Origin of the sequence: Flavobacterium subsaxonicum WB 4.1-42 = DSM 21790 (assembly GCF_000422725.1) — a bacterium.
Taxonomy (GTDB): Bacteria; Bacteroidota; Bacteroidia; order Flavobacteriales; family Flavobacteriaceae; genus Flavobacterium; species Flavobacterium subsaxonicum.
In genome coordinates this window covers 395,915-453,585 of record NZ_KE383909.1, presented here as the reverse complement: position 1 = coordinate 453,585, position 57,671 = coordinate 395,915, and the positions used below count along the sequence as shown (strand labels likewise).

General features: G+C 40.8%; 49 protein-coding genes (2 of these 49 running past the window's edge). 24 read left to right on the top strand and 25 right to left on the bottom strand.

The window, feature by feature from the left end; all coding sequences use genetic code 11:
- The 10 genes from G509_RS0112435 to G509_RS0112390 form a co-directional block, all read left to right on the top strand.
- Positions 1–831, top strand: the 3' portion of a protein-coding gene (locus G509_RS0112435; RefSeq protein WP_026991828.1) for a YncE family protein. 192 nt of this gene lie to the left of the window's left edge; 831 of the gene's 1,023 nt are visible here — the last part of the coding sequence; its start codon lies beyond the left edge, outside the window; its stop codon occupies positions 829–831.
- Between the two features lie 101 nt (positions 832–932).
- Positions 933–2,030, top strand: a complete 1,098-nt coding sequence (locus G509_RS0112430; RefSeq protein WP_026991827.1) for an alkene reductase — start codon at positions 933–935, stop codon at positions 2,028–2,030.
- Positions 2,031–2,034: 4 nt separating this feature from the next.
- Positions 2,035–2,796: a type 1 glutamine amidotransferase domain-containing protein gene (locus tag G509_RS0112425; protein ID WP_081663300.1), complete on the top strand. Its 762-nt coding sequence runs from the start codon at positions 2,035–2,037 to the stop codon at positions 2,794–2,796.
- Positions 2,797–2,820: 24 nt separating this feature from the next.
- On the top strand, positions 2,821–3,339 hold the full coding sequence (locus G509_RS0112420) for an SRPBCC family protein (protein ID WP_026991825.1): 519 nt from the start codon (positions 2,821–2,823) through the stop codon (positions 3,337–3,339).
- A gap of 15 nt (positions 3,340–3,354) precedes the next feature.
- On the top strand, positions 3,355–4,458 hold the full coding sequence (locus G509_RS0112415; protein ID WP_051200197.1) for an SMP-30/gluconolactonase/LRE family protein: 1,104 nt from the start codon (positions 3,355–3,357) through the stop codon (positions 4,456–4,458).
- A gap of 16 nt (positions 4,459–4,474) precedes the next feature.
- Positions 4,475–4,987, top strand: a complete 513-nt coding sequence (locus G509_RS0112410) for a lactoylglutathione lyase family protein (protein WP_026991823.1) — start codon at positions 4,475–4,477, stop codon at positions 4,985–4,987.
- A 75-nt stretch (positions 4,988–5,062) separates the two neighbouring features.
- Complete coding sequence (locus tag G509_RS22050) at positions 5,063–6,079, top strand: ankyrin repeat domain-containing protein (RefSeq protein WP_051200195.1); 1,017 nt, start codon at positions 5,063–5,065, stop codon at positions 6,077–6,079.
- Between the two features lie 57 nt (positions 6,080–6,136).
- Entirely contained in the window at positions 6,137–6,709 is a 573-nt protein-coding gene (locus G509_RS0112400) for a Crp/Fnr family transcriptional regulator (RefSeq protein WP_026991822.1), read from the top strand.
- Between the two features lie 330 nt (positions 6,710–7,039).
- Complete coding sequence (gene panB / locus G509_RS0112395; RefSeq protein ID WP_026991821.1) at positions 7,040–7,858, top strand: 3-methyl-2-oxobutanoate hydroxymethyltransferase; 819 nt, start codon at positions 7,040–7,042, stop codon at positions 7,856–7,858.
- A gap of 20 nt (positions 7,859–7,878) precedes the next feature.
- On the top strand, positions 7,879–8,835 hold the full coding sequence (locus G509_RS0112390) for a bifunctional helix-turn-helix transcriptional regulator/GNAT family N-acetyltransferase (RefSeq protein WP_026991820.1): 957 nt from the start codon (positions 7,879–7,881) through the stop codon (positions 8,833–8,835).
- Positions 8,836–9,250: 415 nt separating this feature from the next.
- On the opposite strand, the gene G509_RS0112380 is transcribed toward G509_RS0112390, so the two are convergent.
- The gene (locus tag G509_RS0112380) at positions 9,251–11,857 is read right to left on the bottom strand and encodes a glycoside hydrolase family 31 protein (protein ID WP_026991819.1); all 2,607 of its coding nucleotides are present in this window, start codon (positions 11,855–11,857) and stop codon (positions 9,251–9,253) included.
- A gap of 277 nt (positions 11,858–12,134) precedes the next feature.
- On the opposite strand from G509_RS0112380, the gene G509_RS0112375 reads away from it, so the two are divergent.
- From G509_RS0112375 to G509_RS0112345, 7 genes are all read left to right on the top strand, one after another.
- Entirely contained in the window at positions 12,135–12,872 is a 738-nt protein-coding gene (locus G509_RS0112375) for a (Fe-S)-binding protein (RefSeq protein WP_026991818.1), read from the top strand.
- The gene (locus tag G509_RS0112370; RefSeq protein ID WP_026991817.1) at positions 12,872–14,251 is read left to right on the top strand and encodes a lactate utilization protein B; all 1,380 of its coding nucleotides are present in this window, start codon (positions 12,872–12,874) and stop codon (positions 14,249–14,251) included. The genes G509_RS0112375 and G509_RS0112370 overlap by 1 nt, the downstream gene beginning before the upstream one ends.
- Positions 14,244–14,852, top strand: coding sequence for a LutC/YkgG family protein (locus G509_RS0112365; RefSeq protein ID WP_026991816.1), 609 nt, complete (start codon positions 14,244–14,246; stop codon positions 14,850–14,852). Before G509_RS0112370 ends, G509_RS0112365 begins: the two co-directional genes overlap by 8 nt.
- A 26-nt stretch (positions 14,853–14,878) precedes the next feature.
- Positions 14,879–16,189: an L-fucose:H+ symporter permease gene (gene fucP, locus G509_RS0112360; protein ID WP_026991815.1), complete on the top strand. Its 1,311-nt coding sequence runs from the start codon at positions 14,879–14,881 to the stop codon at positions 16,187–16,189.
- Between the two features lie 2 nt (positions 16,190–16,191).
- A complete protein-coding gene (locus G509_RS0112355) occupies positions 16,192–17,832 on the top strand; it encodes a UxaA family hydrolase (RefSeq protein ID WP_026991814.1) in 1,641 nt (546 codons plus the stop codon).
- 90 nt (positions 17,833–17,922) lie between these two features.
- Positions 17,923–18,687: an SDR family NAD(P)-dependent oxidoreductase gene (locus tag G509_RS0112350; protein ID WP_026991813.1), complete on the top strand. Its 765-nt coding sequence runs from the start codon at positions 17,923–17,925 to the stop codon at positions 18,685–18,687.
- A 14-nt stretch (positions 18,688–18,701) separates the two neighbouring features.
- Entirely contained in the window at positions 18,702–19,556 is an 855-nt protein-coding gene (locus tag G509_RS0112345; protein WP_026991812.1) for a fumarylacetoacetate hydrolase family protein, read from the top strand.
- 40 nt (positions 19,557–19,596) lie between these two features.
- On the opposite strand, the gene G509_RS0112340 is transcribed toward G509_RS0112345, so the two are convergent.
- The 7 genes from G509_RS0112340 to G509_RS0112310 all read right to left on the bottom strand — a co-directional run bounded on the left by G509_RS0112340 (position 19,597) and on the right by G509_RS0112310 (position 31,048).
- Complete coding sequence (locus G509_RS0112340; RefSeq protein WP_026991811.1) at positions 19,597–21,054, bottom strand: tagaturonate reductase; 1,458 nt, start codon at positions 21,052–21,054, stop codon at positions 19,597–19,599.
- A 35-nt stretch (positions 21,055–21,089) separates the two neighbouring features.
- Positions 21,090–21,926: an amidohydrolase family protein gene (locus tag G509_RS0112335; RefSeq protein WP_026991810.1), complete on the bottom strand. Its 837-nt coding sequence runs from the start codon at positions 21,924–21,926 to the stop codon at positions 21,090–21,092.
- Positions 21,927–21,935: 9 nt separating this feature from the next.
- Positions 21,936–22,730, bottom strand: coding sequence for an SDR family oxidoreductase (locus G509_RS0112330; RefSeq protein ID WP_026991809.1), 795 nt, complete (start codon positions 22,728–22,730; stop codon positions 21,936–21,938).
- An 11-nt stretch (positions 22,731–22,741) separates the two neighbouring features.
- Entirely contained in the window at positions 22,742–23,755 is a 1,014-nt protein-coding gene (locus tag G509_RS0112325; RefSeq protein WP_026991808.1) for a zinc-binding alcohol dehydrogenase family protein, read from the bottom strand.
- 10 nt (positions 23,756–23,765) lie between these two features.
- On the bottom strand, positions 23,766–26,207 hold the full coding sequence (locus G509_RS0112320) for a glycoside hydrolase family 2 TIM barrel-domain containing protein (RefSeq protein WP_026991807.1): 2,442 nt from the start codon (positions 26,205–26,207) through the stop codon (positions 23,766–23,768).
- Between the two features lie 131 nt (positions 26,208–26,338).
- Positions 26,339–27,970, bottom strand: a complete 1,632-nt coding sequence (locus G509_RS0112315; RefSeq protein ID WP_026991806.1) for a RagB/SusD family nutrient uptake outer membrane protein — start codon at positions 27,968–27,970, stop codon at positions 26,339–26,341.
- 12 nt (positions 27,971–27,982) lie between these two features.
- Entirely contained in the window at positions 27,983–31,048 is a 3,066-nt protein-coding gene (locus G509_RS0112310; RefSeq protein WP_242604858.1) for a SusC/RagA family TonB-linked outer membrane protein, read from the bottom strand.
- Positions 31,049–31,579: 531 nt separating this feature from the next.
- Here G509_RS0112310 and G509_RS0112305 point away from each other — a divergent pair.
- Positions 31,580–32,365 carry an AraC family transcriptional regulator gene (locus G509_RS0112305; RefSeq protein ID WP_020214567.1) on the top strand — a complete coding sequence of 262 codons (786 nt, stop codon included), beginning with the start codon at positions 31,580–31,582 and terminating at the stop codon, positions 32,363–32,365.
- A 157-nt stretch (positions 32,366–32,522) separates the two neighbouring features.
- A complete protein-coding gene (locus G509_RS0112300) occupies positions 32,523–34,982 on the top strand; it encodes a glycoside hydrolase family 95 protein (protein WP_026991804.1) in 2,460 nt (819 codons plus the stop codon).
- A gap of 550 nt (positions 34,983–35,532) precedes the next feature.
- Here G509_RS0112300 and G509_RS0112295 read toward each other — a convergent pair.
- The 9 genes from G509_RS0112295 to G509_RS0112250 are packed head-to-tail and all read right to left on the bottom strand — an operon-like array spanning position 35,533 to position 41,113.
- Positions 35,533–36,336, bottom strand: a complete 804-nt coding sequence (locus G509_RS0112295; protein ID WP_026991803.1) for a PRTRC system ThiF family protein — start codon at positions 36,334–36,336, stop codon at positions 35,533–35,535.
- Positions 36,333–37,049 (bottom strand): PRTRC system protein B, encoded by a 717-nt coding sequence (locus G509_RS0112290; RefSeq protein WP_026991802.1) that lies wholly within the window; start codon positions 37,047–37,049, stop codon positions 36,333–36,335. Before G509_RS0112290 ends, G509_RS0112295 begins: the two co-directional genes overlap by 4 nt.
- A complete protein-coding gene (locus G509_RS0112285) occupies positions 37,046–38,134 on the bottom strand; it encodes a hypothetical protein (RefSeq protein ID WP_131450712.1) in 1,089 nt (362 codons plus the stop codon). The genes G509_RS0112290 and G509_RS0112285 overlap by 4 nt, the downstream gene beginning before the upstream one ends.
- A gap of 54 nt (positions 38,135–38,188) precedes the next feature.
- Positions 38,189–38,407, bottom strand: coding sequence for a PRTRC system protein C (locus G509_RS0112275; protein WP_026991800.1), 219 nt, complete (start codon positions 38,405–38,407; stop codon positions 38,189–38,191).
- An 11-nt stretch (positions 38,408–38,418) separates the two neighbouring features.
- Positions 38,419–38,946 (bottom strand): hypothetical protein, encoded by a 528-nt coding sequence (locus G509_RS22045; protein WP_035738928.1) that lies wholly within the window; start codon positions 38,944–38,946, stop codon positions 38,419–38,421.
- 17 nt (positions 38,947–38,963) lie between these two features.
- Positions 38,964–39,200: a hypothetical protein gene (locus G509_RS22040; RefSeq protein ID WP_051200191.1), complete on the bottom strand. Its 237-nt coding sequence runs from the start codon at positions 39,198–39,200 to the stop codon at positions 38,964–38,966.
- Between the two features lie 12 nt (positions 39,201–39,212).
- Positions 39,213–39,590 (bottom strand): hypothetical protein, encoded by a 378-nt coding sequence (locus tag G509_RS0112260; protein ID WP_026991799.1) that lies wholly within the window; start codon positions 39,588–39,590, stop codon positions 39,213–39,215.
- A gap of 46 nt (positions 39,591–39,636) precedes the next feature.
- On the bottom strand, positions 39,637–40,677 hold the full coding sequence (locus G509_RS0112255; protein WP_026991798.1) for a DUF932 domain-containing protein: 1,041 nt from the start codon (positions 40,675–40,677) through the stop codon (positions 39,637–39,639).
- Positions 40,678–40,702: 25 nt separating this feature from the next.
- Positions 40,703–41,113, bottom strand: coding sequence for a single-stranded DNA-binding protein (locus tag G509_RS0112250; protein WP_026991797.1), 411 nt, complete (start codon positions 41,111–41,113; stop codon positions 40,703–40,705).
- Between the two features lie 524 nt (positions 41,114–41,637).
- Between G509_RS0112250 and G509_RS0112235 the strand changes: the two genes are divergently transcribed.
- Positions 41,638–42,003, top strand: a complete 366-nt coding sequence (locus G509_RS0112235; protein ID WP_026991795.1) for a hypothetical protein — start codon at positions 41,638–41,640, stop codon at positions 42,001–42,003.
- Between the two features lie 670 nt (positions 42,004–42,673).
- Positions 42,674–43,498 carry a hypothetical protein gene (locus tag G509_RS0112225; RefSeq protein ID WP_131450713.1) on the top strand — a complete coding sequence of 275 codons (825 nt, stop codon included), beginning with the start codon at positions 42,674–42,676 and terminating at the stop codon, positions 43,496–43,498.
- Positions 43,499–43,710: 212 nt separating this feature from the next.
- On the opposite strand, the gene G509_RS22035 is transcribed toward G509_RS0112225, so the two are convergent.
- The 3 genes from G509_RS22035 to G509_RS0112210 all read right to left on the bottom strand — a co-directional run bounded on the left by G509_RS22035 (position 43,711) and on the right by G509_RS0112210 (position 49,629).
- Entirely contained in the window at positions 43,711–47,097 is a 3,387-nt protein-coding gene (locus G509_RS22035) for a UvrD-helicase domain-containing protein (RefSeq protein WP_035738926.1), read from the bottom strand.
- A 143-nt stretch (positions 47,098–47,240) separates the two neighbouring features.
- A complete protein-coding gene (locus G509_RS0112215) occupies positions 47,241–47,918 on the bottom strand; it encodes a DUF6904 family protein (RefSeq protein WP_026991792.1) in 678 nt (225 codons plus the stop codon).
- A 73-nt stretch (positions 47,919–47,991) separates the two neighbouring features.
- On the bottom strand, positions 47,992–49,629 hold the full coding sequence (locus tag G509_RS0112210; RefSeq protein WP_026991791.1) for a hypothetical protein: 1,638 nt from the start codon (positions 49,627–49,629) through the stop codon (positions 47,992–47,994).
- 207 nt (positions 49,630–49,836) lie between these two features.
- On the opposite strand from G509_RS0112210, the gene G509_RS0112205 reads away from it, so the two are divergent.
- On the top strand, positions 49,837–50,022 hold the full coding sequence (locus tag G509_RS0112205) for a DUF3606 domain-containing protein (protein WP_026991790.1): 186 nt from the start codon (positions 49,837–49,839) through the stop codon (positions 50,020–50,022).
- Between the two features lie 99 nt (positions 50,023–50,121).
- Positions 50,122–50,541, top strand: coding sequence for a hypothetical protein (locus G509_RS22030; protein WP_051200189.1), 420 nt, complete (start codon positions 50,122–50,124; stop codon positions 50,539–50,541).
- A gap of 33 nt (positions 50,542–50,574) precedes the next feature.
- Here the strand turns inward: G509_RS22030 and G509_RS0112195 are convergent, their stop codons facing one another.
- The 5 genes from G509_RS0112195 to dinB are packed head-to-tail and all read right to left on the bottom strand — an operon-like array spanning position 50,575 to position 57,308.
- On the bottom strand, positions 50,575–51,000 hold the full coding sequence (locus G509_RS0112195) for a DUF1810 domain-containing protein (RefSeq protein ID WP_026991789.1): 426 nt from the start codon (positions 50,998–51,000) through the stop codon (positions 50,575–50,577).
- Positions 51,001–51,059: 59 nt separating this feature from the next.
- Positions 51,060–51,680, bottom strand: a complete 621-nt coding sequence (locus G509_RS0112190; protein WP_316931104.1) for an alpha-ketoglutarate-dependent dioxygenase AlkB family protein — start codon at positions 51,678–51,680, stop codon at positions 51,060–51,062.
- Positions 51,681–51,688: 8 nt separating this feature from the next.
- The gene (locus G509_RS0112185) at positions 51,689–53,077 is read right to left on the bottom strand and encodes an exonuclease domain-containing protein (RefSeq protein WP_026991787.1); all 1,389 of its coding nucleotides are present in this window, start codon (positions 53,075–53,077) and stop codon (positions 51,689–51,691) included.
- A gap of 9 nt (positions 53,078–53,086) precedes the next feature.
- On the bottom strand, positions 53,087–56,149 hold the full coding sequence (locus G509_RS0112180; RefSeq protein ID WP_026991786.1) for a DNA polymerase III subunit alpha: 3,063 nt from the start codon (positions 56,147–56,149) through the stop codon (positions 53,087–53,089).
- A gap of 1 nt (position 56,150) precedes the next feature.
- A complete protein-coding gene (dinB, locus tag G509_RS0112175) occupies positions 56,151–57,308 on the bottom strand; it encodes a DNA polymerase IV (RefSeq protein WP_035738923.1) in 1,158 nt (385 codons plus the stop codon).
- Positions 57,309–57,398: 90 nt separating this feature from the next.
- Here dinB and G509_RS0112170 point away from each other — a divergent pair, with 90 nt between their 5' ends.
- Positions 57,399–57,671 carry the 5' portion of an XRE family transcriptional regulator gene (locus tag G509_RS0112170; RefSeq protein ID WP_026991784.1) on the top strand. Its footprint extends 486 nt past the window's final position, so the window shows 273 of its 759 coding nt (coding positions 1–273); its start codon is at positions 57,399–57,401; its stop codon lies beyond the right edge, outside the window.

Below are 57,671 nucleotides of genomic sequence, written 5' to 3'. Positions count from 1 at the left end.
GATGGCTCTCTTGCTTACGTGTCGCACCCTATACTGAACGGTGCCGGGCATAAGATCAGTGTTGTAAATTTACAGACGCTAAGAAAGGAAAAGACAATTGATACAAAGCCTTTTTACACTCCCCATGGGCTGGTATACCTGAACAATAAATTGTGGTTTACCGCACAGGGATCTAAAAGCGTCGCCGTGTATAATACACAAAAAGACAGTATAGAGCAGGTGTTTGGCACCGGCCAGGATTTTACCCATTTACTGTATGTTACTCCCGATGGAAATCGCTTTTACACTACCAATGTAGAATCGGGCACAGTAAGCATTTTCGAAAAAAAACAATTGCCGCCGTACATGCCCCCCACGGGAGTATTGCCGGCTAATGCAAAATCAAGGCTAGAATGGCGACAGGTACTTGTAGATGTTGGACCGGGAGCTGAAGGGTTTGATGTATCACCGGATGGAAAAGAATTGTGGACAGCCCGCCCCGACGGATTTATTGTTGTTGTAGACCTGGAAAAACAAAAAGTAAAAGCTACAATTGATACTCATGTGCTAGGCCTGCACCGCTTAAAAATAATGCCCGACGGGCAAACCGTTTGCATCGTGAGTGTAAAAACCGGCGACCTGTTATATTATAACAGGCAAACCCATAAACTGGAACAGCAAATGAATATAGGCAAAGGGGCAGGTATTTACATGGATAAAGCCAGCAACCGCATGTTTGTGTCCTGCACCCCTGATAATTACATTGTGGTGATCGACCTGAATACGCGTAAAGTAATTAAGAAACTTCATGTCAGCAGGCCCGACGGGGTAACTTCCGTCCGGGTACAGTAGCTAGTTATAAACTAAAAGCGGACATGCTAATATTGGTGACTTACATCACATTTCCTTAGTGATGCTTTTAAGAACTTTGTTATCAATATAAATCATCCGTTATGCTTTTTGATACATTCCGCTTAGGCAAAATTGAGTTAAAGAACAGGGTTGTAATGGCTCCTATGACACGGGCGAGAAATCCTGAAGGTATCCCCAATCATGATAATGCTGTTTATTATGCCCAACGCTCTGAAGCTGGCCTTATAATAACCGAAGGGACAGCCATATCATCTACCTCTAAAGGTTTCCTTAACATCCCCGGGTTATATACCGCCGGGCAGGTTGAGGGCTGGAAGCTTGTTGCCGATGCAGTACACAAACAAGGCAGCGCTATATTTACCCAACTTTGGCATGTAGGCCGGATATCACACACTTCCATACAACCCGATGGCCAACCACCCGTGGGTGTTTCAGACATTCAGGCAGTAACATCATCCGCATATGGGATTACCAAAGAAGGAAAAGAAGGTTTTGTACCCTGCTCTAAGCCAAAAGCCCTGACTACCGAAGACGCAAAACAGGTAATACAAGATTTTGCGCATGCTGCTAAAAATGCTATAGCCGCCGGCCTCGATGGTGTAGAGCTGCATGGGGCTAATGGCTACCTTATAGAACAATTCTTAAACCCGTTTGTAAACACCCGTAATGACCAATATGGAGGAACTTTAGAAAACCGGTGCCGGTTTTTGTTAGAGGCCACTGATGCGTGTATTGATGCGATTGGCGCAGACAGGACAGCCATCAGGCTTACGCCTTATGGCGATATGCATGAGTTGCCGCATTACGATAGTATTGAGGCTACCTATGAATATCTTGCTAAAGAACTGAACGCACGCAATATTGCTTATATCCATTTTATGGATCAGGGCTCCCGTGGCAGTTATGCTTTACCTGAGGGTTTCCTTAAGCGCTTTCACCAATGGTTCCGGGGTACGGTTATCCTGGCAGGTGGGCTGGATAAAGAAAAAGCAGAAGCACGTTTACAAAGCGGAGACATAGATCTTGCTGCCTTTGGAGAGCCTTTCATCGCTAATCCTGACCTGGTAACGAGCATGCACAATAATTATCCGCTCGCACCTACAGACCGCGCTACACATTACGGGCTGGGCCTGAAGGGTTACACCGATTACAAGTTTTATGAAAATCAAACATTATAATCTAATGACATTACTAAAAAACAATTATTTTTATATAGCATTTATTGCGCTTATCAGCGTGGCTTTTGTCCATGCCCAGGTAAAAGAAGCTACGCCTAAAAAGAAAATCCTCTTTGTTGTAACCAGCCATGACCAGAAAGGGACAACCGGGGAAAAAACAGGCTATTATTTAAGCGAAGTTTCGCATCCGTGGAAGGTATTAACGCAGGCAGGGTATGAAATTGACTTTGTAAGCCCAAAAGGCGGCAACCCGCCTGTAGATGGTTTTGACCTTAAAGACCCTGAAAATAAAGAATTTTGGGAGAATAGCTATTACCAGAACAAGTTATCGCACAGCCTTACACCGGCAAATGTAAAGCCTGCTGATTATGCTGCTATATACTATGCCGGTGGCCATGGTGCCATGTGGGATTTGCCGGATAACACAACCCTTACTTCTATTGCTGCAGCTATTTATCAAAATAAAGGCGTTGTTGCTGCCGTATGCCATGGGCCTGCAGGCTTGGTAAACATCAGGCTTGCTGATGGCTCTTTTTTAGTTGCTGGCAAAAAGGTAGCTGGATTTTCTAACGAAGAAGAGAAGCTTGTAAAATTAACCGGTGTTGTACCTTTTTTATTAGAGGATAAATTAAAAGAAAAAGGCGGTATTTACGAAAAATCAGCTCCCTGGCAGGAACATGTTATAATCGATAAGCGCCTTATTACCGGCCAAAACCCACAATCAGCTAAAGCTGTTGGCGAAGCCATTTTAAAAGCCCTTAAATAATTATTTAACTATAAATCATATACTATGCATTACATATTCTGGCCGGAACAATACCTTCCGGGAACTACCGACAACTACTGCTCTAATGAAGTAATTATAGCAGGTTTGTCCTCAGACGAAGTATGGCCTTATTTAAGCAATCCTTTTGCGTGGCCAAAATATTACAGCAATTCTTCGGACATTGAATTTGATAATAACGGCGGCCCGGAATTTACTGCCGATTCCCGTTTTCGTTTTAGGACATTCGGTTTTCCTATAGAAGCAGAAATCACCGAATTTGTACCACCATCGGAAGGTGGACCTGCACGATTGGCATGGCACGGCTGGGCAGAGGGCGATGAAGAAACAAGGCTGGATGTAATTCACGCATGGCTTATAGAAGACCTTCCAGGAGGGCGCGTAAGGATACTGACACAGGAATCGCAGATAGGAAAACCGGCGCAGGAACTGGCAAAAGCCAAGCCTAACCCGATGATAAACGGACACCAGGACTGGCTTGAAGGCCTTGCCGATGCTGCAAAGAACAAACTTGCAATAGGGTAACACATTTGATTGTTTATGAGTAAGTTTATTAGAATAAAAAAATATTTTTTGCTGGGCCTGGCAATAACAGGTCCTATAAATATCCAGGCGCAAACCACAAAGGCTAAATTACAAACGGTATTTACCGATAGCATATACCAGCTCACCGGTGTAGCCGTTTCTCAATCGGGGCGTATATTTACAAACTATCCCCGCTGGGCTGGGCCTTACCGTTATGCACTAGCGGAAGTTGGTAAAAATAACACCGCTAAACCATATCCAAACATAGAATGGAACCAGGGGGACGTGGCTAAAGGGGGAAATAAAGAGCAACATTTTTTATGTGTACAGGCAGTTGTTACAGATGGTGATGCCTTGTGGGTAATTGATGCGGGTTATGCACAAAACGCTGAGGACAACAATAAGGGGCAAAAGCTCGTAAAGATAAACCTTCGCAACAATACTGTTGAAAAGGTGTTCCCCATGCACAGTGTTGCAGGAAGTAAAAGCTACCTGAACGATATGCGCATAGACACCAAAAAGCAAATTGGGTACATTACAAATTCGGGCGAAGGTGGTATTATAATTGTAAACCTGAAGACGGGCAGCGCACGGCAGGTGTTATTAGGCAACAACATTGTAAAGGCCGATGCAGATTATACTATGCAAAGAGACGGCAAGCCCCTGTTAAGCAACGGTAAACCTTTTAGGGTAGATTCCGATGGTATCGCATTAAATCCCGACAATTCCCTGCTGTATTTTAAAGCGTTAACAGACGATAAATTATACCGCATTGCTACAAGATATCTTAACGATGCCAATTTTAACGATACTGAACTTGCCTTAAAAGTTGAATATCTTGGAACGTTTACAACGACTGATGGTATGGCATTTGATGCTAAAGGTAACCTGTACATGGGCGACCTTGAACGAAGAAGGATTATCAGGTTAACCCCAGACTTAAAGTTAGAAGAAGTTATTGCTGATGATGAAAGATTAGCATGGCCGGATAGCTACCAGGTTACTAAAGATGGATGGCTGTACATTAGCTGTTCGAGGATTGATGAGGAAAGCCGCTTCCATAACGGTAATAGTGCCCGCACTGGCGCTTATACCATCTACAAAACAAAGATTGACTAAATATAAAGAGAACATTATGACTACAGAAAAAACATACCCAAAATCTTTTTCGCACATAGGCCTTTCCGTACCCGACATTCATGCCGCAGTAAAATTTTATACTGATGTTATGGGCTGGTACATTATTATGGAGCCAAGCACCGTGGCCGAAGAAACAGAGACTGCTATTGGGCAAATGTGCATCGACGTATTTGGTACGGGTTGGGGTACATTTGATATAGCCCACCTTTCAACATCGGATGGGATTGGTATTGAGTTGTTTTCGTTTCCTAACGGAGTAAAACAGGCACCACCATTCCAGCCATTTAATACCGGGCTTTTCCATTTTTGTGTTCAGGATCCTGACGTGGAAGGCCTGGTAAATAAGATTGTAGCTAATGGAGGTAAACAGCGCATGCCGGTAAGGGAGTACTACCCTAACGAAAAGCCGTACCGTATGTGTTATGTAGAAGACCCTTTTGGTATTGTATTCGAGGTGTACAGCCATAGCTACGAGCTCACCTATTCTTCGGGTGCTTACACCAAATAAGCTGGATCAAATTAAAAAACACCTGTAATAAAATAAAGTATGTTTAAAAAATGTATCATCTTATTTGCATTAACTATGTTCCTATCTAACAGCTATGCCACACCCTTATGCAACGCGGTTAACGAAAATAATTTAACTGAGGCGTCGCACTTACTGCAAAAGGGAGCAAATGTAAACGAACGTAATGCCCTTGGTTTTACACCGCTTATGTTAGCCGCCGGTTTAGGTAATTATCAAATGGTTGATTTACTGCTTGCCGCAGGTGCCGATGTGCAAATGCTTGATACCCGGATGGGATCTACTGCATTGCATAAGGCGGCACAAAGTGGCGTAGTACCGGTGGCCGACCTGTTAGTTAAGCATGGTGCTTTTTTAGACCTTACTTCGCCCACTAATGGCAACACTCCACTGTATGATGCTGTGTGGCACCGCAATGCATACATGGTTAAGTACTTATTAGATGCAGGCGCCAATTGGGAAACCAAATCACGTGGTGTAATTACACCTTTAGCTTTAGCTCAAAAAACAGGAGATAAGGACATTGTTGCCCTCATTGAAAACCAGATGAAGCAGGCAGATGACTATCGCAAAAATGATAAATTTTTTAAAGCCATAGAAAAAGGTAATATTGCGGCAATACATAAGCTTATAAGCAGTGGTTTGGATATCAACCAACAAGCCTTATTTACAATTGGCGATGCACCAAAGGGTATGACACCTTTATTGTATGCAGCGCAGGTAGGTAATGCAGAAATTATAAAAATTTTGCTCGATGCCCGGGCCAATTCAAGAATTGTAGACTGGACAATGAAATCTACTGTACTGCATAAATCCGGTTATAATGGGCATCCACAAAATATAAAACTACTGGTAGATGCTAAAGCGGAGCTTGATGCACAGGGGCCGTACAATGGTTATACCGCCCTGCACGACGCTGTTTGGCACGGGCATTATGAGGCGGCGAAAGCGCTGTTAGAAAATGGGGCGCGGTTTGACCTGAAAGGGCTTGACGGCAACACGCCGCTTGACCTGGCAAAAAAATACGGGTATACCGATATACAGAAACTGCTGGAAGGTTATACAAAACAATAGCTCGCCGTATAAAGCTTAGCTTTTTGAAAAGTCATACCAATTGGCTATTTTTGGCACATGGAGTATGCTGCATTTTTAAGGAGCCATTTTGAAGAACTTATTACGATATCTGATAAGGAATTTGAAATTGCACAAAGCTTTTTTAGAGCTTTAAAACTGCCTAAAAAAGAAAGTATTATTAAGATTGGGCAAAAAGTAACTTCAGAATACCTGGTGGTACAGGGATGCCTTAAATCTTCTGCCTATGATGAAAAGGGAAAAGAATATATAATACAGTTCGCCCAGGAAAACTGGTGGGTATCTGATTACCCGGCATATGCTTTACAATCGTCTTCCGAGCTGGATATACAGGCTGTTGAGGATAGTTTTGTGCTGGAACTGACCATTGAAAACAGGAAAAAACTTTGTGATGCGATACCTCAGGTACACACGTTTTTTGAGCGCAAAACCTTTGGTGGTTACGTAGGTAGCCAAAAGCGCGTTTTATCTTTACTAAGAAACTCAGCAAAAGAAAAATACGACCTTTTATTAGCCCAATATCCCGAGCTGTTTCAACGCTTACCGCAAAAGGTTATTGCACAGTATTTAGGGATTACACGGGAAACCTTAAGCCGGTTAGGCAGGAAATAGCGTAGTGGGTATTCTTAATGGCAGTATTGCGTACAGCTTTGTTTTCCACTTATTAAAAATACTTCGAGCCAAAATATGGTAATCGAAAATAAGGTATACCACAAGATGTATATATAGGCAGTAAGTTTTTCATAATATAATGAATGTGGACAATTTGCGGTTTCTTTCAAATGATGCAGTCGCTTATATAAACTGTACTTTTTGCTATCTGAAAAAAATAATAACAATTTATACATAATTTAGAACCCAATATAAATAATTTGTACATTTGCATAACCAGTTATATAACTTGTTTTGTAATGTATGCGTAATAAAATATAGCAGAAAACGATGTCAGTTCATAAAGAAATGAGTAAAAAAGTTACCGCCCCCGAGTTATTAAAAATGAAGGAAGCCGGAATAAAGATAAGCGCATTAACTGCTTATGACTATACAATGGCTAAGATAATCGATAGTGCAGGTATTGATGTAATTATCGTTGGCGACTCTGCATCTAATACAATGATTGGGAATCTTACAACACTATCTATAACGCTTGATCAAATGGTTAATTATGCCAAGGCGGTGGTTAACGGAACTTCGAGGGCACTTGTGATAGTGGATATGCCATTTGGTACTGTGTCGGGCAATCCATATAAATCTATGGAAGCAGCGATCAGGATGATGCAGGAGACAGGTGCAGATGCAATTAAGGTGGAGGGCGGTATAGAAGTTGCCGATGATGTGAAAAAGATATTGAATGCAGGCATACCCGTAATGGCACATTTGGGTTTAATGCCACAATCAATTAATAAATATGGCACATATAACGTAAGAGGTAAAGAAGATGCTGAAGCAAAAAAACTTATTGAGGATTGCCTTCGTATGGAAGATTTAGGGGTTTTTGGATTGCTCTTGGAAAAAATCCCTGCAACACTTGCGTCTGAAATTTCCTCAAAAGTAAAAATTCCGACAATAGGTATTGGTGCTGGCTCAGGAACCGATGGACAAGTATTAGTTATACAGGATGTAATGGGAATGAACAACGATTTTTCACCCAGGTTTCTAAGGCGTTATGCTGATCTACATAGCATAATGACGATGGCAACACAAAATTATATTGCTGATGTTAAAGCAGCAAATTTTCCTAACGAGGATGAATGTTATTAAAACCACTAAAAAATAAGAATATGAATTTATTTGATAAAACCGGCAAAATGGCATTAGGCAGCAGGCTACGTTTACTTACAGCTAAAGTAACCGAAGAAGCCTCCAAAATTTATGAATTATATGATGTCGAATTTAATCCAAAATGGTTTCCTATATTTTTTGTCCTGTCCGAAGGTAATCCTAAAACCATTACAGAAATAGCTACAGAAGTGGGACATTCTCAACCATCAGTTACAAAAATAATTAAGGAGATGGTTCTGTCCGGATTGGTTCAGGAAAATTTAAAATCTACAGATAAACGGAGAAATGTAGCCGGGCTAACAGATAAAGGAAGTGAATTGGCAGAAAAGATAAAGATACAATGTGCAGACATTGATATTGCTATTGATGGTGTTATTGCCGAAGCAACAAATAACCTTTGGGAAGCCATTGCAGAATGGGAATATTTATTCGAACAAAAATCACTTTACCAAAGGGTATATGAACAAAAAAAACTTCGTGAAAGCAAAAATGTTCAAATTATCAATTATGAACCTCAATATAAATCAGCTTTCCGGTCGTTAAATGAAGAGTGGATTTCCACATATTTTGAAATGGAGGAAGCCGATTTTATAGCATTAAACAATCCTGTAGAGTATATACTCGCTAAAGGTGGAAAAATATTTGTGGCACTATATAATAATGAGCCTGTAGGTGTTTGTGCATTAATAAAGATGGAAGATAAGAAATACGATTTTGAAATGGCAAAAATGGCAGTCTCCCCAAAAGTACAAGGAAAAAATGTTGGCTGGCTATTAGGGCAGGCTATTATTAACGCAGCAAAAAATGAGGGCGCCGCTGCATTATATTTAGAAAGTAACACAATCCTAAAACCCGCCATTAATCTATATCATAAAATGGGATTCAAAAAAATTGCTGGACAGCCTACACCATATAAGCGTTGCAACATACAAATGGAACTTGATCTAAAATTATAATTGATTAGATAGGGGATTTATTTATATATGTAATCAGGCACCAATTTTAATATAACTACCGGCAGCCAATTAATAAAATTGCAAATTATTATGTAACCTATTTTAAAAGTTGAATTAGCTGTTATATCCATATACATTTCACTTACAGTGATAATTTTATAGTAGGTGTTCGACATTCCCTCATAAATTAAATAGAGCTCATTTTTGGAAAATATTGATAATTAATTAATTTTTTAAAATGTCGTGAATAAGGTTAAAAAAGGTACGAGGTGTTCGACTGTGATCCCTGACAGTGCACGGAAAACTAACAACGCCAGTGGAAACAGAGACATTGAATTTTAAAATATTTCTTTAATTAAAACTCATTGATTGATTAGAAATTTATTGTATATTTAATTTCTTTCAATTGATAAATTTAGTATTTGATTTCATTAATTAATATCCTGCTTCCCGTATAAAAAATTTTCATTTTTAAAGGCTCATTTTTCGCATCAACCTTTTCAGCAATAGTAATATTGAAAACCCTTTTCTTTAAATGGCCGGCATAATTACCTTGTAACTTTCCAATGGTTAGGGTTTGATCTTTTTCACTCCATACAAACGGAATAATAGTGTAGCTCCCTTTTTCATAATTATAATTATCGCCTTCATCTTCATACAAATCAAATTTGGCATCTGCTCCAGGATATATATGTATATCAATAGTATCCCGAGGTTTTTCTGAAGCGTATTGCATAACCTCACCAATAGGCAAAATAGAACCCGCCTTTACAAAAAGCGGAATTTTATTAAGGGGAGCATCAGTTGTAATGGTTTTACCGCCAGTAAAATGTTTACCTGACCAGTAATTATACCAATCTGAACCTTTAGGCAGATATACATTCCATACTTTAATATTTGGCTCAGTAATCGGTGCTACAAGTATACTTTTACCAAACATGTATTCATAAGGCTGTTGGATCGCTATTGTATCTGAAGCAAAATCCATAACTAATGGGCGCATTATGGTCGATCCATTTTTAGAAACCTGCCATGCTTCAGAATAAATATAAGGCATGAGGGCAGATCGTAAATTGAGCATCTCCCTCATATTTGCTTCTACTTCAGGTCCGTATTTCCAAGGTTCTGTTTCGGTACCGTAACCATGTATACGGAATATTGAATTGAACACCCCCCACTGAAACCAGCGCGTTAAAATTTCATGGTATTTTTTATCAGTATACTGGCCGGGCCCGGGACGAAAAAATCCACCTATATCTGTGGTCCAGTACGGCATACCCGTTAAATTATAATTAAGCCCTGCAACAATTTGCCGTTTGTAAGTATCCCAATCCCAGCCAATATCTCCAGACCAGTTTATGGTTCCGTACCGCTGCTGCCCTGCAAATGCCGATCGTGTAAGCGTGACAACCCTTTTATCTGGATTAGTATTTCGTTGTCCCTCATAAACCGTTTTACTAACAAAAAGCGGATATGTAAGACGGTAAAAATCGCCCAACCCATAATATGTTTGTTTACCAACCAATGCATCATTTTCGGGCTCAGTAGCATCCATCCACCACGAATCGACACCTTTACTAAACAAATTAGTATTAAGTACGTTCCAGTGCGTTTTTTGTGTTTCAGGCTTATAAATATCTATCCAGTCGCTATTGGGTATATATAAGTCTTTCGCAAGATATTCTTTAGCTACGTCTGATTTTTTATCCAAATTTTCCCATACCGATATAGATAGGTGCGCATTTAAATCATGCAATTGCTTTATAAATTTTTCTGGGTTTGGATAATTCGTTTCATCAAACTTAGGCACACCCCAGCCATACTTGCCCCAATATTGCCAATCCTGCACAATAACATCTACCGGTAATTTCTTGTTTCTAAATTCTTGTATTGTTTCCACCAAATGTTTGCCAGATGTGTAACGTTCCCTGCATTGCCAAAAGCCATATGCCCACTGTGGAAGCATGGGCACATTGCCAGATAGGTTACGATAATCTGCAATAATATCATCGGCATCGTTGCCGTAAAACACCACGTAGTAAAGTGATTTAGCATTGGGCGACCTAAATGTAGTTTCATCACTTTCCTGTTTCCAGGTAAGTTTTGGGGTATTCGCCGTTTTACAAACAACATTAATAGTATGTTCACCAGCTTTAAGATAAATCATTTTACTTACTGCTGGTGGTAACCACATATTAGAAAAGTCGATGTACGGTACATTATCTATCGATAAAAAATGACGGTTATCCATTGCACCCATGTCAAGCATAAAGGTATAATTACCATCTTTAATAGCCGTGAATTTTGCAGTATGCAGCGATTGTTCCTGCGATATTTTTTGGGTGCCTGCAGTAGTAGTTACATTAGCATCTGCCTTTTCTCCTAAAATAGTAGTACTTTTTAAAAGTGGAATAAAGGTATCGGCCGGATTAAAATTAGTTAGTCCGTATTGATGCCAGAGGATGCCGTACCCCTTACTGGAATATAAAAACGGAATAGCTATTTGTGTATTTACCTGAGTAAGTTTACGGCTTATGTTACGAAGGTTATAATTACCATCCTGAAACTGGCCAAGGCCAAATAAGTATTCATCTTTGGGCGAATTAAAACTTTGTTCTGCAATAAAACAAGGCTCACCCATAATAGAATCGCGTATTAGTTTTCGGCTACCCGCTTTTTCGCTTAAAAATATTTTGCCGTTGATATCGCTATAGTCAATAGCACCACTTTTCTTATCAAAAGTTACCATTACCATTTCGGTAAACAATTTTAATTTATCTGCTGTATCTTTAAATTTAAATTTTATCGTTGCAGGATTACTTACAAAAATAAATTCCTGTTCTTCTTTTAATTCCTTCTCCCATTGTATGCTTATTGCCTTAGCAGAAAGTGGTTTTATGGTTAATATACCTTCAGCAAGTTCTATTTGCAATCCATCTTTTCTTAAAGTATGGCTTTGGTAAGATTGAGCAAAAAGTAGTGCTGGTATCAAACTAAAAAATAAAATAAAAAATCTTTTCATAAATAAGTAACTATACTGTTTTGTAAACAGAATTAGGTGTAAACAAATAAAAAGCATTTAACAATGCTAAAAGTCTGAAAAATTAGCCAACCATTAAACCTGATTATCATTTAGCATTGCAGATAAAATAAGTAAGCAAAATAATGTACAGTTTTAATTAAAAACTAAATTACCAGCAATATACCTTACGAATTAGACAATAAGGTTAAACTTTGAACTTAAAAATTTAACTTATTTTGTAATTATCAATTATGTACTATAACCATTTCGCAACTTTATGAAGGTAGGATTATTTATACCATGCTACATAGACCAATTATACCCTAAAGTAGCTGTCGCTACATTAGAGTTACTGGAAAGATTGGGCCTTGATGTATATTACCCTACCCGCCAAACCTGCTGTGGGCAGCCATTGGCAAATTCTGGCTACAGTCATTTAACGTATGATATAGATGAACTTTTTACTCATAATTTTGAAAGTTGTGATTATGTAGTATCGCCATCGGGCAGTTGTACATTACACATTAAAGAGCATTTACATAACTATAAAAATATAGGTAGCGCGCAGCATATTAAAAAACACATTTATGAATTGGTAGAGTTTTTAACCGATGTTATAAAGGTTGAAAATTTAAAAGCCACTTTCCCGTACCGTGTAGGATTACATCAAAGTTGCCACGGTCAGCGCGGACTACGCCTTGCTAGTATGACCGAACGTGTTGAAGTATCTTTTTCTAAACCTAAACATTTACTCAGCATGGTTAACGGCCTGAAGCTTATAGACCTTACCCGCGAAGATGAATGCTGTGGTTTTGGCGGTACATTTTGCGTTACCGAAGAAGCAGTGTCTGTACGCATGGGGCAAGATCGTGTTGCCGATCATCTAAACCATAAAGCACAATACATTACAGCTGCAGATATGTCGTGCCTTATGCACATGCAGGGCATTTTAAAAAGACAAAATAGTAACGTACAGGTAATACATATTGCCGAAATACTTAACGCCACTTTATAATGAAAGACCACGCACAACTGGCAGAAGCTTTTAATAAAGATAAAGAACGCGTTACCTGGCATGACGAAACGTTGTGGTTTGTGCGCACAAAGCGCGATAAAGCTGCCCATAAATTTGCCGGTTGGGAACAACTGCGCGAAACAGCGTCGCAAATAAAAAACAATGTGCTAAGTAATTTAGATAGTTATCTTTTACAATTTGAGGCCAATGCCATTAAAAACGGCATAACGGTACACTGGGCTAAAGATGCTGCCCAACATAACCAAATTGTATTATCACTTTTACAAAAGCACGAAATAAACAGCATGGTTAAAAGCAAGAGCATGCTTACCGAAGAATGCCACCTTAACGAGTTTTTACAGCACAATGGTGTTGAAGTTATAGATACTGATTTGGGCGAACGTATAGTTCAGTTTCGTAACGAGCCGCCTAGCCATATTGTGCTGCCTGCCATTCACTTAAAGAAGGAAGATGTATCAGATACTTTTCATGAGCATTTAGGTACCAAAAAAGGAAATTCCGACCCACAATACCTTACCGAAGCGGCACGCCAGCATTTACGGGAAACTTTTTTAACACGAAAACTTGCCCTCACCGGAGTTAACTTTGCTGTTGCCGAAACCGGAGAATTTGTAGTGTGTACTAACGAAGGCAATGCCGATATGGGTGCCCACCTGGCTAACCTGCACATTGCCAGCATGGGGCTGGAAAAAATAATTCCGCGACGGGAAGATTTGGGTATTTTTCTCAACCTATTGGCACGCAGTGCTACAGGTCAGCCCATAACAACTTATTCCAGTCATTTTAAACGCCCTCGTAATGGGCAGGAAATGCATATTATTTTAGTAGATAATGGCAGGAGTATACAATTAGGCCGTAAAGATTTTCGAAATTCGCTTAAATGCATTCGCTGTGGAGCGTGTATGAATACCTGCCCTGTTTACAGGCGCAGTGGCGGTCATAGCTACCACACGGCCGTTGCGGGGCCTATTGGTTCTATCCTCGCCCCTAATTTAGATATGGAAAAGAATAAAGATTTGCCTTTTGCCTCTACCCTATGCGGATCGTGTACCAATGTGTGCCCCGTAAAAATAGATATTCACGACCAGTTGTATAAATGGCGACAGGAAATCGTGAAAAGTGGATACAGCCCTAAAAGTAAAACAATTGCTATGAAAGCCATGAGCGTAAGCCTTTCTAAACCCATGGTTTATGATATATCTGGCAAAGCATTACGCTTTACTTTAAGATATGCTCCATTTGTAATTAACAATAAACTAAACCCGTGGTACAAGCAACGAGAGATGCCTGCTGCACCCGAAAGTTCATTTAAAAAATGGTACGAAAAAAACCGAAGTAAAAAAAATAATAATGAGTAGCAAAAATGATATTTTAGCTGCTATTGCGGCAAATAAGCCAGATCCCCAACCTTTACCTATTGGCCTATATACACCAGAAAGTGGTTATAACTTAACCAACCGTTTTATAGAAAACGTAACACTTATTGGCGGTGCTGTACACCAAATTAGTATCATTAGTGAAATAGAGCAGTTTATAAGCACTCACTTTCCATCGGCTATACGAATCATTACAAATAATAAGTCTTTAAAAAATGTAGGAACGCTTTTATTAAATAACGATTTAGACAAGCAAATTCCGCATGAGTTGGAAAATGTGGATCTTACCATTTTAGACGCGCCCTTTGGAGTAGCTGAAAACGGTGCCATCTGGATTACTGATGAGTTATTGCACCATCGTGTGTTGCCTTTTATAACCCAGCACCTTATACTCATCATTAAAGAATCGTCTATTGTAGCTTCTTTACAGCAGGCATACTCTATGATAAACAATCAGGATTATGGGTACGGTGTGTTTATCTCAGGCCCGTCTAAAACTGCAGATATCGAGCAGTCATTAGTTATAGGGGCGCATGGTTCTCGCAGCCTTGATGTATTTATTACAGGGCAGGCGTCCTACTAAAAAAGCCATAAACAAGTAAAACACACATGAGCCATACTTCACATACAAAATTTACCATAAAAGCCACAGCCAAAAAAAAGGGCTATCATTTCCCTTTAATATTGGTTACCAGCCTATTCTTTTTCTGGGGGTTTATCCACAACCTTGACCCGGTGCTTATTCCACACCTTAAAAAAGCATTTAGATTAACTGACCTGGAGACAGCCTTTGTAGATTTTTCGGTTTTTATAGCCTACTTTGTCATGGCACTGCCTGCGGGTTACTTTATGCGAAAATACGGTTACAAAAGCGGTATTATATTTGGCTTAATCCTGTTTGCTATTGGGTCATTTTTGTTTTTACCAGCAGCAGATACCCGGCAGTACATCTTCTTTTTAGGAGCTTTGTTTATTATAGCCTGCGGACTAACATTTCTTGAAACGGCCGCAAACCCTTATATTACCATTTTAGGCAAGCCGGAAACCGCAACACAACGTTTAAATTTTTCACAGTCATTTAACGGGTTAGCTGCGTTTTTAGCACCTGTAATTGGCGGTAACTTTATACTGTCGGGCACCAACTACAGCGAGGTTCAGCTGGCTGCAATGCTGCCATCGGATAAAGAAGCCTATCTTATTGAAGAAGCCAGCAGCGTTAAAGGCCCATATTTGACTCTTGGTGTTGCTATTATACTTATAATCGTATTTTTTATATGTACCAAACTTCCCGATATTAAAGAAAATAAAGAAGAAATTGAAGGGTCTAATATAAAACATGCCATGCGCCACAGCCATTTATCATGGGCTATTATAGCACAGTTTTTTTATGTAGGTGCACAGGTTTCCGTACTTAGCTTTTTTATACGTTTTGTAACAACATCGGCTAGTATTAGTGAGCAACAGGCCAGCTGGTATGCGGGTGCGGCGGGCTTAGCCTTTATGTTAGGCCGTTTTGCGGGTACGTTTATCCTGAAATTTATTGCTCCCAACCGCCTGCTCATGCTTTATGCATTTGCTAGTATAGCGTTAACCGTTGTAGCTATTTTTGGTAGCGGCATTATAACGGTTTATGCACTAATAGGCATTGCCTTTTTTATGTCTATTATGTTTCCCACTATATTTTCAATGGGAATTTCAGGATTGGGTAAAGATACCAAATTAGGTTCATCGCTTATAGTAATGTCGATTGTAGGCGGTGCTATCCTGCCATTGGGACTGGGTTATATTTCAGATGTTACCGGAAACATTCAATACGGTTATATAGTACCATTAATTTGCTTTTTAGTGGTATTTATATTCGGGTGGAAAAAATGGAACCCTACTGCGGTAGAAATCAACATTGCTTTAGAAACAACTTAATAATGAAACATTTAGTAATTAAAATAAATAGAGCCGATAATGTATTGGTGGCTCTACAGGATTTACCTAAAGGCACTCAACTATTTTTTGAAGGCGAGACCTATACTACTACCGAAACCATACCTGCAAAGCATAAGCTGTTTATGCAGGATATGCATGCGGGCAACGAAGTTTTCATGTACGGTGTTTTAGTAGGCAAAGTGCAGTATGATGTACTACAAGGTGCACGGATGAACGTAGATAATACCAAACATGCTGCCGAACCTTACGCTTATCGCGATGTTAACTTTAAATGGGAAGCGCCGGATGTAAGCCATTTTAGCCACCGTACTTTTAATGGCTACCATCGTAAAAACGGTGTAGTCGGCACCGCCAATTACTGGTTATTTATACCTACCGTTTTTTGCGAGAACCGTAACCTGAGCATTATTAAAGAATCGCTTTACAGCGAACTTGGATATGCTGTAGATGATAAATATAAATCATATACGCACAGCCTTGTAAAAGCATTGGAAAGTGGCGAAAGTATCGATAATATATCCTTAGTACCCAATAACGAATTGAAAGCCAAACGCACGTTTAAAAATGTCGATGGCATTAAATTTTTAAACCATACCGGTGGCTGCGGCGGTACAAGGCAGGATTCTGAAACGTTAAGCAGGTTGTTGGCCTCCTATGCCGATCATCCTAATGTTGCAGGTGTTACTGTGTTAAGCCTGGGGTGCCAGCACTTACAGCTTAACGATTTCAAGGACGAATTACTAAGGCGCAACCCCAACTTTGACAAACCATATTTTGTTTTCGAACAGCAAAAAGCGCAAAGCGAAGAACAAATGATACAACAGGCCATTCGCGATACTTTTAAAGGCCTAATCGAAATTAATAAGATTGAACGTGCCCCTGCTACTTTAAATAAACTAACTGTAGGGGTTAAATGCGGCGGCAGTGACGGTTTTAGCGGCATATCTGCTAATCCTGCAGTAGGCCATTGTGCCGATTTACTGGTAGGGCTTGGTGCCAAAGTGCTCTCGGCTGAGTTCCCTGAACTGTGTGGTGTAGAGCAGGAAATGATAGACCGGTCTGTAGATCGTGCCACTGCTGAAAAGTTTATCAGGTTAATGACTGACTATGATGAACTTGCGCATAAAGTAGGGTCCGGTTTTTACATGAACCCTTCGCCGGGTAATATTAAAGACGGCTTAATTACCGATGCTATAAAGTCGGCTGGGGCTGCCCGTAAGGCAGGGTCATCGCCAGTGGTAGATGTACTTGATTATACAGAGCCTGCTACAAAACCAGGACTGAGCCTGGTATGTACACCCGGTAATGATGTTGAGGCTACTACAGGTAAAGCAGCATCGGGCGCTACATTAATACTGTTTACAACAGGCTTAGGTACGCCTACTGGTAACCCTGTCTGCCCTACTATAAAAGTCGCTACAAATTCTATTTTAGCTAACAGGATGAGCGATATTATTGATATTGATACCGGGCCGATTATTAGTGGCGATAAAACCATAACCCAAATGGGTGAAGATATTTTAGAGTATTGCATTAAGGTAGCCAGTGGCGAAGAAATACCTAAAGCGGTACAACTTAACCAAGACGATTTTATTCCGTGGAAACGGGGCGTTTCCTTGTAGATATTATTTTAAATGCTGAATTATAAATTTTAAATTAATCCGTGTATAAGACTTTTGACTTTATGACTTTTAAACTTTAAACATAATAAAATGTTTTCATTAAAAAATAAAAAAGCGGTAGTAACCGGTGCCGGTAGTGGTATTGGTAAAGCTATAGCGGTATTGCTCGCTAAACAGGGCGCCGAAGTTCATGTTATAGAAATTAGCGAAGAACAAGCCGCAGGTACAGTATCAGAAATTACTAATAACAATAACAAAGCGTTTGCTCATGTATGTGACGTGTCTAACCAGCAGGCTGTTTTAGAAACTTTTATTAAAATTGGTGCTATTAATATACTTGTAAATAACGCTGGTGTTGCCCATATAGGCAAGGCAGATACCACTCCTGAAGATGATTTTGACAGGGTAATCCGCATCAATGTAAAAGGAGTTTACAACTGCCTGCATGCAGCTATACCGCAATTGCGTGCAGCCGGCGGCGGCGTTATTATTAATATGGCATCTATCGCAGCATTAGTAGGTATACCAGACAGGTTTGCCTATAGTACTGCAAAAGGGGCTGTTAAAGCCATGACCATGAGCGTCGCAAAAGATTACATTAGCGAGAACATTCGTTGTAACTCAATTTCCCCAGCAAGGGTACACACACCTTTTGTTGATGGCTTTTTGCAAAAAAATTATCCTGATAACGTTGAAGAAATGTTCGAAAAATTATCTAAAACGCAGCCTATTGGCCGTATGGCAGAACCCGAAGAAATTGCAGCACTTGCTTTGTATCTTTGCAGCAACGAGGCCGGTTTTATTACCGGCGTAGATTACCCTATTGATGGTGGTTTTACTACCCTTAACAACTAAACATATACATTTATATGAAACTAATACGATTTGGAGCCGAAGGACAGGAAAAACCGGGCGTTATCATTAATGACACTTGGTATGATGTATCGCACCTGGTTAATGATTATAATGAAGCTTTTTTTGCAGACGATGCTATTAATCAATTACAAAAAGATATTGAAAAAGGCGGGCTTAGTGAAGTTGCTAAAACAACGCGCCTAGGTGCCGCTATGGCAAGGCCATCTAAACTGGTATGTGTTGGCCTTAATTATATTGACCATGCTAAAGAAACGGATGCCGAAATACCTACTGAGCCTATTTTGTTTTTCAAGGCAACATCTGCCATTGTAGGACCTAATGATAATGTTATCATACCTAAAAACAGTAAAAAAACTGATTGGGAAGTGGAACTCGCACTGGTTATTGGCAAAAAAGCAAGTTACGTGAGTGAGGAAGATGCTTTAAATCACGTTGCCGGATACGTATTGCATAATGATTACAGCGAGCGTGAATTTCAAATAGAGCGCAACGGGCAATGGGTTAAGGGCAAAAGCTGCGACACTTTTGCTCCGCTGGGCCCATTTATTGCCACACCAGATGAAATTGAAGATGTACATAACCTAAGGCTTTGGCTTACCGTAAACGGAAATAAAGTACAGGACGGTAATACAGCTAACTTAATTTTTAATATTCCGTTTTTAGTAAGTTATATTAGCCAGTTCATGACACTTTTACCCGGCGATGTTATTACAACAGGAACTCCTGCAGGTGTAGGTTTAGGTATGAAACCAGAACCCTGGTATTTGAATGAAGGCGATGTGGTAGAGTTGGGTATAGACGGATTAGGATCGAGCAAACAACATGTAAAAGCCTATACAAAACAATAGATTTTTACTATCTATTGCAGTAATAACGCTCTTTAAATATTTATTTAGGGAGCGTTATTAATTTATAGGCGATGAAGGCTTCTTCAATAGATCCATTATTTTCTAAACATTGCAAAGCTGTAATCAGCTGCTTTTTTAAAGAATCAACTATTAAAAGATCAGTATCCCAAAGCAATGTCTGGCTTAAAATATAACTCACCGTTTCATCAATACTGTCTGCATCCCAGGCATGTTTAAAAATGTTTATAATTTTAAAATCGTCCTGTATTGGTAGGGTGTTACCATTCCAATCTCCTTTATAAAAACGAAGCAGACAAGCGAATGCAAAGGTTAACCGCAATGGCAGCGTATTATATTTTGCCAAATAATCCAGTATGACCGGCAATACTCTTACCTTAAATTTTGAAATAGAATTTAAAGCAATGCTCGAAAGTTTGTGATGTATAAATGGATTGCGAAATCGGTCGAATACCTCGTCAGAAAAAATAGTTAATTCTGTTTCCGGCAGGTTTATCGTTGGATTTATTTCCTGGTAAACAGCCTCTTTTATAAAGAGACCTATAAAATTATTGTCTATAGATTGTTTAACCGTTTCATTTCCATCTAATAATGATAGGGGTACCATAAGCGTATGTGCACCGTTAAGTATTCGCACTTTGCGCACCCTGTATGGCTCGATATCTTTAACTACCAGAATGTTTTCGTTAATAGCATTAAACAGAATTTTTTGTAATAACACTTCATCGGCTTGTATAGCCCAAAACAGGAATGTCTCAGATACTGTCATTAAGGTATCTTCATATCCTAATTTTTCTATGTACGTAGTTACATCATCCTTAGGATAACCGGGCACAATACGGTCTACTAATGTATTATGAAAATAATTATACTCGTTTATCCATGTTGTAAATGCATTGCCCAACTGCCATAAATTTACATATTGTAGTATGATTTTTTTCAATACATCGCCATTATTAGCTATAAGTTCTAACGGTAACAGGGTTAATCCTTTGGTATTATCTCCTTCGAAATATAAAAATCGTTCATAAAGCAGTGCTGTTACTTTTGCGGGAAAGCTTTGATGCGGATGCCCTGTAAGTAAAGTATCATTTTCGTTAAAAACAATACCGGCTTCGGTAGTATTAGATAATAAAATAATTAACTCTTCCTCTTTTGCTAAATCCCGATAAGCATTATAATCTTCATATGGATTAATAGCTTTTTGAATACACGATATAATCCTTGTGTGCTCTACAGGTATACCCTGGCTTATGCCTTTAGTTAAAAGTGTAAACAAACCATCCTGATCTTGCAATAATTGTATAGACCCGCCCGCCCTGGCTTTAACTACGGCAACACCAGCATTAAAATCTGCCTCTGCATTTAGTTTATCTACAATGTAATCGGCGAATCCCCTAATGAAATTACCATCCCCAAACTGCACTATTTTTATAGGTAGTTTTTGAGTATAATTTTCTGACCTTTTTAATCTTTTCATGGTTTCGATTGTGATTAGCCATAGACAGACAATATTTATAAATCAAGATTATAAAATACCTGTGCATTTTTAAACCAAACCTGTTCCTTTTCTTTTTGTGATAATTGAGCCATATAATCATGTATGATTTGTACCACCTTGGCATAATTGGCCGCAAGATTGCATACCGGCCAATCAGACCCAAACATTATTCTATCTGCAGTAAAATTTTCAAAAACCACATCAAGGCAGGGTTTTAAATCATCAGCGATCCAGGTATCCCAATGCGCCTCTGTAACCATACCCGATACTTTACAAAATACATTTTGTGTCTGGGCAAGTTCTTTAATATTCTCTTTCCATGTGGCTATATTACCCGTTTTTAAATCGGGCTTAGCAATATGATCAAACACAAACGGCTGGTTAGGAAAATGCTTCACAAGCTTAATGGCATCACGAAGTTGATGATGGTATATTAAAATATCATAGGTATAATTATATTCTTTTAATGCACTTATCCCGTTCCTGAAATCTTCGCGCAACATAAAACCATCAGGCTCCCCCTGAATGATATGCCTAAAGCCTTTTAGCTTTTTTTTATTGGAAAAATGCTCCAGTCTTTCGCGTATATTTTTATCTAATAAATTTACATAGCCTACTACACCTTTAATAAAAGAGTGTTTTGTGGCCAGATTGAGCAGAAATTCTGTCTCACTTTCAGTTTGTGCTGATTGTACCGCCATACAACCTGAAAATTGATTGTCATTTAATAGAGGAAGTAAATCAGCCGGTAAAAAATCTTTCCTTATTTTATGCATCGATTCATCAATCCACGCATCCTTAATGGGATCGAATTTCCAAAAATGCTGGTGGGAGTCTATTCGTTGGTGCATTGCTACTAACTATAAATCATTAATTAATGCCCTGTCTAAATGCACATAGCCACCATCTACAAATACAAATTGCCCGGTAGTATGCGATGATTTGTTTGATATTATAAACAAGGCAGTATCTGCAATTTCTTCAGGGCGTGTCATGCGGACTTCAAAAGGAATATTCTTTTTAATTTTTGCTAGTGCAGCATCGCCGTCCGGGAGGGTTTTAAGCCAATCATCATAAGCAGGTGTGTAACTTTCGGCAACAATTATTGCATTAGAGCGAATGCCATATTGTATTAAATCAACGGCCCATTCGCGGGTAAGTGCTAATACTCCGCCTTTTGCCGCAGCATACCCAGATGTGCCTCCCTGGCCGGTTAACGCTACTTTAGATCCTATATTAAGAATGTTACCCTTTGAGTTTTTTAGGTGTGGCAAAACATATTTTACAAGTAAAAAATAACTCCCCAAATTGAGTTTAAGCGAATTAATAAATTCCTCGTAAGATGCATCGAGGCCTACACCATCATTAAGGCCTACGTTATTAATCACTATATCTATACAGCCGTACTTTTGTATTATTTTATCAACAGCCGCTTCTACTTGCTTTGCATCGGTTACATCTGTTTTACAAAATAGTGCATTCGTTCCGTTAGCTTTAAGTATATCGGCATAAGCAGCACCTCTTTCGTTATGGTCAAGCAGCACCGGTATAGCCCCTTCGGCGGCAAGCCTGTTTATTATTGTCACGCCAATGCTGCCCTCTTTCCCAGCCGATCCCGATACTACAACCACTTTTCCTTTTAATCCTAAATCCATAATATATGTTTTTAATCCAGATCGATAACTACTTTAATAGCATTATTTTCAGGATTTATCCAATCATTAAATAAGTGTACAACATCATCAAAATTCCCCTTGTGGGTAATGTATTGTTTTGGGTTTATACTACCAGATTTGATACACTGTAATACATAAGTAAAATCTTCTTTAGTTGCATTACGGCTACTCATTAACGTTGCTTCCCGTTTGTGAAAGTCAGGATGGTTAAATTTTAGCTCACCGTTTTGAAGCCCAACCAATACATAACGCCCACCATGTGCAAGATAATTAAATCCTGAATTCATAACAGTTGCATTACCCGTAGCATCAAAAACTACATTAGGCATATCGCCATTTGTAATTTCACTAAGCCTTTTTATTACATCATCATTAACCGGATTTATAAGATTGCTAATCTTAAGTACTTCTTTACAAAACTTAAGGCGATGCTCATTAATATCAAACACGATCACTTTTGCACCCTTTAATTTAGCAAAGTGAATTAAGCCCAACCCTATAGGCCCGGCTCCCATAACAAGCACAGTGTCTTTATTTGTAACTCCTGCCCTACGCACACCATGTAATGCTATAGCAAGTGGCTCAACCAAGGCTAACTCTTCATGATCAAGACCTTCGCCGTTTATTAAGTAATCATCAGCAACAGTGATATATTCTGCCATACCGCCATCTATATGCACACCAAAAACCTGCATAGTAACACAACAGTTTGTTAGGCCATTACGGCATGCCACACATTTACCACAATGAAAGTACGGAATAAAAGTTAATTTATCACCAGGTTTAAAACCTTCCGCTCCACCTTCTATATATTCTGCGGCCAGTTCATGGCCTAATATCCTAGGATAATTAAAATAGGGCTGGGTACCACCAAAGGCATGGATATCTGTACCACATATCCCTATTTTTTTGATTTTTAGTAACGATTCTCCACTTCTTCTATTCGGAACCGGTTTTTCTTTAAGCAGAAATTCGCCGGGTTTTTCACAAATTATATATTTCATATTTGGCAAATTACTTAACATCAACTGTAACTGTAACAGGCTGTAGCCACGGGCTCGTAAAAGTAACAGTAACCTTATTACCCTGGCCTGTACTTTGCAGGTAGGCTAACAGGTGTCCGTTAAAGGCACGTTGTACATTATCGGTATAATCGGTCATGTCGCTATTGTTACCGGCTTCAAGGCCAAGTAATCTTGCAGGGCCATTAATTGTACATGTAATGTCGTTATCGCTTAGCATTACAGGCAGGCCATCTTTATCTACAACATCAACCATTATCTGGGCAACACCTTTTTGCTTATCTATAGTAACCGATTTATTTTTTACTACCAATGCATAAGGCTGTGCTGATGAAGCTATTGCGTAACGGCTTACTTCTTTGTTGTCGGTACTTAGGCCAATAACTTCAAGCTTACCCGCTGCATAAGGAACATCCCAGGAGATGATGCCTACATTTTTATCGTAGTTTTTAACTTCGCCTACTATTTTACCGTTAAGTTCTAAACGGGCTTTTGCAGCATTTGTATAAGCAACTACGCGCACTGTTTGTCCTGCCTCATAGTTCCATAAAGGCCATGCATCTTTGCTTGGCGATTTTTCTTTTTGACGCGGAATGTAGGTCCCGATAAATGCCATTGGTGTATCTGACCATAATGACTGACGGAAATAACCCCTTGGTTTTATACGGCCTGCAAAATCTACAAGGCCTGAATAGAAACCTCTTGATGGCCATCTGCCAGATTCGCCAAGGTAATCAATACCCGTCCAAAGAAACTGTCCAAAAATATGGTCGTTGTTTACAACAGCAAGCCATGGCTCAATATCATGTACGTTCTCACTACCATAAATAACCCTGTTAGGATATTTTTCATGGTCAGATTTGTAACGGCTTTCAGTATAATTATAACCGGCAATATCAAGCAGTCCCGGGTATTCTGTTTCATTACTCATTGCTACACCTGCAAGGCCAGCTGTAGTAGGTCGCGATTTGTCATATTTTTTAACCGCAGCAACAAGGCGTTTAGCAATAGCACCAAGCCTCATAGCATCGGGGGCATCTTTTTTGTAGCCGCCATAAGCAGCCTGTGTAAAGCCCATTGCTTTTGTACCATCAAGTATTGGGTGCGAGTACGGGTCGTTAGGGTAATCAACCTCATTACCAATGCTCCACGCAAATACAGAAAGGTGATTACGGTCACGGCGTACCATATCTTCTAAATCTTTTTCGCTCCAATCAGCAAAAATATCCGAATTTCCTTCGTAGCCCGGCGTACCATAGTTCCAGCCTTCAAGCCATTTACGTTTAGGGTATTCCCACTCGTCATACGCTTCGTTTAACACTAATAAGCCAAGTTCGTCGCAAAGCTCATAAAAATCAGGAGACTCCGGGTTGTGGCTTGTACGTATAGCATTAACACCTATTTCTTTAAGGGTTTTAAGCCTTGTTTTCCAAACATCCCTTGGTACTGCCGACCCTAACACACCGGCATCGTGGTGCAAACACACCCCTTTAACTTTCATCCATGTACCGTTAAGGGCAAAACCTTTATTGGCATCAAATGTATATGTGCGGAAACCTGTAGTTGTTGTAGTAGCATCTGTTTGTTTACTGCCTTTAAGTACTGTAGTTTTTAACTTGTACAGGTTAGCATTATTTAAATCCCATAACTTAGGGTTGCTGACTTTTAACTGCGTTGTAACCTTTTGGTTTTTACCAGCCGCAGCAGTAAGTTTCTGCGAGCTTTTAGCAACTGATTTTCCGTCAGGGCCAATAAGTTCATTTACAACGGTAACACTTTCTTTAGACGATGAGCCGTTTTCTACTTCAACCTCTACATTAAGTACACCATTACCTTTAGTAACTTCAGGATAAGCATACACACCCCATTGTGCAATATGCACAGGGTTAGCATATACTACCCACACGTTGCGGTATATACCAGAGCCTGTATACCAACGGGAATCGGCACTTTTGCTGTGGTCTACCCTTACAGCAATGGTATTGTCTCCTCCAAAGTTGATATATGGTGTAGCATCATAAGAAAAAGAAATATATCCGTTAGGGCGTTTTCCTAAAGAGTGGCCGTTTACAAATACTTCGCTCCTGTTGTAAACGCCTTCAAAATATAAATATACTTTCTGGCCTTTTTGTGCAGCAGGTACGTTAAGGTTTTTACGGTACCAGCCTATACCTCCGGGAAGGTAGCCTGTAGCACTTGCAAGTGTAGGGCTAAGCTGTCCTTTTATACTCCAGTCGTGCGGAAGGTCTATAGCCTGCCATTCTTTATCGTCAAATTTAATTTCCTGGGCGTTCCTGGTATCTTCAAGGTTAAACTTCCAGCCATCATTTATCTTTTTTGCATCGCCAAAAGATATCTGGCTAAAGCCCGGTATCCAGGTAATGCCAAGTATAAATAAAAAAAGCAATGTATTTTTCGCGGTAAGTTTTTTCATTCTTTATGTTTAATGCGAGGATTATAATATATATAATTTAATAAATGCAGCTGCCCAATGGTGAAATGGCTCATCACCCTGGGCATACTGCATTACAATCACTCTATTTACTAACCCAACAATTTATTATATTAATAGCCCGGATTTTGAACTAAGTTTTTATTGATATTTAATTCTGTTTGTGGTATGGGCCAAAGCTCGTTTACGCCCACAATAAAATTCCTTCGTTGATAGATGTAAAAACCATTACTGTCTACCGGATAGTCGCTATAGCTTTCAGGAGTATTTGTTAACTTCATACCTGTAAACTGCCTGTTTAATTCTTGTCCAGCCGTACCCCAACGTAAAATATCGTAATAATGTATACCTTCAAAAGCCAGTTCTACTTTACGTTCCCTACGAAGTATTTCTCTTACTGCGTTAGGATCCGTAGTGGTAACATCAGGCATATTTACGGTTGGCCTGTTACGTATAAGGTTTACAGTTTCATCTAACAATGACTGTGTAATACCCTCACCTGCCTCAAGCTTAGATTCAAGATAGCCGAGTAAAACTTCAGGATAACGCACTACCGGGAAATTACCACCATAGTTCATTAGGTTACCATCAAAAGTAGGATCCATTAGCTTGTTAATGCAGTAGCCGCTCCAGCTGTACCTGCTTATTCTATCGGGCGACGATGAGTCTGGCCTTGATACGTAGGTAACGCCTTTAAATTGAGTTCTATCAGATATCATAATAGTATAATCAAGCCTCGGATCCCTGTTATCGTACGGAGTGCTCGAGTTATAAAGTGGTGATAGTTCAATCGTTTTACCATCAGTACATTCATATGACTGCACTAACTCATTATAAGGTGAAAATTGGTGCCATCCTCCATAAGTTTCAGGGTAAAGGTACTGTGGCAAAACCTGGGCATAAACATCTGGCTGATATTGTGTACTAAAAATTACTTCCTTACTGCTTTCACCTGTTTGCCAAAACAATTGCGCAAAGCCCGCCTGATCAATAATGTAAACTTGGCTATCGATAATTTGCTTATAAGTTAATGCTGCATCATGCCATTTTTGCTCGGCCATTTGCACACGTCCTAAAAAAGCTAATGAAGCACCCGCTGTAATACGACCATCTTCATTAGAAGGGCGGGTAGATGGTAAATCGGGATAACTTGCTGCAAGTTCCTGCTCTGCAAAAGCCCATACATCTGCCCTTGACGTTTGCGGTATGTTATTCGCTTCCTCTACTGTTAATAAATGGGTTGACAGTGGCACATTACCAAAATACAAGGCCAGGTTAAAGTAGCAATATGCCCTTAGGGTGCGTATCTCTGCTTTCATCATGGCTTTCTTTACCTCATCCATTGGTACAGCATCAATATGATCCAAAAAATTATTACACTTAGATATCTTACCGTAAGTGTTTGACCAATATGCAGCAGTAACCCAATAACTTGAGTTTAATGTTCCATCAGTCATATGGTCGGGGTAAAATTCTTTTTCCGATCCATCGCCTGCCGCAAGATCCAGCCATAGTAAAGAAATGCCGTTAAAAAAATCCTGACCTGCCCAGTAAGCACCAATATTGTAGCAACCGGTAAGCGCCAGCATAGCATCATTTTCAGTTTTCCAAAAAGTAGCATCAGAAATCTGATCTAACGGCTGCTTGTCTAAAAAATCTTCTGTACAACCAATAGTAAGAACGGACATTGTAATGACACAAAGTGCTTTAGCCGGAGATAAAAATTTATATTTTATAGTTTTCATGATATTTATATGTTAAAAAGATGCGTTTAAGCCAAGTGTATATGTTTTAGTGATAGGATAAAAATTGCCACCACCCATTTCTGGGTCCCAACCCTTATAAAAATGATTGAATGAAAGGACATTTTGACCCCCAATATAAAATCTCAGTCTTGACATTTTTAATTTATCTTTTACCAGGCTATCTGGTAAAGTATATCCAATTTGTATATTTTTAACCCTCAAAAAACTTGCGTTCCGTAACCAATATGTAGATGTCATCGTAGTACCGCTACCACCATTAAGACTGGTTAATTTAGGATATGATGCATTTCTGTCAGGATTCGCTTCTGTCCAACGGTTATCTGCCTGCCACTGTTGTATCTGTCCTCCATTATAAAATGCGTAGGCCTGATAGGAAGATAATTGTTTATCATAACCGCCAAGCCCTTGCAGTAGTGTAGCAAAATCAAAGCCTCGATAATTAGCTGTTAAATTAAGTCCGTAAGTATATTTTGGCATTGTATTACCTATAACTTTCCTATCGTAAGTAGCATCCACTTTACCATCCGGAACACCATCCGGACCGCTAATATCTTTGTATCTAACCAGTCCCGGTTCTGCTGCATAAGGCTGTGATGGATATGTTGACACATCATCCTGGTTTACAAACAAGCCATCTGCAACATAACCATATATAACACCTATAGGCTGCCCTACAAACAAGTTACTATTAATATCTTCGCTAAGTCCGCTAGATAACTCCGTAACTTCATTTTTTATATAGGAGAAGTTAGGGCTAATTCCTATTTTAAGATTACCTATTTGTTGGCTATAGTTAAGAGCAACCTCAAACCCTGTATTTTTTACACCACCTACATTTACCGGAGATGTACCCATACCTAATACTGATGAAGTGGTTACCCCATAAAGTACACCAGATGTTTTTTTATTGAAAAAATCGGCAACAAGCCCTAATTTTCCATCAAAAAAATTAGCATCCAAGCCAAAATCAGTTGTAGCTGTACTCTCCCAGGTTATATCAGAATTACTTGTAGTTGTTACAGCAGCACCCGGTAATAAAGCTCCCCCAAAAGAATAGTTTTGCCCTAGGCTAACCCTGTTTTGGTAAGGATATGACCCTACATTTTGATTGCCCAGCTTACCCCATGAAGCACGAAGCTTAAAAGTTTGAAGCCATGATAATTTATCTTTAAGGAAAGATTCTTCAGATACGATCCAGCCTCCCGAAAAAGATGGGAATACACCCCAACGGCCTTCGCTTGGAAACCTCGATGTACCATCAGTCCTTATATTAGCTTCAAATAAATACTTGTTGCCAAAAGAATAATTCAACCTTCCAAAATAGGACCTGATAGCCCACTCTGATGCAGATCCTGAAGTTGTCATGCCTTCAGCTGAGGCCGCATTAAGCTCGCTAAGTAAGTTATTTGGAAAGTTCCTACGGTAACCGTTAAGGCTCCAGTCAGAATATTTTTCCTGAGATGCGCCCCCCAGAAGCGTAAAACTGTGGTCTTTAATTGTTTTAGTATAAGTAGCTAATGCCTGTAACGTAACCTGAGTACCCTGCCCTGAATATACATTTAAATTATTAGGGCCTATAGTTTTATATTGATCAAACTGTACTTCAGCCAAATAATTTTTATCATAGAAGCTAAACAGGTTATAGCCGGCTTTACCACTTAGGGTAAGCCCCTCTATAGGTTGCCATGCCAATTCACCGCTTCCTAAAAAGTTTTTATTAGTTCCCTTTTTAAATGAGTTACTATCTACCCATGCTTCAGGGCTATAATTATCCTGGTAGCCATAAGTACCATCCGACTTTCTGCCTGCGTAAATAGGGCCTTCACGTACAGCGTAGCCTATAATGCTCATCATATCACCTTCAGATTGTATAGGCTCGTTGGTTTCTGATGTATATCCCATTAAATTTACTTTAAGGGTAAGATTCTCCTTTATTTTACTGTCTACATTAAGCATAAAATTATACTTTTTGTAATCGTTTTTAGCCACGAGGCCGTTTTGTTCTAAATAAGTAGTAGAAAACAAATACCGTGTTTTTTCATTTCCACCCATAAAGGTAAGATTATGGTTAGTCTGGAAGCCTGATCCTGAATTAAGCAGGTTTTTTAAATGGGGAACATTTGGGTAATTGTCAGGGTCTGATTGATTGCGGAATTTTTCGATGTCAGCATCAGTATACGAAGCGGCCTGCCCCATATTTGCGTTAGCTTCATTTCTCATTGCGGCATACCCGGCAGAATCTAAAAAGTCAGGCAACGCTACAGCACTCTGAAAACCTGCATAGCTGTTATAATTAACCTGCATAGTCCCTGCCTGCCCCCTTTTTGTCTCAATTATAATTACACCATTTGCAGCCCTGCTACCATAAATTGCCGCTGATGCTGCGTCTTTAAGTACAGAAATACTCTTTATATTATTAGGATCTACATCGTTAAGTGATACCGCGATACCATCTAAAATTACTAATGGGCTACCCCCTGCTCCATAAGACCCTTGTCCTCTGATGGTTATACTGGCACCATCATTACCTGGCCTGCCTGATGTTTGAGACACTACAACTCCTGACGTTAGGCCTGACAGAGCCTGTGATGCCTGCGTAATTGGCCTGTTCTCTAAATCTTTCGATGCTATTGCTGATACAGAGCCCGTAAGGTTAATTTTCTTTTGGGTGCCGTATCCTACAACGACTACTTCATCAAGTACTTGCTGGTCGGGTGTTAATGACACATCAATAACAGATTTTCCATTTACATACACTTCTTTAGTAGCAAAACCTAAATAAGTAAAAACCAAAGTATCCGTTGCTGTAGCAGCAATAGAATAACTTCCCCTGTCGTCGGTATTAGCAACATTTTTTGTAGCTTTAGAAAGTACAGATGCGCCGATAAGCGTTTCATTAGCGTTATCTGCCGCGACCACTTTTCCAGTAACCTGCTGTTGTGCAAAAACCGGAAATGACAGGAGCGTTATTATACACACCAGCCATAAATTAGGATAGGGTTGCAAAGCACTATCTTTTGCTTTCGCTACATTTCCTTTGAGTAATTGATTCATCATACTTGTACATTAAATTAAAATAGATAATACATTAATTAAGTGTTGCCTTTCACAACAATGTGCACTACAACGTTTTAGTAAATAGGTCAAACGTTAGGCGCTAAAAAAAATCCTTTACATAGCTAACAAAACGCAATCTTTTCATTACTTCATGTTAGATTAATGGCTTCACTTTTGTGCATACAAGTGGTAACTACCCTAACATGAAAACTTTATTTTCAATCATTTGCTGCTAGAGGATATTTCCTTTTAACAACTGTTTTGCTTAAAAAAATTTATGGTATTATTAAAGCGATAAAAACATTATTCGCATTTATAATGTTAAAAAACCGTTAATTACTTTTACAAATTAATGGCATTTTTGAGCATCTAAATTTTGAAAAATTATCCAATTATTAAGTTTTATTATCCCAAAAATATCAAATGCATATTTTATGCTTAAATTAGCTTAAAATATCGTTATCGTTGAAACCACATCATCTTACTATTTCCCCAAACTCTACCAGGTCATTCACAGCCAAAAGAGAAATTTTGCCCGATATAAATAGTTGGTGGCATTACCATGAAGAAATTGAACTCATATACTTTAAAAAGGGATCTGGTACGCAATTTGTTGGCGATAATATAAGAAATTTTAAAAGTGGTGATGTTGTACTTGTGGGTAGCAATTTACCGCATTACTGGCAGTTTAGCGAACGGGACAAGGAATCGGAAATTGAGGTGTATGTAGTGCATTTTAATAAGAACTTTTGGGGAAAAGACTTTTTATACCTGCCGGAAAACCTGGAAATTAGCAGGGTCATAGAAAAATCTAAAAGGGGTATACAAATAGAAGATAATTTTGATAATTGCCTTACAAAATCAATCATACAGGTAATTGAGTCGCAAGGTCCCAAAAAAATAATAAACCTAATTGAGGTACTTTTAGAAATCAGTAAGTGCATGAAGGCGCAGATATTGGTCTCATTAGGTTTTAGGGCAAATTTTCAGGAATCTGAAAGAGACCGAATGCAGGCAATTTATAATTACACCCTTAAAAATTATAGTCAAAAAATTAGCCTTGATAAAATTGCTAATGAGGCAAAAATGAGCCGTACCTCATTTTGTAAATTTTTTAAATTGAGAACAGGCAAAACATATTCTGAATTTGTAAATGAAATAAGAATAGGAAATGCCTGCAAAATGCTTATCGAGAAAAGAATGACAGTTAAGGAAATTTGCTTTGAAAGTGGTTTTTTAAACTTTTCGAGCTTTCATCAATGTTTTAAAGAAATTACTGGACAAACTCCTTTAAAATATCAAAAATCGTATAATTAATAATTTTTCACAACCAATTGATAATACGCCTCAATTTTTTTTTAACTGATTACTATATTTTTGAATTCAGTAATTTGTAATAGTCAGGATCTATTAAGGCCTGTTGTTGTTATTCAAATTACATGCCTTTACTATTCAATTGCCTATTACACACAAGATGATAAAAATACACAAAGCTTTTTTACTATTATTATTTGCAACAAGTGCTTATTCACAACAAGAATTAAAACTTCATTATAACCAGCCTGCAACCGTATGGACGGAGGCATTGCCTATTGGTAATGGGCGGCTTGGAGCTATGGTTTTTGGCAGGGTTAATGAAGAACTTATACAACTTAACGAAGCTACGTTATGGAGTGGTGGTCCGGTATTAAAAAACATAAACCCTACAGCTTTCGAAAATTTAGCGCCTACAAGGGAAGCTTTAATTAATGGCGATTATGAAAAAGCGTATGAGCTAACGAAAAAAATGCAGGGCGTTTACAGCCAAAGTTATTTGCCATTAGGCGACCTGTTATTAAAGCAAGATTTGGGTAATGCTAAACCATCTGCTTATTACAGAGATCTAAATATACAAGATGGTGTAGCCACAACAACTTTTACCGCTGATGGAATATCTTACAAACGCGAAGTTTTTGCATCGGCACCGGGGCAATGTATTATTGTGAGGCTTACAGCCAGCGAGCCCAATAAACTTTCGATTACAGTTAATGCCAATAGTCAACTACAATATAAAAGTTCTATAAAACAACAAGCCTTGTTTTTAAATGGCAAAGCCCCCGCTAATACAGATCCCAGTTATATTAATTATAATAAGGAAGCCGTGGTTTATAAAGATGGTGGTTGCGGCGGCATGCGTTTTGAATTAATTGTAAAACCCATTATTAAAAGTGGTACACTTACTACCAATAGCGATAATAGTATAGATATTAAAAATGCTACCGAAGTTGTACTTGTACTATCGGCAGCTACAAGCTTTAATGGTTTTGATAAATGCCCGGACAGCGAAGGCAAAGATGAAAAAAAATTAGCAGAAGAGTATCTGGCAAAAGCTGATGGCAAAAAGTATGACCGATTACTTAAAGAGCACCTTGAAGATTTTCACCATTTTTTTAATCGCGTTTCTTTAAACCTTAATAACTGGGAGACTAACAAGAGCGATCAACCTACAGATAAACGATTGGAAGACTATGCTACGGGTGCAAAAGATGCAAATCTCGAAGCATTATTTTTTCAGTATGGGAGGTATTTACTAATATCTTCCTCACGCACAAAAGGCGCACCTGCTAATTTACAGGGAATTTGGAACAAGGAATTGCGCGCCCCCTGGAGCAGCAACTATACAACTAATATTAACCTGCAAATGAATTATTGGCCTGTAGAAACGGCAAACCTTTCGGAATTGTTTTCTCCGTTAAACGATCTTATAAAGAACCTCTCAGTTACTGGTGCAGAAACGGCACAAAGCTTTTACCATGCACACGGTTGGGTGGTGCACCATAATTCTGATATCTGGGCTTTAAGCAATCCAGTGGGCGACCGTGGTAAAGGCGACCCTATGTGGGCAAACTGGTATATGGGAGCCAACTGGCTAAGCAGGCATTTATGGGAACATTACCAGTTTACCGGCGATAAAAAATACCTTAAAGAGGCCTACCCTGTTATGAAGGGTGCTGCAGAGTTTACTTTAGACTGGCTACAAAAAGATAAAGATGGCTATTTAGTTACAATGCCATCTACCTCGCCAGAAAACAGGTATTATTACGATGGTAAAAAGAAAGGAGCCGTAACAGTGGCAAGTACTATGGATATGGGTATTATTAAAGATTTATTTGCTAACATTGCAGCAGCGTCGACCATCTTAAATACCGATAAGGATTTTAGAGACACTATTATAACTGCTAACCAAATATTATTCCCGTTTAAAATTGGCAGTAAAGGCCAGTTGTTAGAGTGGTATAAAGATTTTGAAGAAGAAGACCCACACCATAGGCATATGTCTCACCTATATGCATTGCACCCTACAAACTTAATATCGCCATTAAAAACACCCGATCTCGCCAATGCTGCTAAAAAAACGTTAGAACTACGAGGTGATGGCGGCACCGGTTGGAGCCTGGCTTGGAAAGTAAATATGTGGGCACGCCTTTTAGATGGCAACCATGCCTATAAGTTATTTAGGAACCAGTTGCGCCTTACAAAAGAAAGCGACCCTCATTATAACAGCGGTGGTGGTGTATATGCTAATCTTTTTGATGCGCACCCCCCATTTCAAATAGATGGTAATTTTGCAGGTACTGCAGGTGTTATAGAAATGCTTATGCAAAGCCAAAATGAAGAAATACAATTATTGCCTGCCCTACCCGATGCTTGGGAAAATGGATTTGTTAAAGGTATTGTAGCAAGAGGCAGTTTTATTGTAGATATTAACTGGGATGAAGGTAAGCTTTCATCAGCCAAAATCGTTTCTAAAAATGGAAATGATTGTACCATAAGAGCAAACGAGCCTTTTGAAATTAAGTCACTGCATTTAAAAAGCGTAAAATCAGCTATAGGTTATACCATTAGCTTTAAAACTAGAAAGGGGTATGAATACATAGTAAAATCGATATTGTAAACATGATCTCCAGACTTGGGTTCGTTTTCTATATAAAAAAACTCCACAAATACAAATAATGCCATTGGAAGACAGTGGCATTATTTGTATATCAACTAGAAAAGACAAAAGCCATTAGGGCGATAGTACCACTAAAAAATTCAAAAATATACTACCCCTAGTTGCTTTGTTTTTTTTGCTATCAAAAGATCTAATTAAATTTACGGGCTACTATGTCATCAGTTATGATTACGCTTCTGTTGCTGCGAGATATCTCTTGTTTTATTTCCTGAATAATTTGTAATTATAAAACATTAAATAATTCCACTGTTGTCGCTTTACTTAATTTCCCCCTGCTATCATCAAGGTTTTTTATGTATCTATATTTCAGGGCTGACATCCTTCTACATCCTGAAGAATGCTTTATAAAGACTCGTTAAGTAAGGATATGCAGAAGACAAGATAAAGCCGCACTTTACTAAGAACTGAAAAGTTTTTAGTAAAGTGCGGCACCGCTTAGAACGCCCCGCAAATCCTGACGCAGGAAGCCCATTGCGGGGGCGGCGGGATTTTAACCCACCATTATAGGCATTGACCTGAAATCCGCAAGGTTTAGGAAGAAACCCCTATAGGCGGTCATGCCGTTCCTGAACAGGTTCCATAACAGTGAACCTCCTAAATCGGCTAAAGCAGGGTTAATAAATAAATCCTGCTTTTCCAATGCTTCCGCTAACGAGCAGCTCGGCTCACTGTTATCCGCCTGTGCCTCCAGTTGTTCCCTGAATTCATCGGTAACAGTAGGAAGGTAGGGTACCGTCCTGTACAATTTTGATTCAGGTTGTTGTATGGCACCAATAGTCGACAGGATTACCTGCCCCGTTTTTTGTGCATTCCCCATATCCATCCAGTAGATTCCCCTGTCACGCTCTGCAAAAAAGCTACCGCTATTGTCCTGTAGGGCTGCGGCAATATCGAGCCGTGCGGCAACCGTATCCACACAGCTAATATAAATATTTGCCCTGCCACGGTTGGGCAACTGCCTGAGTAGTTTCCTTGTGAACGGTCTTGCAACGGCTTTCCAGTTCGTCCCAAAAAAGCGGTTGATGCGGTTAACCAGTGCCACTGATTTGTACATGCCTACTTCGCTGTCGGCAAAAAGCTGCCTCCCCTTATTAGCCTGTGTTACGGTATCGGCATCATACACAGTTACGTGCAATCCTGCATGCCCCAAGGCAACGAGGCTGTAGTTCATTTTAGAAAGTGCGGTCAGCACATGGCTGCCTGTGCCGCCAGCACCGAGAAGGTTAACCGTTATGGGGTTGGTCGGGTTTATCAGGTAATTATCTGCATAATGCATAGCGGTTTGAGGTTTCATGATAAAAGTTTTTTAAGGGTTCTTCCATTTTTTACCAGTTCCGGTATGGGAAATGCCTTTCCTGACCCGATAAGGCTTTGCCATAATTGTATGATGTTTCCCCGTACAGGGCTTTTCCCACCGAGCAGGTGGCTGAAGTAGCTGTTAAAGAAGTAGCTTTCCCAAAGCTGCATGAATTCCTGTAAGAGGCAGTCGGGTCTTACGTCAACGGAAACTGTGCCCATGCATACCCTGCCATCATCATAAATATTAAAAAAGGGCGCTCGGTACAGCGGGGTTTGCTCCTCAATTGCCTCCACACCATCCATAGCAAAAATATAAAGTTCTTTCTTCGATGCTTTCCATATTAGTGGCGGTATCGCTGCCTTACCGTTTGGGATAGCGAGTTTATCTAAAAAAAACAGAGCCACTTCCATGGCAGGGGTATACCATAAGGCATAGCCGTCATAGTCAGGATTAATGTACAGCACATTCTTAGGCAGCAAACCCAATGGTTTAAGGAAATTGCGCCTGAGTTCATCGGAGGTATCCAGTGCATTTGCTAAAGCTGCGCTTTCCGTGAGGCTTAACGGGTGTGCATTGACTGGATAGCCGTTAGCATTCATATCATAGCTTTCTATATACGTACTTCCCTGCGGGTCATTTTTTTGGAATACAACAAGTGCCTTTACAGGGGTGTACATCGTACCAAAGTTGTCGGTTATATTTTTCATGGCAGGTTATTTAAAATGGAACATAAATCATTTATCAGGGGGAACAGCCTATACTCAAAATCCAAGCCCTGCGGGTCGGGCGTATTTTCGGCATCAAATAGTTGGGTCAGGGTCGGGATTTGCATTTCCCCGCATTCATTAAATTCATCGTTAACCATTTGGGCAATTTGGTCGTAAAGCGCGCCGTCCGTCCGCGCTACAAAGGAGATGTACTGCTCCGCTGCGATGCTGTCCTCGCCTTCTTCAAATTCCTGATTGCGGGTATTTTTGAAAATACTGCGCTCAGGGTAGTCCTGCATCAGGGCAAAGGTTCTTTTCGCCACGCTCAGGCATTCGTATTCCATAGCCGTATTGGGAGTATAGGCTGCTATGCGCCTTTGAAAATCAGCAAGATGGTAGGGGTTGTAGATTTTGCGGTGCATGATGTCCCCATAATGCTTTGCCTGCCTTAATTCTTTAAAGGTTATGTCGGTGTGCCTGTCGGCATATCCTTCCATATCTTCGTCAAACCACCCCTCCATACATTCATAATTGTAATAGATAAAGCAATAGTCGTCCCTGTAAAAAGGAACACACACGTTGCGGTACAGGTAGCAGCAAACTGATAGTAATAATGCTGCGGTATGCCTGTGTTTCCTTTCCTTTATTAGTTTATAAAGCGGCAGCACAGGAATGTAGTACAACGTTGTCCCTGTAGCGTACTGGCAACAGGTCATAAGTTTCACCGCACCGTTGTCTTTTACTATCGACACTTCTATATCCTGACCTGATGCGGTAAGCTGTTTTTCTACCTGATGGTGTGCATACAGGATATTAAGCGGATAGGGCTTGTCTTCAATCCCTGTAATCGTAAAACCGTACACCCCTGTCAGGATTTCAAGGGACTCAAAGAACGCTGTTTCTGCCTTTCCCCTTTTGGGCACTTTGCCCGTGCTTTCATACAAGGGGAAGAACTGCTGCCTTAAAAAACCATCGGCAGGAGCTGCACCGGCACTGATGTTACCCGCTGTTTTTTCACTTCCTGTGCATCGGGCAGCCTTTCCATCCCCCTTGCGAATTCCCCTATTTTTTGGTATAGTTTGCATAGCTTTTTATCATTTGGCAGTAGTATACTGCGGTTCTTTTTTGTTTTCATAGTGTTATCCTTTGGTTCCGATTTGGGTAACAAAGGTATACTGCACTTCATCGTTGCTAATCACTGGCCCCTGAATGTTGGCGGTGGTCAGGATAGGATAGGTCTGGGCGTAAAAGTTCAGCACCGCTTCGGGGCTGAACGATGGCGATGGGTCGGCAAGCTGTATCAGCTGCTCTTTTTCCTTAAAGGAAAACACCCTTTGGAGTTGTGTGGCTACTAACATGGCTTACGGTTTTAAATGGTACTGAAAAGGCCGTTATCGAATTGCGCGGATAGTGCTGCCTTACGGGCGCGTATGGTTTCTGCATGCTCAGGGAATTCCTGTGCGGAGGGCACTTTCATCCATGCGTCCCTGAATTTACCCTGTGCTTCCAGTTCATCAGCTTTCAGCATGGCCGCTGCATATTTATCAACCACCTCCGCTTTGGGTTTGTCGGCGTTACTGCTTTTGCTTTTCTCGCCCTGCCCCCCCTGTTTGGCTTTCTCCTGCTGTTTTTGGTACTGCCCCATGCTATTTATTATAGCTACAGTGGTTCCCATTGCGGTGGTAATGTCTGTAAAGAAGCAGTCGTCTATTTTTTCAGGGGATGCACTAAATACCAGTGGCGGTATCACTTTGGCAGCCTTATCCCCGCATGCCCCATCTTTATACAGCAGGGAAACCACAATATTTCCCGATGCTGCCTGTTTTACCACCAGTACCCACTCCACATCGGGGGCGGGGTTTATAGCGGTCAGTTGTTTAAAAAAAATCGTTTCCATAATCGTTAGTTTTAGTATTACAAATTGATGAGCAGGAACAGCCCTAAGCCTATAAGGGCGAACCCTATCCCTTTAAAAAGCCATTCCAAAAAAGTTATAATCACTGCCTTGCCGTAGCTGCTAAATTGAGGCAGCCCACCGATACCCCTGCGGTCAAACTTTCTTTTGCCGATGCAATATTGAATAGCTATACCTAAAAAGAGGAACAGGTAACCCCAAAAAGGGGGTGGTATTTTAATGCTTAACGTTTCCATGGTTTCAGGTTTTTAGATGCCAAAGAGCAATTCTACGGCGAGTGCAAATTTTCGGTTGTGAAGTTTCCTTGTGGGGGCATAGGTTATAAGGCAGTACCCTGTATAGACCCTTTTCAGCCCTGTGAAAAGCTGCTCGGCAAAGAGCTTGTCATTCCTATACATTGCCGCGCCGTGCTCCCTGATTACCTGCTGCGCCTCCTTAAGCAAGGCTTCCTGCAAGGCATCGTTCCTTATAGTAAATTCCCAACCTTTCAGTCGCTGCGGGACTTCCTGCTGTATTGCGGTTAGCATGCCGTCCATCGTCTCTAAGAGGGCGGGTATCTCCTCGGGGAACCACCTGTGCAGTATCCTTGCTTTGCCAATAAGGCTTGTATATTCTAAAGCTGCCATAACGTGTAGTATTATGGGACGGATAGGTCGTACCCGTCCCTGTTGTTTAATTGTGCCACAGTATATCCGCCCTACTTTTTGTAAAGCCGTTGCAAAGGTTAAAGGCGGTTTGCGCACGCTGTTGCCCTGTGCCACCCAATAGCAAAGACGCCAGTTTTGCCTCATCATCTTTGTAGCTGCGCACATTTTGAAAGTAGCCTGTTACGCTGTTGTACGCCCCGAACACCGTCCCTTTTGTGGTTTCCATCTGTTGGGTGGGGTCAGCCATCGCATATTCAAAGGCACTATCCACCATATTGGTAAAGCAGGTGGAAAGTTCCCCTTCGTTACCCTGTTGCAGGTTTTTTAATGCAGTATCGTTGGGTGCAAGGGCAAGTTCAATGAGCCTTTTAACCTCGTTGTCGGAAATCCGTGTTTTAGCCCACCCGTTAAAGATGGCTTCCATCTGCACCGACAGCGTGTCGGATATCCCCATTACCTTATGTGCCAGTTCCAACCGTTCTTTGGCGTTCGCGGTATGGCGTATGCGCACGGTATTGGTCTTGTTGTTCAGGGCGGCATTAAGGGTGTTGGTGCAGACAATACGGATGGGTGTGAATGCAGCGGTTATGCTCCCTGTACCATCGTGTGCGGTGGTCAGGAACAGGTATTTCTCAATCACATCATCGTTGCCCACACGGATGTAGTCGGGCAGCTTGGCGGTAATGAATATGCGCTCCCCTTTACCCAATGCCCCTGCGGTTTCGTATAGGATGCCATCGCCACCCCCTACGATGCTATCAAAAAAAGAAAAGGCATCCCTGTTCTGCACTATGTGGTAATCGCTGCCCACCTTATCGCCCAATATGGCTTCATTATCGGTTCGGTAGGTGTAGAAGCTGCTTTTTGAAGTAATGCTCAACCCGCTTGGCAGGTGGTGTACATTCGGGCGTTTATCGACGGTAAAGTCAAGCCCCGCAAATTTAATCGCCTCGTTGCTTGTAGGGTATTCCTGTATTATTTGCCCTAAATTGTGCCACGGTTTTTCCTTTACGCTGAAAAAACTGTGCAGGCCTGTCTGCTCGTTATAATTGATATCGTGTGCCATGATTTCTATAATTTATGATTGGTAATTAAAATGGAAGGTCGTCGTGTTCCTCACTATTACTTTCCGCCTGCTGTCCTCTCTCAGGGCTTTGTGCCTGTTGCGCCTGTTTGTCCTGTTCACCGTTTTTGGCGTATGCAATTACGTTAAGGTTGTTGGTATGAAATGTGAGGATGCCTTTAGCCTCCCCTTGTGCATTATTGTACACATTGACCCCGATACGCCCCGATACCTGAACCACTGCCCCTTTACGCAGCACTTTCGCTGTGTTGGTATTGAGCCAGTAGGCACATTTGATGTAGGTTGTTAGCTGTTTTACTTCGCTGCTGCCTTTTGGCTTGTAGCTGTCGTTTATGGCAATACTGAAATTGACCACCTCACTGCCTGAGTTAAGTACATTAACTGCGGCGTCTTCTGTTACACGTCCTGTGATTTCCATGACTAAAAAATTTAAATGTTATTATCCTTTAAATTTTTCCTTAACCCGTCTGAACCCTTAAAAAACACAAAAGTTTTTCAAAAGAAAAAACGAAAAAAAAGAAAGCCAGCTAAAACGGCGGGGGCAGCCGGAAGCCAAAAGGAAACGGAATAATTGGAGGGGACCCTTTGGGGAGGCAGCCGTTTATGCCGTAGTCTTTTGGATTCAACCGAGGGTGCCCTTGCCATAACTTAGCTGCCTTTTTGATCGTTTCGCCTTGAAAAAAATTAATCGCAAGACTTCCTACTCAACACTATTACGTGTCGTTAAGGGAAGGCATTAACGCATCAGGGATTGCAATTGAAATCCTTTTCAAAAGAAAAGATTGGCGTGGAAAGCCCGGCCGATGCCCTGGAAATCGGCAAAAATGTAGTAGTGACGCAAGAAGAACTGTATCTGTCCCCAAAATGGTTTGTGATTAAAAAGGAACAAGACTATCTTATGAAAAAATCGTACTTTTATTACTCCATACTTATTATAGCACCGTGAGATTTATAAATACAAATGATTTAGAACTGTGGGCAAACACGGTAGACTGCAAATGTCATTTGCCGCACCTTATACTAAAAAAGTGGGTGGATAATGTACGGGCACTTGCAGTAAAGAACTTCAGGGTACGGGTTACAGAAGACAGCCTTGCAAAATTTTTTGCGAAATATCCTGTAGATATGGCAAAGGGGAAAGGTTATCCTGAGGCCATTTATGATATTAGAGAGGAAGGCAGCGAGGCCATTACACTATCATTCAGGATACATATCTCAAATAACCCCGGTTTTACAAGCAGGGCAGCGTCAGAAGGCACGGGTATTAAAAAGGGTAATGCGCAGTATATCAACTCATTATCTAAATAAGCAAAAGATACCATCCACAGATAGCACTATTGTTTTAATTCACTAGTTTAATGAAAAGTCTTAAATAGAGATGAACATCTTTTCAATATAATTAGATGACAATTCAGTTCTTCAAACTCCCCACCGGGCACATAGTATTATCCGCCATCATCGTATATCTTACGCTTTTATTGCACAAATTGTTTAATTTTTGATTAATAAAGCCAGAAACTAAAGTAGAAGATTAGTTTCGAAATCGTCATTGCCACTTGCAATTTTCTATAAATACATTGACGCTCCATAATCTTGTCCCCGTTAAATGAGCCTTCATTTAACATTCATTCTTATCAGTGATAATGTACATTATTTGCCCCTTAATTATTATATTTGAAACATAGGTCGATCCATTGCGAATAAAACTCTTTTTAAAAAGTATAATGAGGCTTTATTAATATAAACTTTTTTCGGCTGCTTAGTAATTTTGTCCGACGATACTGAAAAAAGAGCTATCCTAGACCATTTGCATAATACATCTGAGTATAAATTATATGACAAAATTAAAAGGGAACAGCAGGCACATTATTTACCTCGACCAATATTGTACCAGCAATATGTTTGATAACGAGGATGACCTACTCTGGCAGGAAATTAAAGAATTGCTTTTTGAGGGGGTCGCACAGCAAAAATTCCTTTGCTTTGCCCCATCCCATATGAACATTTTCTCGAGACAGCACCCAAAGACTATGCTTCAGGAGTTAATACTATACGAAATTTTGAAAAGCTGTCAGGGGGTTACATTTTTAGGCAAGAATTAATTATTACCACACAGCTAATTATTTCACTACTGCGTAAAAATAATGTGACAATAAATACATATTGTAACAAGGACAGTGAAATAACCTTTACAAATCCAGAGAATTATGATAAAACCAAGGTGTTTAAGCAGGATGTTAAGGCCACATTCACAGAGAGCCTGGAGGACATCAACATTATAAGGAATGCAAGTCGGGGTTTTAAAAGTACGCTGGAATTTGACAGGAATGCTTACGAATTGATGAAAAAAAGAGCGGAACGCGAATTTAACCAGCGCCTTCTCTGGGCGTACAAAGGCAAGAGAATTTTTGTCAGGGCAGACCAATTTGGAGACAAACAGGTACCCAACTGGATCGATTCTATAATATACAGGCTTTTTGAGGTACATAAAATTACACCGCGCGAGATAGAGCGTCTGATGAAACATATTGAAAAAAGGGGATTTATGGATTTTCCTCAGTTGGACATCAAAAAATCACTAATAGGCCTTAACGCGATACAACAAAAGAAAGAGCAGGAAAGCGATCACATTGATTTTATTCGGCTAGCGGTCGGCCTTCCACCCTCAGATATTCTTTTTACTGACAAACGCCGCAAAGCAGAAATTGTGGAGCTTGGGTTGGATAAAAAATATAAATGCCACGTCTTTTCAGGGACACCGGAAGATCTGAAATCTTTTAAAGAACTTATACGATCACTTTAGTAAAGCATAACGGGAAAGAGTGTTCACACACATATATATATGTAGCAACTTGGTTAAAATCAAAAAAGTAAGCTAAACTGCAAAGAAATTTACAAGTAAGTCCAATCGCAGACCGCTTAAGCTGTGAAAATTCACGACGAACCAATGCAATTAGCTAATCATTCATAAATAATTCGCCCCCGTGACGATTGCAAAATACTGGTACGCCACACTTAATTTTGTGACCAAAATTCAATTGTTCCAGGGTTTATTACAAGCCCGCCGATACGGTCGACATTAAAAGTTCGATCCTCGTTACGCATGTAGCAATACCCTACAATACACAACGAATTACCTACCGTTTTAAAGAAAGTGGGCTTAACGGTTCGCAGGCTCTGTACACCGCCCTCAAACTGTATTGATTTATGGTAGTTAAATTTTATATTGATACTGTAGTTCATTGCGAGTTTCAAGTATATCATCATTGTAGTGATATCAGACTCCCCTACCCATAGCTCTGAAGCAGTAAGTTGGTTTTTTAAAGCGGATTCTATTTTCTGCTCTAGTGCGCTTGCCCTTAAATTATCCGGGTCGAATCCCAGATGTATACCAATATGTTCATGTGCTCTAATATAGCTGCCGGTCTGAAAATATGCCCACGCTAAAAGGTAGTGCACAGAATGCCTGGTTTCGATATTTTGCTGGGCTACAAGTAAATCCTCTATTCCCTCAGTCAACTTTTTGCAATGCAATAGTGATGCGCCGCGCCAAAGATGGGCATCGCTAAAGTCCCCACCATTTTCTATGGCTCTGCTGAAATGTTCAGCGGCACGCGCTTTGTCTTTTAAGAAAAAAAGGGATTTTCCAAGCAGGTAATGCACCTGGAAATAAGTCGGTTCTACCTCGATGGTTTTCTCGTAATACGCAACGGCCATTTCATACTGCTTCTCATTGAATAAGTCATGCGCCTTGTCAAAGAAATCTTTAGCTTCCACTTTCTTAGTAAAATTGCAGTAATGGCTATTATTACAAGCGAAGAAATAACCAAACGGCCCCTTTCTTTCGATTAGCTTACCATTATCGCACCATTCACATTTTAATGTGGTTACCGACTCGTTTTCCTCTATCTCATCCACAAACTTAGATGGAAATTCAGCGCTTGAAAGGATGTGAACGTGTTCTTTTGTCCTGGTAAGGGCTACATAAAATAAACGACGCTCTTCGCCATTAGGGTATTGGTCAGCCTTGGAAAGAAGAAAATTTAACAACGGATCGTCAGCGACCTCTGAAGGAAAGCCATAGGTCCCCGCATTTCCATTGAGGATAATGACATAATCTGCCTGTAGGCCTTTGGAGGAATGGACCGTAAGAAAATCAATTTTCAGATTGCCCTGCCCTTTAAACCTATACTGGTAACTATTGCTTTTGTGGTCATAAACTTTAGAGATATAAGATGACTGCTCGGCGATTTTTACATCGTGCCCGTACCTGCCCAGAAACAGCACCGATGATTCTGCACCGCCCGCTTTTTGGCCTATAGTTTCCATTGCCGCCTCCAGCATTGATGAGGCCTCCCTACCATTGCGCTCTCCCCCATAACGGTGGATCGTGGCGGCAGGCTCCGTTGAATGCTTGTTACTTTTCAGGGATTTTACAATCTGGTTGGGATTCTTCAATATAAAATTACCCGACAACTCGATCAACTTATTATTAAACCTATAGGTATTTTCAATATAACCCACCTGCGTTATCCTGAAAAAATCTCTAATCCCAGAATCTGAAAAATGTTTGGTAAAACCTGTAAATAGGCCGATATCGCTGCCTGCAAAACGGTATATCGATTGCCAGTCATCCCCCACACAAAAAAGTTTAGTAACTGGGTGCTGGCCCATTAATGCTTTAATAAGCTGAAAACGTGATTGGGAAATGTCCTGGAACTCATCAATAATAATATAGCGGTAGGGCGATGCATAGCGATAGTTGCCTACCAGGCTGGCCGCACTATTAATCATATCACTGAAATCAATCGCGCCATCCTGCATGAGATAATTTTGGTAGGATGCTAAAATAGGCTCGAAAAGCTCCAGGAACTTTCCGGCCCTTTGATTCCCCTCGCCGCTGGCCTTATCCGCAAGCTTATTTAGCGATTCATTATTAGATTTAAATAAAGTCAGGAAAGTCGCTAGCAACTGTGTAAAAACATCAATATCTTCAGGGGTCTGCTCCTGGATATACTCCCATAGCTGGGTATCGGACATCGGGTCGAATATCACACCTTGTTCTTCGAGCTTGGCTTGCAAGTTGCTCAACAATATTCCTTTGCGTTGTTCCCAAGAATAAGACTCTACCAGTATCGTCCCGTTGAACTGGTGCTCATTTCTTTTCCATTCGATGCCTTCGGTATAGCGGGCTTGTGCCGTTTTATCACTGCTACTTCTGAACCATCCGGGGACATTGCCATGCTCGTCCAGCCCAAAGTGCTCTATATAGACGTTAAAGTCGGGAAGGTAAAAGTCCGGCTTATACTGACCAAATTTTTTACTTGCCGTCTTGTACTGGTACTTTTCTTCGTACTCGTAACGGATATTATTGCGGAAAAGGAAGTTTGCAATGAGCACTTCTTCCTGGCTTTTGAGCCGCTCCCTATAGCGCAGGGTCTCCCCTTGTGAATTTATTTTCTCTACAACTTTGTAGCCCTCCAATTTCTGTTCCTTCAGGTAATTATTGTGTTCCGAGTCAGAAGCAAAACTGTGCAGGTCTTTGTAGGGTTTTAAAAAATAAGCAAAGAAGTCGAGGAGTTTCTGGAAATAGTCGGTATCTGACTTCGCATTGGTGATAAACGATGCGATGAGTTCCTGTGTCTCCTTTTGTGAAAGGCTGAAAATGGATGGTTTTTCTCCCTCGCAATCTGCAATTATGTCAAGACCAAGTTTATGGAATGTCTTTACGTCCAATTCAATTTTCATGTCTTTACGTATCCGCTCCGACATCTCATCGGCACTCTTACGGGTGTATGAGATGAGCAATATTTCCTTTGGATCCACGCCTAACCTTTTAGTGAGGTAAAGCACTTTCCCAGCAATGGTTGTAGTCTTTCCCGACCCGGCACCGGCGATGACCAAACTATTGTCCTGGTTGATGATAACTGCCTCGCGCTGCTGCTCATCAAGCGATTTGCCTTCAACATTATCCAACAAATCCGAACAAGCCTCAAGTTCCCTCCTCACGAATTCCTCATTCAGCCTGTCAATATGTGTAGGGAAGGCGACATAGTCCGCCTCGAAACGTTCCAACAGCTGCTGCTCACTTCGAAAATCTGGAAGCACTTTATATGCTTTGAAACGGATAGTATCATACAACTGGCGGTAGGTGGATATGAATTGATAGGCATCATACCCTGAGATATAGCGCTTCGTTATTTCGGTGTGATTTTTATTAAAGGCATATATGGCATCAATTAACTTACGCAATGCATCCTTTAAAAGCTCCTGTTCATGTAACAAAAGCCGCTCTTTCTCAGCCTTCTTCTTTGATGCCTCCCGCCGCGCAGTTTTTTCCCTAGCAATCCCTTTCGCGATAGCAATTACAAGCGCCCCTCCTGTTACAACATACCAAAACATAGCTGGATCAATTTAATTAATATTTCTTAGAAGTCGAAAGAATTCCCCTTATGGCTGATTTCTTGAAGGAAGTGCTTTCACTTGCCGCCTGGTCTATCGGGGCCAAATAAAGCAATGTTTATCCGGATTAAAGCTTGGTTATGTTACCATTTGATAGTATCATAGTCGATATCATCATCCATGAGTTCAAGATTAGATATTTCGCAATTAAGACGCAGGGCTTCGGTGGTTAAGAAGTTCATATATTCTTTGTACTCATCAGAAAATATATTGGCCCTCCTTAAAAGCCTAGGTAGCTTCCTGAATGCATTTTTACCTCCCCGCAACTGGAAGTATTCTGCGTTGATAGCGCGCATGAACTGATAGCTGTAGGGGTTAGCGGAAGTAATACCTTCGGTAATATAGGGAATCAGGGAGTTCGCCCCTACTGTATCATATTTGTTCATGGCCTCTTCCAGCCAATATTCAATTTGGAGTACTACAGCAATATCTAATTTGCTGTTCTCCTGGTAACGCATATTATAACGAAGGGCACCTAAGGAAAATAAAATATGTACCCATGAAATAGACGCACCATAATATTGTATTTCAGAAAAAGAAAAATGGCTATGTTTCCTGTTTAACCTTCGGCCTTCATACGCTTTCCGGAGTTCGTATGAAAATCCGCTTATGAGTTCGTCACGATTTTCAGATCCTTTCACAGCAATTTTATCTTCAGTTCCCCATAGATTTGCGGTAATCCCATATAATGTGGTTAAATCCTCATAGGTACCCCAAATTTCAATACCTAGCCCTCTTTGGGTTGGAACGATGTATAGCATAAATTATTGTTGATTTGCGCCTGCTAATATACTTTTTTATCGGTAAAAATTTCCACCTTAAATAAAATCCCTTTCAGCCAAAAATTTTCCTGATGTTGTCAAAGTAAGGATATTTGATCAGATATTTTTCATCTGTACCTTCTTTTACAAATTCGAATTTAGCATCGATGTATTTGCCTGCAACCAAATTTTCAACGTCCCTAATTGTGAGTGCCCTGTAATTACCATTGTACATATAGATGGTTGGGGCATTAATTACAAAAATACCCCTAACATTAAACGTCAATATATCATGTTTAAATTCAGGCCCGAACTTCATTTGAAAATGCTCCAGAATCACATTTTTATTCTCCTCGGCCCATTTGATTTTCCTGCTAAGCTGTTCTTCATATTTACCTTTAAAATGTGTATAATCCCTTTTCCAGTTATTGTAATCAAAACGGGAACGGTTGTGTTTCGCCTCACAGATGTAGATAAGGGCATTATGAGGATCGATAAAAAGGATATCAATATCTCCTACTGTTTTGCTGATATTTACGTTTGTTTTATTGGCCGTTAAGAAAGATTCAACACCTGTATCAAAAAACAAATTATTCCTGCTTAATATTTCTGCGATAGGTTCTTCCAATATTTTATCATGGGTATTATCCAGGTGATTAACGAACTTAGATATTGCCCTGTATTTCTTCCATTCTTCCGGATAAACACTAAATGGAAAGGCATTTGTAGAGAGAGTCATCATACTTTCCGCCCACTTCAATGGTCGTATCATGTAATACTCCTTATCATCAATGAGCAACTTTATAATTGGCCGGTAAATATATCTGTGTATATCCTGGTTTTTTAAAATACAATCCTGGATGGATAAGGCATTATCGGCGGATAGTGTCAAGCCACTGTAAAAATCTTTTAAAAATTCTTTATCATAACCGAACTGTTTCTGGGTCAGCGCTATAATATTATCTATAAAAGACAACCCGAAACTATATTCCGGCTTACTTAATAAATGGCCAATAAACCCTGTTAGCTTGTCATAATCTATATTGAATTCATCCTGCAATAATTTCTTAAATTCATTTATCGATTGGGAAACCGCAACATGGGAATCATGTTTCGGTATATCAGCTTCAATATATTTCAATAACGTGGGATATGGCTGGTAAGTACTTGTCGTTAGTTCGCCTTTATCAATTGACACCCCCAACATGCCCGGGAATAATTGATTCCTGGCGATATTTTCGCTCATGCTGTAAGCAAACTCCCCCAGATAAAGCAATTCTTCGATCAGGGCATCATATTTTGGATGGTTTATTTTTATATCCTGCATAAAATTTGGGCACCCGATGAGATTTTGCCTGCATCCCTGCTCCATAATTATTTTTAAAATCCTTCTTGAGATGGCAAAGTCACTTTCATTAATTCCAATTGAAATCCTTTCGAGTTGTTTTTGATATAACTCAAGTGATTCTTCATGCAGAAAGCTTACATAAACATAAAAGGCCGATTCTTTAATGGATAAAATTAATTCTTCAAATTTCCCGCAGAAATAATTGAATGCCATCTTCAATAATTCATCAACGTTATCTGAATCCTTTATTTCTGCTGAACCAATCTTTGTCTCAATGATACGCGATATTTCAGTCCAATATTTTTCAGAATAGTTATAATCCGTTGTGATGACCTTTTTACCGAAGGATACAATAATTGCCATAATGGAATGAAGTTTAAATTAAAGAATCTGTCCTTTTTCTATACGATAAATATAAGCAGGTAACTTTTAATTTAAAGGAATAGCCTTTTAAATTGTACGAAAATTATCTGTACCTTTTAACCAACCAGGTGCTGCTAAGGTTACGTTAAAGCCTTCGGCTTACATTAAAGCAATACTTATCTTAGTGTAAACTGTAAAATACATCCCATGAGTGATAACAAATCAAATACAGGAAGCCCGGACCGTGACCGCATCAGCACATCGGAAGACTATGAAGTGCGTTACTGGTCTGAAAAGTTTGGGGTAAGTAAAGACGAACTTATAAATGCAGTAAAAGAATCGGGAAGCAATAGCCCGGACAAAGTTGAAACCTATCTAAAGAAACAAAAGTAACCAGAGGATTGCCGTATGGCAATCCTTTCTGACTAAAGAAACGATTCAGTAATGAATTTACTTAAAATAGCCATCGCGGCTTTTTCAGCAACCAATATAATGACCACCTTTAGCTACCTGCTTTCGGCCAGTTACAAAAAATTGTTCAAAGAGCCCGTAATGATGAATTTTATACTTGAAGGCATTGGTGTTCACCTCAAGGGTAAATGGCATAAGTTAGGAGGCTGGATCGCACATTATGTCATTGGCTTTGCCCTGGTAATTACCTATGAGGCCATCTGGAGGTATACCGACGTAAAATTCGGATTTTTATCCGGGATCCTATTCGGCGTTGTTAGTGGCTTGGTGGGCATCATGTCCTGGAGGGCCATTTACTTAACTTCCATCCATGATGATGTATCACGAAGATCGTACTATATACAATTATTTTTTGGGCATATAATTTTTGCTATCGCCGTAGTTATTGCCTTCCGGATATTCAGGTATGACCCTATTTCAAAAATAGAACCTTATCTTTAGTTCCGTCTATTAATGATTACTGCAAAATTTTATTTATTTTTCCAGTAACTGTATGGTACCGCTGTCGAGGAGGCCTCCAAAATATTTATTGATTACTTCACTAAATAGTGGATCCGTATTTTCCACCATGCTAAAGAGCGTCATTGAAGAATGCAATTTTAGATCGTCAGGATACCCAAAAATATCCGAAGCCGATTTGCCATTTATGGCTAATAGTGCTTTAGTAATTTCGAGAAGGTGTTTGCCAAGTGTGGGGTGTTGCAGGTACGCCGTTGCTTCCGGCAATCCCGTGATACCGAAGTAACGTGCATTTTCGCTGGAACCCAAACCCAAAAGCTGCGGAAATATGTACCACATCCAGTGGCTCTGTTTCTGCCCCATTTTAATTTCGGATAAAGCCTTTAAATATACTTGGTTTTGGGCTTCTAAAAAACGTATTAATTTGTAGTTGTCTTCCATATATGACTGCGAAATTAATTTTTTTGGATGAAGAAATTTCTTAAATTTTGTTAAACTCATCAGCGTTGTTTTACCTGCCTGAAGGTAAGGTTAATCCTTGGCAACATTTCTTTAGCCGACTTAGGTATATGGTGCTCCCAGAAGGTATTGGTAGTACCCGACATAAGCAGCAAAGTACCATGATGCAGCGGTATTTCAACCTGAGCGATTTCCTTGTTGGTCTTATGGCGGAACTTAAAGGGCCTTGTCTGCCCAAAGGTTACCGATGCAATATTAGGGTTGCTTCCAATACGGTGTTCCTTATCGGAATGCCACGCCACACTGTCGTTGCCATTGCGGTACAGGTTTAAAAGAACTGCATTAAATTGCAATCCTGTTTCTTTCTCAACCCGTAAACGCAGCTCTAAAAGCTCCGGTGTCCAGGGCAGCGCATTTTCGCCGGCTTCTTCATGAGTACCGTACCAGGCAACCATACGTGGTGCCGTGACTATTTTATCGTACATCGGCATTTGGTATTCACGCCAGGGTGTATTGTGTAATAGTGAATTATAATATGCATCGGCGGCGTCTTTTGCAATGAAACCATCATAATGCATTAATTCCAGGTCCGGCAGGTCAATATATTTTTTAGATGAAGTGCCGACCGTAAACAGTTCTTTGTCGTCAAAAAGTGTCATCATTCCATTTTTTATTGTTGGAGTTCCATTAAAGTAGCCTGCCGGACAACCTTACCCGGGTATTTGGCAGCAAATGTTGTGATCAGCTGCATGATATAATTGTTGCTTTTATGGGGTGTCACATAGCCTTTAATTTCGGAAGCTTCCGAAATACCAATGTCAGAAGCTATGTATCCCATCCCATAGAAGTGGCCTTTTTCTATCCAAATACAACTGCACTCGTCGGCAGTACGCCCTCTATCAATAATACCGAAACTGGGCCTGCTTTCGGCTATAAAATCAAGTGCATGGTCAATGGAACTATTGTGTTCTGATACGTCGGGCAAATTGCTCAGGTCCCGTACTGCCGATGCTTCCCCTTCGATAGTTCCATAATGGCAAAACCTGTGGTCAATTCCAAACTGCTGCGTAAGTTTGAGCAGCAGGTTCACACCATCATGTTGGGAATGGAACATTTCAATATAGGATTGGTGCTTCGCCAATTTTCCAATCGCTAAATACCGGTAGCCATTACGCGCCTCGTATTCATACAGACCAAATTTTGGGTCATACTTCTTTAGCGCCCTGTTGTGTACCGGCCAAAGCTTTTTAATCTCGCAACATTCCAGAAGCAGCGCCATGAATTCGGTAGCGCAAACCTCGAAAGAGATAGAGTAAATATCCTTTAGGAAATTTTGCCGTTGCGGGGTGATCTTATGGCCGCTGAAATGCTGTGCCACACGTTTCTTTAAATTTTTGGCCTTGCCGACATATACCACCTGCCGCTGCTGGCTGTAAAAATAATACACGCCCGGCTTTTCGGGCAGCTGTTCAAAGTCGTCCGGAGGCAGGTTGGGCGGTAAGCGCTGGTCCTGAGCATTCTTCTTAACCATTTTTCCAATCACATTGTCACTGTCCCATTGTAGTAAAAGGGATAGCAGGATGGCAGTAGCATCAGCGTCGCCCCCGGCACGGTGCCTGTTTTCTAAGAGGATATCGAGCGAGCGGCACAGATTCCCAAGGCTATAGGAAGGTATGCCCGGCCTTATTTTCCTTGCCGCACGGACCGTGCATAATTTTTGCTTTGCTGTCCATTGAAGGCCGGCCCTCCCAAGTTCGTGGCGGACAAACGAGTGGTCGAAGTTCACATTATGCGCCACAAAAATTCGGCCTTCAAGCAACTCCATGACTTTTTCCGCAACCTCTTCAAAGAGGGGTGCATCACGTACCATTTCATTATTGATCCCCGTAAGTGCAACTATGGGCAGCGGTATTTCTTTTTGCGGGTTTACGAGGGTCTCGAAGCGGTCCAGTACGTTCGTCCCGTCATGTATTATAATAGCGATTTCGGTAATGCGGCTGCCACTGGCATTACCGCCTGTGGTCTCAATATCCACAATAGCATATTCCGTTTTCTTCATTTTACGCTTCTATTTTGATTGGACCATTTTATGCCTAGGCAGGTTGATCTCTTGCTCCTGCGGATACGGTTCACGATGGGTCATCGACACATCTTCGCGCAGCCTTTCCTGGGTTTGGGAACTCTCTGCATCACTTTCCCTATAGCGGGGGTCCGGTATAAAAGGCATCTTTTCCATTTTGGATATGGTAATGGTCGGGAAATGATAATCTACTTCCACGGTGCCAAGCAGCAGGTAACAGCCTCCACCTTTAAATGGGTACGATTTAAGGGTTCCTGTGAAGTGTGCCGTATCGAAGAATTCTCCATTGGCATCGATCCATGTCCCGAAATACATGGCACCCATTTTTGTGGGCACATGCTTGCGCGATACCAGATAGGCCAGCATCTTCACCTGTTTCTTGTGGTGCTGTACAAGGTCGCATGCCTTAACGTCTCCACGGTAAGAAGTCTTCAGCAGGTTAAAGGGTGTAACCGACACCGGAAAACCCAGCAGTTCAATCTCATCGAAGGCATCTTCATAAGGCGAACGCAAGAGCATCGGCAGTTCGTAGTGCTGTACGGCATACGGGAACAGCATTGGCCCGATACTTTTCGGGGTGAACCGCAGCATGATCCTTCGGGCGGTCACCAGCAATTCATTCTTGGTTTTTCCTGTAAAACGGAATGCACCGATATAGATCAGCAGCTGCACCCCTTCAATACCGATAGGTATCCGGTAGATAAACTCCTCCAATGAAGCATATTCACCGTGCTCCTCCCGCTCCGTAACAATGTTTTGTGCTACTTCTTTTTGCAGTCCCTGGAGGTGCATGAAGCCCAGGTACACATTCTTTCCATATAACGTGGTTTCAATCTCGCTTTTGTTCACGCAGGGATTGTGTATCATGGCGCCGGACATCCGCGCCTCATGCACATATACTTCGGTACGGTAAAAACCGCCCTGGTTATTGATCACGGCTACCATAAATTCAATAGGGTAATGTACTTTAAGGTAAAGGCTTTGATAGCTTTCTACGGCATATGAGGCCGAGTGCGCCTTACAAAATGAGTAGCCGGCAAAGGATTCGATCTGGCGGTAGATTTCTGTACTTAGCTGTTCGGGATGTCCCTGCCGGGCACAGCACTCAAAAAAATGATCCTTTACCCGTTGAAGTGCTTCTTTAGAGCGCCCCTTACCGCTCATGGCTCGTCGCAGGATGTCCCCGTCGGCTGCAGGAAGCCCGCCATAGTGCAGGGCAATCTTGATGACGTCTTCCTGATACACCATAATACCATACGTCTCGCCCAGCTGCTCTTCAAAAACCGGATGAAAATACTCAAACTTATCAGGATAGTTATGACGGAAAATATATTCCTTCATCATCCCGCTTTGTGCTACCCCGGGGCGTATGATCGAAGAAGCTGCTACGAGTACCTTATAGTTGTCGCATTTTAGGCGACGCAACAGCCCCCGCATGGCAGGGCTTTCGATATAGAAGCAGCCGATGGTGTTGCCACGCCCTAAGTACTCGTTGCAGGTGGCTTCATCTTTTGAAATGGAAGTGTCCCTGATATTCACATCAATGCCCCGGTTCTTTTTAACCAGTTTTGCGGCATCATCGATATGGCCGATACCCCTCTGGGAGAGGATATCAAATTTCTCAAAGCCAATTTCCTCAGCAACATGCATATCAAATTGTACGATGGGAAAACCTTTCGGGGGCATTTCGAGTGCCGTAAAATCGGTTATCGGGTCTTCGGAAATGATGATACCACAGGAATGCATCGAGCGTTGGTTGGGGTATTTTTCCATCATCATCCCGTATTTGTGTATCTGCCTGACGATCTCGTTTCTATCGTGCTGGTCCATCGAAGTCCCTGAGAGTTTGTCGAGCTCTTCCTTGGGGCGGCCAAAGACCTTACCCACCTCACGAAAAATTGACTTGTATTTGAATTCCACGTTGGTGCCGCAAAAAGCCACGTGTTCGCGCCCGTAACGGGTAAAAATGTATTCGAGTATCGTATCGCGCTCTTTCCACGACCAGTCGATATCAAAGTCCGGTGGGCTTTTACGGTTCAGGTTCAGGAAACGCTCAAAATACAGGTCGAGTTCCAAGGGGCAGATATCGGTAATGCCCAGGCAGTAGGCAATGATGCTGTTCGCACCGCTGCCGCGCCCGATATGGAGGAATCCCATCGAATTGCTATAGCGTATAATGTCCCATGTAATGAGGAAGTACCCGCTGAATTCAAGCTCGTGAATCACCTTAAGTTCTTTTTCAATACGTTCCTGTGCATCACGGTTGCCAATGCCATATCTCTTAATTAGGCCTTGTTGTGCCAGGCGGGTCAGGAGTTGCAGGTCGGTATCCCGGTTTGCGGTATAATGCTTTTTATTGCGCGGCACTTTGAATTCGTATTCAAAATGGCAGCTGTCCATTATTCTTTTTGTATTAGCAACAATGGTGGGATACTGGCTGTAGTTGGCAAGCAGCTCGCTTTCAGGTACCATTACTTCGCCCGGGGTACAATAATCCGTAGCGGTAAGTTTACTCCCCAGGGTATTGAGGTCAATGGCTCGAAGGATACGGTGCAGGTTGTATTCCGGTTTGTCGCGAAACGTAACAGGATGCAATACAACCATTTTATCCAGCTTTGATTTCCTTTCAGGGCGTATGAGCAAAGAAAAATTTTCAGGCCGAATGCCTATGTATTCATTATCCCGCAGCACCTCAGGGATGTTTTCACTGGGATATATTACAATGACATTTTCGAAGTCCGGGGCGACAAGTGGCAACGCCGTACCGGCAAGGTTGTGCTGGGTGCGTAGGCGGTTGATCTCCCCAAGGCCTGTGCGGTTTTTTGCCAGCGTGATATAATGCAGCCTGTTGTCCTGGCGCAGTTCCATACCGACGATAGCCCTGATGCCTGCTTCATTACACAGACGGTAAAATTCATAGATACCGGTCACGGTATTGATATCGGTAAGTGCCATAGCCGTCACCCCACAGGCGGCTGCAAGCGGTATAAGGTCTGCTACCGGAATGGTCCCGTAGCGCAGGCTGTGAAAGGAATGGCAGTTGAGGTACATTTTAAAGGGCTTTAGGTTTCAGGAACGCACCATTGCAGCGCATCACGGCATTGGCTCCAAAACGGTTCTTGATCTTGTCCATTGCCTGGTAAAGCGACATTAATTCCACGGTATCTTCAAACATATTGATCTGGTAGGTACCGCGTACCAGCCCACTGAAACTCACGCCGACCATGCGCAGGCTCATGCGGCGATGGAAGAGCTTTTTAAAAAGTTCCAGTACAGTCTTTGTAAGGGTATGGTCGGCAGAAGTATACGGAATAGTACACTGCTTAAATTCTGTGTCAAAATTGGAATACCGGATCTTCACTGTTACCGTTGATGTCAGCCAGTTTTCTTGGCGAAGCTGGTAGGCCAGGGACTCTACCATGCCGCATAAGACAGCGCGCAGGAAGTGTATATCGGTAGTATCCTGGTGAAAGGTGTCTTCGGTGGACAGGGATTTGCGCTCACGGTGGGGTTCTACCGGCCGGATATCGATCCCGTTGGCTTTTTTCCAAAGTTCCAGCCCGTTCATCCCAATCATTTCCTGCAGCACCTGCGCGGGCATTTCGGCAAGGGTCTGTATGTTTCGAATACCGATACGGGATAATAATGTAAAGGTAGCATTGCCTACCATCGGGATCTTACGGATGGAAAGTGGGTTGAGGAATTGTCGTACCTGCATGGCGGTAATCTCAAGGTTGCCTTTGGGCTTGCCCTCCCCGGTAGCTATCTTGGAAACGGTCTTATTCACCGATAACGCAAAACTTATCGGTAGCCCCGTTTCATGGGTCACTCTTGCTGCCAGCTCATTGGTCCATTTGTAGGCACCGTGGAACCGATCCATCCCGGTGATGTCGAGGTAGTGCTCGTCGATGGAAGCTTTTTCCACAATGGGGGCTTTTTCCTCAATGATCTCGGTAACAGTATTGGAATAGCGAGAAAATAATTCCATATCGCCCTTTACTATTTTTGCTTCAGGGCAAAGTTTTAGTGCCATTTTAGTTGGCATTGCCGAGCGTACGCCAAACCTGCGCGCTTCATACGAGCAGGAAGCAACCACACCACGGTCGCCACCACCTACAATCAGTGGAATCCCCTCCATTTCAGGGTGTTGAAGCCTCATGCAGGATACGAAGAATGTATCCAGGTCCATATGTACGATTGCCCTTTCCATAATCACTGCATTAATAATACATTGCAAAATTAGACCAGATTGTAACAAATTAAATTATATTTGCTGTTCCAATTTGTAACAATTAATACTATGTCTTTATTTTCCGACAACATCAGGTACTTAAGGAGCCAAAAGAATATTTCCCAGGAAAAGCTTGCTGACGAGCTTCTGATTTCGCGTGGAGCCTATGTTAAATACGAGTCCGGACGCTCCGAAGCCCCTTATGCACTCCTGCAGCGCATCGCCCATTATTACCATATCAGTATTGACCTGTTGCTGTCGGTAGATGTGCGTAAAGTGCCTGTCGAAGACCTGCTACAACTGGCGGGCAACCGTATATTATTGCCAATCACAGTGGATAAG

Excerpts from the sequence above, each read along its gene's own strand:
- G509_RS0112310 (WP_242604858.1), bottom strand. The coding sequence starts at position 31,048 with ATGATGAATCAATTACTCAAAGGAAATGTAGCGAAAGCAAAAGATAGT.
- G509_RS0112345 (WP_026991812.1), top strand. The coding sequence starts at position 18,702 with ATGAAACTAATACGATTTGGAGCCGAAGGACAGGAAAAACCGGGCGTT.
- G509_RS0112195 (WP_026991789.1), bottom strand. The coding sequence starts at position 51,000 with ATGGAAGACAACTACAAATTAATACGTTTTTTAGAAGCCCAAAACCAA.
- fucP (WP_026991815.1), top strand. The coding sequence starts at position 14,879 with ATGAGCCATACTTCACATACAAAATTTACCATAAAAGCCACAGCCAAA.
- G509_RS0112430 (WP_026991827.1), top strand. The coding sequence starts at position 933 with ATGCTTTTTGATACATTCCGCTTAGGCAAAATTGAGTTAAAGAACAGG.
- G509_RS0112390 (WP_026991820.1), top strand. The coding sequence starts at position 7,879 with ATGAATTTATTTGATAAAACCGGCAAAATGGCATTAGGCAGCAGGCTA.
- G509_RS22035 (WP_035738926.1), bottom strand. The coding sequence starts at position 47,097 with ATGTTTTGGTATGTTGTAACAGGAGGGGCGCTTGTAATTGCTATCGCG.
- G509_RS0112355 (WP_026991814.1), top strand. The coding sequence starts at position 16,192 with ATGAAACATTTAGTAATTAAAATAAATAGAGCCGATAATGTATTGGTG.
- G509_RS22045 (WP_035738928.1), bottom strand. The coding sequence starts at position 38,946 with ATGGAAACGATTTTTTTTAAACAACTGACCGCTATAAACCCCGCCCCC.
- G509_RS0112340 (WP_026991811.1), bottom strand. The coding sequence starts at position 21,054 with ATGAAAAGATTAAAAAGGTCAGAAAATTATACTCAAAAACTACCTATA.
- G509_RS0112295 (WP_026991803.1), bottom strand. The coding sequence starts at position 36,336 with ATGAAACCTCAAACCGCTATGCATTATGCAGATAATTACCTGATAAAC.
- panB (WP_026991821.1), top strand. The coding sequence starts at position 7,040 with ATGTCAGTTCATAAAGAAATGAGTAAAAAAGTTACCGCCCCCGAGTTA.
- G509_RS0112300 (WP_026991804.1), top strand. The coding sequence starts at position 32,523 with ATGATAAAAATACACAAAGCTTTTTTACTATTATTATTTGCAACAAGT.
- G509_RS0112350 (WP_026991813.1), top strand. The coding sequence starts at position 17,923 with ATGTTTTCATTAAAAAATAAAAAAGCGGTAGTAACCGGTGCCGGTAGT.
- G509_RS0112285 (WP_131450712.1), bottom strand. The coding sequence starts at position 38,134 with ATGCAAACTATACCAAAAAATAGGGGAATTCGCAAGGGGGATGGAAAG.
- G509_RS0112400 (WP_026991822.1), top strand. The coding sequence starts at position 6,137 with ATGGAGTATGCTGCATTTTTAAGGAGCCATTTTGAAGAACTTATTACG.
- G509_RS0112335 (WP_026991810.1), bottom strand. The coding sequence starts at position 21,926 with ATGCACCAACGAATAGACTCCCACCAGCATTTTTGGAAATTCGATCCC.
- G509_RS0112255 (WP_026991798.1), bottom strand. The coding sequence starts at position 40,677 with ATGGCACACGATATCAATTATAACGAGCAGACAGGCCTGCACAGTTTT.
- G509_RS0112185 (WP_026991787.1), bottom strand. The coding sequence starts at position 53,077 with ATGAAGAAAACGGAATATGCTATTGTGGATATTGAGACCACAGGCGGT.
- G509_RS0112375 (WP_026991818.1), top strand. The coding sequence starts at position 12,135 with ATGAAGGTAGGATTATTTATACCATGCTACATAGACCAATTATACCCT.
- G509_RS22040 (WP_051200191.1), bottom strand. The coding sequence starts at position 39,200 with ATGGAAACGTTAAGCATTAAAATACCACCCCCTTTTTGGGGTTACCTG.
- G509_RS0112210 (WP_026991791.1), bottom strand. The coding sequence starts at position 49,629 with ATGGCAATTATTGTATCCTTCGGTAAAAAGGTCATCACAACGGATTAT.
- G509_RS0112205 (WP_026991790.1), top strand. The coding sequence starts at position 49,837 with ATGAGTGATAACAAATCAAATACAGGAAGCCCGGACCGTGACCGCATC.
- G509_RS0112315 (WP_026991806.1), bottom strand. The coding sequence starts at position 27,970 with ATGAAAACTATAAAATATAAATTTTTATCTCCGGCTAAAGCACTTTGT.
- G509_RS0112260 (WP_026991799.1), bottom strand. The coding sequence starts at position 39,590 with ATGGCAGCTTTAGAATATACAAGCCTTATTGGCAAAGCAAGGATACTG.
- G509_RS22050 (WP_051200195.1), top strand. The coding sequence starts at position 5,063 with ATGTTCCTATCTAACAGCTATGCCACACCCTTATGCAACGCGGTTAAC.
- G509_RS0112250 (WP_026991797.1), bottom strand. The coding sequence starts at position 41,113 with ATGGAAATCACAGGACGTGTAACAGAAGACGCCGCAGTTAATGTACTT.
- G509_RS0112420 (WP_026991825.1), top strand. The coding sequence starts at position 2,821 with ATGCATTACATATTCTGGCCGGAACAATACCTTCCGGGAACTACCGAC.
- G509_RS0112180 (WP_026991786.1), bottom strand. The coding sequence starts at position 56,149 with ATGTACCTCAACTGCCATTCCTTTCACAGCCTGCGCTACGGGACCATT.
- G509_RS0112425 (WP_081663300.1), top strand. The coding sequence starts at position 2,035 with ATGACATTACTAAAAAACAATTATTTTTATATAGCATTTATTGCGCTT.
- G509_RS0112415 (WP_051200197.1), top strand. The coding sequence starts at position 3,355 with ATGAGTAAGTTTATTAGAATAAAAAAATATTTTTTGCTGGGCCTGGCA.
- G509_RS0112275 (WP_026991800.1), bottom strand. The coding sequence starts at position 38,407 with ATGTTAGTAGCCACACAACTCCAAAGGGTGTTTTCCTTTAAGGAAAAA.
- G509_RS0112330 (WP_026991809.1), bottom strand. The coding sequence starts at position 22,730 with ATGGATTTAGGATTAAAAGGAAAAGTGGTTGTAGTATCGGGATCGGCT.
- G509_RS0112370 (WP_026991817.1), top strand. The coding sequence starts at position 12,872 with ATGAAAGACCACGCACAACTGGCAGAAGCTTTTAATAAAGATAAAGAA.
- G509_RS0112290 (WP_026991802.1), bottom strand. The coding sequence starts at position 37,049 with ATGAAAAATATAACCGACAACTTTGGTACGATGTACACCCCTGTAAAG.
- G509_RS0112215 (WP_026991792.1), bottom strand. The coding sequence starts at position 47,918 with ATGCTATACATCGTTCCAACCCAAAGAGGGCTAGGTATTGAAATTTGG.
- G509_RS22030 (WP_051200189.1), top strand. The coding sequence starts at position 50,122 with ATGACCACCTTTAGCTACCTGCTTTCGGCCAGTTACAAAAAATTGTTC.
- G509_RS0112190 (WP_316931104.1), bottom strand. The coding sequence starts at position 51,680 with ATGATGACACTTTTTGACGACAAAGAACTGTTTACGGTCGGCACTTCA.
- G509_RS0112365 (WP_026991816.1), top strand. The coding sequence starts at position 14,244 with ATGAGTAGCAAAAATGATATTTTAGCTGCTATTGCGGCAAATAAGCCA.
- G509_RS0112325 (WP_026991808.1), bottom strand. The coding sequence starts at position 23,755 with ATGAAATATATAATTTGTGAAAAACCCGGCGAATTTCTGCTTAAAGAA.
- G509_RS0112380 (WP_026991819.1), bottom strand. The coding sequence starts at position 11,857 with ATGAAAAGATTTTTTATTTTATTTTTTAGTTTGATACCAGCACTACTT.
- G509_RS0112320 (WP_026991807.1), bottom strand. The coding sequence starts at position 26,207 with ATGAAAAAACTTACCGCGAAAAATACATTGCTTTTTTTATTTATACTT.
- G509_RS0112410 (WP_026991823.1), top strand. The coding sequence starts at position 4,475 with ATGACTACAGAAAAAACATACCCAAAATCTTTTTCGCACATAGGCCTT.
- dinB (WP_035738923.1), bottom strand. The coding sequence starts at position 57,308 with ATGGAAAGGGCAATCGTACATATGGACCTGGATACATTCTTCGTATCC.